The 57,671-nt window shown below is 47.6% G+C and carries 44 protein-coding genes and 1 riboswitch (1 of these 45 running past the window's edge); of the genes, 17 read left to right on the top strand and 27 right to left on the bottom strand.

The annotated features are described in order from the left end of the window. Positions 1-1,211 carry the 3' portion of a DUF4175 family protein gene (locus tag SFV55_RS19070; protein WP_320031135.1) on the top strand. Its footprint begins 2,137 nt before the window's first position, so the window shows 1,211 of its 3,348 coding nt (coding positions 2,138-3,348); its start codon lies beyond the left edge, outside the window; it ends in the stop codon at positions 1,209-1,211. A gap of 67 nt (positions 1,212-1,278) precedes the next feature. Here SFV55_RS19070 and SFV55_RS19065 read toward each other — a convergent pair whose 3' ends face one another. The 14 genes from SFV55_RS19065 to SFV55_RS19000 form a co-directional block, all read right to left on the bottom strand. Further along, positions 1,279-2,151, bottom strand: a complete 873-nt coding sequence (locus SFV55_RS19065) for a helix-turn-helix domain-containing protein (RefSeq protein ID WP_320031134.1) — start codon at positions 2,149-2,151, stop codon at positions 1,279-1,281. Positions 2,152-2,168: 17 nt separating this feature from the next. Next, the gene (locus SFV55_RS19060) at positions 2,169-2,810 is read right to left on the bottom strand and encodes a pyridoxamine 5'-phosphate oxidase family protein (RefSeq protein ID WP_320031133.1); all 642 of its coding nucleotides are present in this window, start codon (positions 2,808-2,810) and stop codon (positions 2,169-2,171) included. Further along, positions 2,810-3,223: a nuclear transport factor 2 family protein gene (locus SFV55_RS19055; protein WP_320031132.1), complete on the bottom strand. Its 414-nt coding sequence runs from the start codon at positions 3,221-3,223 to the stop codon at positions 2,810-2,812. Before SFV55_RS19055 ends, SFV55_RS19060 begins: the two co-directional genes overlap by 1 nt. A gap of 80 nt (positions 3,224-3,303) precedes the next feature. After that, positions 3,304-3,855: a carboxymuconolactone decarboxylase family protein gene (locus SFV55_RS19050; protein ID WP_320031131.1), complete on the bottom strand. Its 552-nt coding sequence runs from the start codon at positions 3,853-3,855 to the stop codon at positions 3,304-3,306. Positions 3,856-4,166: 311 nt separating this feature from the next. Then, complete coding sequence (locus SFV55_RS19045) at positions 4,167-5,099, bottom strand: sugar phosphate isomerase/epimerase (RefSeq protein ID WP_320031130.1); 933 nt, start codon at positions 5,097-5,099, stop codon at positions 4,167-4,169. Between the two features lie 274 nt (positions 5,100-5,373). Next, entirely contained in the window at positions 5,374-6,201 is an 828-nt protein-coding gene (locus SFV55_RS19040; protein ID WP_320031129.1) for a hypothetical protein, read from the bottom strand. A gap of 165 nt (positions 6,202-6,366) precedes the next feature. Next, positions 6,367-6,666: a DUF3817 domain-containing protein gene (locus tag SFV55_RS19035; RefSeq protein WP_320031128.1), complete on the bottom strand. Its 300-nt coding sequence runs from the start codon at positions 6,664-6,666 to the stop codon at positions 6,367-6,369. A 12-nt stretch (positions 6,667-6,678) separates the two neighbouring features. Further along, on the bottom strand, positions 6,679-7,134 hold the full coding sequence (locus SFV55_RS19030; RefSeq protein WP_320031127.1) for a hypothetical protein: 456 nt from the start codon (positions 7,132-7,134) through the stop codon (positions 6,679-6,681). A gap of 65 nt (positions 7,135-7,199) precedes the next feature. Then, positions 7,200-8,123: a helix-turn-helix transcriptional regulator gene (locus SFV55_RS19025; protein ID WP_320031126.1), complete on the bottom strand. Its 924-nt coding sequence runs from the start codon at positions 8,121-8,123 to the stop codon at positions 7,200-7,202. Between the two features lie 80 nt (positions 8,124-8,203). After that, positions 8,204-9,118, bottom strand: coding sequence for a sugar phosphate isomerase/epimerase (locus SFV55_RS19020; RefSeq protein ID WP_320031125.1), 915 nt, complete (start codon positions 9,116-9,118; stop codon positions 8,204-8,206). Positions 9,119-9,256: 138 nt separating this feature from the next. After that, a complete protein-coding gene (locus tag SFV55_RS19015; protein ID WP_320031124.1) occupies positions 9,257-10,654 on the bottom strand; it encodes an arylsulfatase in 1,398 nt (465 codons plus the stop codon). 64 nt (positions 10,655-10,718) lie between these two features. Next, entirely contained in the window at positions 10,719-11,945 is a 1,227-nt protein-coding gene (locus SFV55_RS19010) for a sulfatase (RefSeq protein WP_320031123.1), read from the bottom strand. Between the two features lie 13 nt (positions 11,946-11,958). Next, positions 11,959-13,341, bottom strand: coding sequence for a sulfatase (locus tag SFV55_RS19005; RefSeq protein ID WP_320031122.1), 1,383 nt, complete (start codon positions 13,339-13,341; stop codon positions 11,959-11,961). A gap of 11 nt (positions 13,342-13,352) precedes the next feature. Beyond that, positions 13,353-15,755, bottom strand: a complete 2,403-nt coding sequence (locus SFV55_RS19000; RefSeq protein ID WP_320031121.1) for an alpha-L-rhamnosidase N-terminal domain-containing protein — start codon at positions 15,753-15,755, stop codon at positions 13,353-13,355. Between the two features lie 214 nt (positions 15,756-15,969). Between SFV55_RS19000 and SFV55_RS18995 the strand changes: the two genes are divergently transcribed. The 9 genes from SFV55_RS18995 to tnpA all read left to right on the top strand — a co-directional run bounded on the left by SFV55_RS18995 (position 15,970) and on the right by tnpA (position 25,790). Beyond that, on the top strand, positions 15,970-17,256 hold the full coding sequence (locus SFV55_RS18995) for a pitrilysin family protein (protein ID WP_320031120.1): 1,287 nt from the start codon (positions 15,970-15,972) through the stop codon (positions 17,254-17,256). Positions 17,257-17,565: 309 nt separating this feature from the next. After that, positions 17,566-18,603, top strand: coding sequence for a rod shape-determining protein (locus SFV55_RS18990; RefSeq protein WP_320031119.1), 1,038 nt, complete (start codon positions 17,566-17,568; stop codon positions 18,601-18,603). Between the two features lie 69 nt (positions 18,604-18,672). Beyond that, positions 18,673-19,524 (top strand): rod shape-determining protein MreC, encoded by an 852-nt coding sequence (mreC, locus tag SFV55_RS18985; protein WP_320031118.1) that lies wholly within the window; start codon positions 18,673-18,675, stop codon positions 19,522-19,524. Then, a complete protein-coding gene (locus SFV55_RS18980) occupies positions 19,514-20,035 on the top strand; it encodes a hypothetical protein (RefSeq protein ID WP_320031117.1) in 522 nt (173 codons plus the stop codon). The genes mreC and SFV55_RS18980 overlap by 11 nt, the downstream gene beginning before the upstream one ends. A 13-nt stretch (positions 20,036-20,048) precedes the next feature. Beyond that, positions 20,049-21,935 (top strand): penicillin-binding protein 2, encoded by a 1,887-nt coding sequence (gene mrdA / locus SFV55_RS18975; protein ID WP_320031116.1) that lies wholly within the window; start codon positions 20,049-20,051, stop codon positions 21,933-21,935. A gap of 53 nt (positions 21,936-21,988) precedes the next feature. Then, a complete protein-coding gene (locus SFV55_RS18970) occupies positions 21,989-23,173 on the top strand; it encodes a CapA family protein (RefSeq protein ID WP_320031115.1) in 1,185 nt (394 codons plus the stop codon). A gap of 6 nt (positions 23,174-23,179) precedes the next feature. Continuing rightward, positions 23,180-23,689, top strand: coding sequence for a type 3 dihydrofolate reductase (folA, locus tag SFV55_RS18965; protein ID WP_320031114.1), 510 nt, complete (start codon positions 23,180-23,182; stop codon positions 23,687-23,689). Positions 23,690-23,802: 113 nt separating this feature from the next. Beyond that, positions 23,803-25,071: a DUF2851 family protein gene (locus SFV55_RS18960; RefSeq protein ID WP_320031113.1), complete on the top strand. Its 1,269-nt coding sequence runs from the start codon at positions 23,803-23,805 to the stop codon at positions 25,069-25,071. A gap of 278 nt (positions 25,072-25,349) precedes the next feature. Then, positions 25,350-25,790, top strand: a complete 441-nt coding sequence (tnpA, locus tag SFV55_RS18955) for an IS200/IS605 family transposase (protein ID WP_320031112.1) — start codon at positions 25,350-25,352, stop codon at positions 25,788-25,790. Positions 25,791-26,187: 397 nt separating this feature from the next. On the opposite strand, the gene SFV55_RS18950 is transcribed toward tnpA, so the two are convergent. Further along, positions 26,188-27,816, bottom strand: a complete 1,629-nt coding sequence (locus tag SFV55_RS18950) for an NADP-dependent glyceraldehyde-3-phosphate dehydrogenase (RefSeq protein ID WP_320031111.1) — start codon at positions 27,814-27,816, stop codon at positions 26,188-26,190. A gap of 31 nt (positions 27,817-27,847) precedes the next feature. Continuing rightward, complete coding sequence (locus SFV55_RS18945; RefSeq protein WP_320031110.1) at positions 27,848-28,780, bottom strand: NAD-dependent epimerase/dehydratase family protein; 933 nt, start codon at positions 28,778-28,780, stop codon at positions 27,848-27,850. Positions 28,781-28,946: 166 nt separating this feature from the next. Between SFV55_RS18945 and SFV55_RS18940 the strand changes: the two genes are divergently transcribed. Then, positions 28,947-29,534, top strand: a complete 588-nt coding sequence (locus SFV55_RS18940; RefSeq protein WP_320031109.1) for a sigma-70 family RNA polymerase sigma factor — start codon at positions 28,947-28,949, stop codon at positions 29,532-29,534. Between the two features lie 11 nt (positions 29,535-29,545). After that, positions 29,546-30,781 carry an energy transducer TonB gene (locus tag SFV55_RS18935; RefSeq protein ID WP_320031108.1) on the top strand — a complete coding sequence of 412 codons (1,236 nt, stop codon included), beginning with the start codon at positions 29,546-29,548 and terminating at the stop codon, positions 30,779-30,781. A gap of 111 nt (positions 30,782-30,892) precedes the next feature. Here the strand turns inward: SFV55_RS18935 and SFV55_RS18930 are convergent, their stop codons facing one another. The 10 genes from SFV55_RS18930 to SFV55_RS18885 form a co-directional block, all read right to left on the bottom strand. Then, positions 30,893-31,534 carry a peroxiredoxin gene (locus tag SFV55_RS18930; RefSeq protein ID WP_320031107.1) on the bottom strand — a complete coding sequence of 214 codons (642 nt, stop codon included), beginning with the start codon at positions 31,532-31,534 and terminating at the stop codon, positions 30,893-30,895. A 68-nt stretch (positions 31,535-31,602) separates the two neighbouring features. Continuing rightward, a complete protein-coding gene (locus SFV55_RS18925; protein ID WP_320031106.1) occupies positions 31,603-32,397 on the bottom strand; it encodes a DUF2490 domain-containing protein in 795 nt (264 codons plus the stop codon). 29 nt (positions 32,398-32,426) lie between these two features. After that, positions 32,427-35,291 carry a TonB-dependent receptor gene (locus tag SFV55_RS18920; RefSeq protein ID WP_320031105.1) on the bottom strand — a complete coding sequence of 955 codons (2,865 nt, stop codon included), beginning with the start codon at positions 35,289-35,291 and terminating at the stop codon, positions 32,427-32,429. A 131-nt stretch (positions 35,292-35,422) separates the two neighbouring features. Further along, a complete protein-coding gene (locus tag SFV55_RS18915; RefSeq protein ID WP_320031104.1) occupies positions 35,423-36,289 on the bottom strand; it encodes a sulfite exporter TauE/SafE family protein in 867 nt (288 codons plus the stop codon). Positions 36,290-36,613: 324 nt separating this feature from the next. After that, complete coding sequence (locus tag SFV55_RS18910) at positions 36,614-39,163, bottom strand: TonB-dependent receptor (protein ID WP_320031103.1); 2,550 nt, start codon at positions 39,161-39,163, stop codon at positions 36,614-36,616. A gap of 227 nt (positions 39,164-39,390) precedes the next feature. Further along, on the bottom strand, positions 39,391-40,056 hold the full coding sequence (locus tag SFV55_RS18905) for a family 16 glycoside hydrolase (RefSeq protein WP_320031102.1): 666 nt from the start codon (positions 40,054-40,056) through the stop codon (positions 39,391-39,393). An 80-nt stretch (positions 40,057-40,136) separates the two neighbouring features. Beyond that, positions 40,137-41,786 (bottom strand): arylsulfatase, encoded by a 1,650-nt coding sequence (locus tag SFV55_RS18900; RefSeq protein WP_320031101.1) that lies wholly within the window; start codon positions 41,784-41,786, stop codon positions 40,137-40,139. A gap of 26 nt (positions 41,787-41,812) precedes the next feature. Continuing rightward, the gene (locus SFV55_RS18895) at positions 41,813-43,519 is read right to left on the bottom strand and encodes an arylsulfatase (protein WP_320031100.1); all 1,707 of its coding nucleotides are present in this window, start codon (positions 43,517-43,519) and stop codon (positions 41,813-41,815) included. A gap of 243 nt (positions 43,520-43,762) precedes the next feature. Then, positions 43,763-45,190, bottom strand: a complete 1,428-nt coding sequence (locus tag SFV55_RS18890) for a RagB/SusD family nutrient uptake outer membrane protein (protein ID WP_320031099.1) — start codon at positions 45,188-45,190, stop codon at positions 43,763-43,765. A gap of 239 nt (positions 45,191-45,429) precedes the next feature. Next, positions 45,430-48,465, bottom strand: a complete 3,036-nt coding sequence (locus SFV55_RS18885; RefSeq protein WP_320031098.1) for a TonB-dependent receptor — start codon at positions 48,463-48,465, stop codon at positions 45,430-45,432. A gap of 439 nt (positions 48,466-48,904) precedes the next feature. On the opposite strand from SFV55_RS18885, the gene SFV55_RS18880 reads away from it, so the two are divergent. Next, positions 48,905-49,921 carry a hypothetical protein gene (locus tag SFV55_RS18880; protein WP_320031097.1) on the top strand — a complete coding sequence of 339 codons (1,017 nt, stop codon included), beginning with the start codon at positions 48,905-48,907 and terminating at the stop codon, positions 49,919-49,921. A gap of 92 nt (positions 49,922-50,013) precedes the next feature. Here SFV55_RS18880 and SFV55_RS18875 read toward each other — a convergent pair whose 3' ends face one another. Beyond that, the gene (locus SFV55_RS18875) at positions 50,014-50,718 is read right to left on the bottom strand and encodes a phosphoadenosine phosphosulfate reductase family protein (RefSeq protein WP_320031096.1); all 705 of its coding nucleotides are present in this window, start codon (positions 50,716-50,718) and stop codon (positions 50,014-50,016) included. Positions 50,719-50,909: 191 nt separating this feature from the next. Between SFV55_RS18875 and SFV55_RS18870 the strand changes: the two genes are divergently transcribed. The 4 genes from SFV55_RS18870 (at position 50,910) to SFV55_RS18855 (ending at position 57,479) form a co-directional block, all read left to right on the top strand. Next, on the top strand, positions 50,910-51,281 hold the full coding sequence (locus tag SFV55_RS18870) for a winged helix-turn-helix domain-containing protein (protein ID WP_320031095.1): 372 nt from the start codon (positions 50,910-50,912) through the stop codon (positions 51,279-51,281). 199 nt (positions 51,282-51,480) lie between these two features. After that, on the top strand, positions 51,481-54,231 hold the full coding sequence (locus tag SFV55_RS18865) for a TonB-dependent receptor (protein ID WP_320031094.1): 2,751 nt from the start codon (positions 51,481-51,483) through the stop codon (positions 54,229-54,231). A 24-nt stretch (positions 54,232-54,255) separates the two neighbouring features. After that, a complete protein-coding gene (modA, locus tag SFV55_RS18860; protein WP_320031093.1) occupies positions 54,256-55,023 on the top strand; it encodes a molybdate ABC transporter substrate-binding protein in 768 nt (255 codons plus the stop codon). A gap of 132 nt (positions 55,024-55,155) precedes the next feature. Then, positions 55,156-55,383: riboswitch (cobalamin riboswitch) on the top strand. A 113-nt stretch (positions 55,384-55,496) separates the two neighbouring features. Continuing rightward, positions 55,497-57,479, top strand: coding sequence for a TonB-dependent receptor plug domain-containing protein (locus SFV55_RS18855; RefSeq protein ID WP_320031092.1), 1,983 nt, complete (start codon positions 55,497-55,499; stop codon positions 57,477-57,479). Positions 57,480-57,671 lie beyond the last annotated feature (192 nt).

Raw genomic sequence — 57,671 nt, 5'->3', positions numbered from 1 at the left:
TGGAGGAAATCGAGAAGAAAAACGAAGAGCTCGAAAACCCTCAAAAAATGGATGACCCCAAAGAAGGGATGGAGGACATCAAAGAAGACATGAAGGACAGTGAAAAACAACTGGAACAAAACCAGAACAGCAAGTCCTCCAAGTCACAAAAGAGCGCGGCCCAAAAGATGAAAAACAAGGCCAACAAAATGCGCTCCCAAATGCAGTCGAACCAAATGGAGCAAATGCAGGAGGACGTGAAAATGTTGCGCCAATTGCTCGAAAACCTGGTAGGTTTGTCCTTCGACGAGGAAGACTTGATCAATGGTTTGAAAAAAACCGAGATCAATACGCCGCGCTACGTTCAGCAGGTGCAGCGCCAATTTAAAATCAAGGACGACTTCCGCGTAGCCGAAGATACCCTCAATGCCCTCAGCAAAAGGGTGTATCAAATCGAGTCTTTCGTGACGGAAAAAGTAGGCGAGATCAAAACCAACATGCGTGAAAGCATTGAACTGCTGGAAGAGCGTGAAAAAGGAATGGCCGCCGATCGCCAGCAGCGCACCATGAAAGGCCTCAACGACCTGGCCCTGATGCTCAGCGAGGTACTCAACAACATGCAACAACAAATGTCGGGCATGATGTCGGGCAGCCAATCTTGCCCCAACCCGGGCAAACAAAATCAAGGACAAGGCAAACAGGGCAATACCCCCAAGGATAAAATGTCGCCCGGGCAGGAAGGTCTCAACAAGGAGATGCAAAACGCCCGCGAAAAGATGAACCAAAAGGATGGTCAAGGTGGCCCCAATGCCAAGGATTTTGCTCAAATGGCTGCCAAACAAGCAGCCATCCGCAAAGCACTGGAAAAACAACAGCGCAAACTGCAACAGCAAGGCAAAGGCAGCAAAGAGCTCCAAGACATCCTGGATCAGATGGACAAAACCGAAACCGAACTGGTCAATAAAAAACTGAGCAACGAAACCCTCAAGCGCCAACAAGACATCCTCACGCGCCTGCTCGAACACGAAAAAGCCGAGCGCGAACGCGAACTGGATGAAAAGCGCAAATCAGATTCCGCCCAGGATTACCAACGCAAATCGCCACCTGCCCTGGAGGAATACCTGAAAAAACGCCGCTCGGAGGTAGAGACGTATAAGACAGTTTCTCCTGCACTGAAGCCTTATTATAAGTCTTTGGTGGAAGAGTATTTTAAGACGCTGAAGGGGGAGTAAAAACGACCCCGTTCGGTAAAAAAATTGCATGCTGGGATTGAGTTCCTGGCATGCAATTTTTTTTATTTTACACCGCGGCTGCAAAACCAACCGTATCCCGATAATACTGAGGCGAAATCTCAGCCCGTTTTTTGAAGAATCTACTGAAATAAAACTCGTCGTCAAAGCCCAATTCATAAGCAATTTCCTTGATGGACTTGGCACTGAGGTAAAGTTCTCTTTTGGCCTCAATGACGATTCGGTCGCTGATTAAATCGGTCAAGGTTTTTTGAAAATGAGTTTTGGTAATCTTACCTAGGGCCTTGGGGGTAATGTTGAGTATTTCGGCGTAATCACTTGCCGAATGTTTGGTCCGGTAATGGGCTTCAATGGCATCTTTTAACTTTTGGAGCACAAAAGGTTCTTTCGAACTGGCCATAGCCGCTTTAACTGCGGGTTGTTGATTGATTTTTATGCGTACCGCATTGATCAACAAAATTTTCAGGTAGGCGATCAACAATTCATATTGAGCCAGTTCGGCCTTTTGGGTTTCAGCTACCATCTGTTCGATCAGGCCTTCAAAATGCACCACATCCGAAGCTTCCAAATCGAAGTACGGAACCTGATAAATGTTGTTGAATAAAAGACCATTGCAGGCAATCTCCTGATGGTGTTTAAAAATGCAAAAAAACTCTGGGTGAAAATTGATCACCCAACCTTGCAGGGCAGATTCTGATTGTAAGCGATAAGGCTGATAGGGTGAAAAGGCCATTAAAGATGGGGCCTTTATATCGTACTCCGTAAAATCAGCCGTTAAATGTGCCTGCCCGGATTTAATCAGGATGATGCTGAAATAGCTGAGCCGTTGCAATTCCTCAAAAGGGTTGGCATCTTCAAAGGGGAAGATGCGAAAAGCCAGCGTTCCCTTCTGAGGGTTGTGCAAGGTAAAGTGTGTGTGCATGTACATTATACATTGAGTTAAACTCCCTCCGGAGCATTAACCTGATTTTGTTGGGCGGGCCTCAATTCCAGCACCTCTTTCTCCAATGCCTCAAGATACGCTTGTTGGGGCGCAAATGCCGCCTGAATTTCACTCAGGGTGTAGCGGGGTGTAATGTGCTGAGGGCAATTCCAGTCATAAGCCTGAATCTCGAACAAGATCATTCGTTCGGGCCGGTGTGGATAATCCGCCGGGTCTAGTTGCTGAAACAATGCGGGATCATCTTTCAGTTCAACAACTCTAGCATTGGCATACAACTTTAACCTGGCCTGCCGAGGGTAGTCGACCATGATCAAAGCAACCTGTGGATGGGTTTGCAAGTTACCCACCGAAATGTATTGCTTGTTGCCTTCAAAGTCGACTATCCCCAGGATGTTGGCATCCAGCACTTTGATGAAACCGGCAGGCCCTCCCCGGTGCTGGATGTAAGGATAGCCATTCTCTCCGATACTGGACAGGTAAAAACTGTCCCGTTCGGTGATGAATACAATCTCCTGCTCCGACAGCCCATCGGTGTGACGGAACTGCTCCATACGGGCATAGGTTTTCCGGCTACCGTGTATTTCTTGCAGCGCCTTTACCGCGTCGGTAAAAGCCAGCTTCGCATAATTTTGTGCCATTATTTTAATTTGCGATCTTTTTCAGCAATGGCCAAGTCATTGATACTCGCAAATCTTTTTTGCATGAGGCCATTGTCATCAAATTCCCAATTTTCATTGCCATAAGCTCTAAACCATTCTCCGGCCTGATTTTGGTATTCGTATTCAAATCTTACGGCAATTCGATTGTCTGTATGGGCCCAATATTCTTTTTTTAAGCGATAATTGAGCTCTTTTTGCCACTTTTTGCTGAGAAAGGCAACGATCTCGGCCCGACCATTGATGAACTCGTTGCGATTGCGCCACTCACTATCAGTGGTATAAGCTAAAGAGACTCTTTCAGGATCCTGGCTATTCCAGGCATCTTCAGCCAATTGGATTTTTTGTTTGGCCGTTTCAAGGCTAAAGGGTGGAAGGGGAAAACGCTTTTCCATGTTTGTTGGTTGAATAAAAAGGTGAGCAAAATGGGCTCCCTAACTAAGCTATCAGTTAGGGAGCGGGAGCTTTAATTCGTTTACACTTCGAGCGTAGCCAAGCTTGGCGCTGCCGGGAAATCAACCGGAATTTTAGTCAGGTTGTGCAGGTAATTCATTACAATTTTGTCGGCGATCACCATGATCAGGTCTACCAGAGATTCCTGGGTATACCCTGCTGCGAAAAAAGCATCCAGCGGAGCTTCATCGCTTAACCGGCCTTTGTTTTCCGCTATCACCTTGGCCAATTGTGCGAGTGCATCCAGTTTGGCGTTGAAGGAGGCATGCCCGCTGCGCAGTTCCAGTACTTGCTCGTCAGTAAAGCCATTCATTTTGCCAATAACAGTGTGCGCTGCCAAACAATAATCACAGCCATTGACCTGACTGACTGCCAGATTGATGACTTCTTTTTCTTTTTTGCTTAAAGAGGTTTTGGCATTCTGGAGTTGCAAATAATTGCCAAGCGCATGCTGGGAGTAGGCAATGGTCGCATACAAATTGGGAACGAAACCCAATGCTGCTTTTAACTGGTCGAAAATCACCTGGTTGTTTTCGCTAACTTGATCACGGGTTGGAACATTGAATTGTGTCATTTTTCTGCTTTGAGTGGTTAAAGATTAAAAATCAGAAGCAGGCTTGTTGCGTTGCCGCTGAATGATGACATAAAGTTCAGGCTTAATGCCGGCGGAAAGAATGCAGGATTGACGCCAGAGCATGGACGATTTTCCCTGGGAAGTGATTTTGGGACCCGATCGCCCCTTTCAGTTGGTAGAGATAGGTCTAGAAAGCTCTTTCGTAGAGCTTGGGTTGGACTCCTTTTTTGACCAAAGTATATTGTCTTAACAATGCTGCGATTTTGCGGCTATGCCGCTGGGCGGTTCAGTCTGAACAGATAATGATTTCCTCACCCCAAAATCCCCCCAAACACCTCCTTCACCTTCGCCAAATCCACCACATGCGCCTTTACTGCATCCATTGTATGCGGCGACTTATCCTCCACACATTGCTCAATCACCAGATGCGGCTGCAATTTCAGCTTCTTCAACTCCCCAGCAAAGCGCCGATAATCAATGTCCCCATCGCCAAACGTTTCGGACCAAACCCCATTGACCGACTGGCGGATGTGCAGCTCCACCACCCGTTTGCCATACAATTTCAACACATCGAACACCGCCAGTTGCGAGTTTTGGGAACCCCGGTATACCCAATGCACGTCAAAACAGAAGGACATATTCAGCGGCGAGGTATTCAGCAGCATGTGGTGGAATTCGCGGGCACCCGCTTTCATTTCTACATCGTGGGTATGGTAGGCCAGGGTGATGCCTTTTTGGCGTAAGGCTGCCCCCAGTTTATCCAAACTAGCCGCTTGTAACTTCAATTCATCGTCGGTTTTGACCTCATCTCCACCCCAACGAATGGGTGTAGGATTGGTTACCATAATTTTGGTGCCCAGTTTTTTGACCTCATCGGCGATAGCCAAAACTGTGGAGATGGATTTGGTTGCTTCATCCGCCTTGTGCAAAACACTATTGACATACACCGAAGGCATGGCGATTTGGTGTTTTTTGAGCACCGGCCCTAACTTGACAACCTCTTCAGGCGCATTAAAACTGGGCTCGTAAGCCTTCAGCCCCGTTTTGGCAAAATCGGCCAGGCAAGCGTCCAGGTCTTCCCCCCAATTTTTATTGTCGCGCCCATAAAAGGTGTACCAGTTGTAGGAATTGGCGGAAATGGGCGTGGGGTAGGGGGCAAATACCTCCGATTGGGTAGAACTCAATACCGTAGCGGCAGATGCTCCGGCAACCAGATTGAGAAATTGGCGGCGATTGGGTGTCATGGCTGTGCGATTTGATTTTGGTCATCTAATGTAGGAAAAATTGCACAAACATGAAACACCCCCAATATGGGTAATTTTTTAAGAAGCTCTGGTTCATTCTTGCTTAGGTGATTCCTTGAGTGTCTAAGGTTTCTTAGGTGGTGAAAGAATCCCTGCTTCGCAAGTTTTTTCTTTTTTACCACCTAAGAAACTTTAGAAACCGCAGATTCACCTCAGTCTATACCTGAAAGATTCATCGCTTTGGCAATCTTTAAAACTAGAGGTAACTTCTCCGCTACAACTTAATCGTAAAAGTCTTTCCATTCAACGTCACCACCGCGACATTGTCACAAGTACCATCACCGTAATCCACCTGAATGTCTTTGCCATTCAATTTCAACAGGCCCAGGCCCTTGCTGACCCAGTAGCAATTGTTGGCCTTTACCAGAGGTTGATCAATGTTCCAGGTAACCACCTCATTGTTGGGGAACATCACGTCGATATTGCCTGTTACATCGTACACATCATCACTCCAGTTCCACCAGGTTGAGTGCCCACGAGTTTGAGTAAAATTGTGCACACCGCTCCAGGTCCAGGTTTCGTTTTTGGCATCGGTGATTTTGACCTTATCGGCTTTGATTTGATAAACCCCGGCCGTAGTGGTGCTGCTGTTGCTGAAGCTGAATTTGCCGTCCAGTTTCACCCCATCTTCGCTGTAATTCTCGTATTGTAAAGTCAAAAGAGAATTGGGTTGCCAGATTTTATCAACCACCATGGTCACCTTACCACTTTTGGTTTTCCCGTCTACATCGGTGCAACCTGTGCCAAAATCTACCACAACGGTCTTGGGGAAGGTCTTTAAATCAGCTGGAGTCACGGTAATCGTGCCACAATCTGTACGTATTTCCGGTGTGTTGTTGACCAGACCATCTACCTCTGCGGCACCCCGGGTGGCGATGCCAAATGAGGTGCCAATCAGTTGTTGGCTTTTGAGGGTGCGGCTAGCCAGTTCCACACTTTCTTCTTCGCTCAGGTCTACGTTTTCGTCTTTGGTACAAGCATTAAAAGTAAGGAGGACCAGGCCCATCAGGCCTAAAACGGAAAACCATGTTTGCTTAACCATTGGAAAGTTTTTTGAATTATGAATCGGTTTTTAAATAGGAGAACAAATGCAAAGACGATTTCCGTTGGTGATTGTTACCGATGAATCATGGTTTAACGTTTTTTTAGGGCTTTCTTAACGTACTAAAAAACAATTGATTAATCCTCTTTATGTGAATAACCCAACTCATTCACCGCGCAAATAATGCTTATCCGCATAAAAATTCCCAAAAGGAATAACTGAAATCAGCAGGAGGATTCCCACCTTCCAAAATTTCCAGCGGTATTCGATGCTGCACAGGGTTACGAACAGGATGTACAGCACAAACAACAGCCCGTGCAAAGAACCAAAATTGCGAACTGCCTGTGGATACTGCCAGATGTATTTCAGCGGCATGGCAATGAACAGCAAAATTAGGAAGGACATGCCTTCGGCAAAAGCAATGACACGCAGCCGGCCTAGTGGCGTTTTAAGTAAGGATAACATAGCGGGTGATTTTTAAAATGATCGAAACCAGGGCCGTTGCGCCAGAGGCGAAAACGGCCAGGGAACTGCGACCAAAATAATGAATAAAGCAAAAACAAAATAGTTGAATAAAATTCGAAACCTGCGGCGCTCGTCCACCTCTCGTTTGGCCAAAGCGGCACCTATGGTGAGGGTGACGATGGCGCAACTCATTAATCCAAAATGTACCAGTGCAAAAAACAGTCCATCACTCCAGCGCATGGACTTGTTTTGCCAAAACGATTGAGCAGTAGGGCTGAAAAAATACAGGACAAATCCTACCAGCAATTGCAAATGGCTAATGCCAGAAGCACTGGATGCTGCTACGCGGTGCAGGCGGGTGTAGGGTTTTTTAAAAACCAAAGCTTCCCAAGCCAGGTAAATGACCAAAAGGATGCTCAGTAAAACAAGGTAACGCAAAATGGAGTGAGTAACAATCAGGTGATACATAAGAACCATAATTTGAGACAAAAATCGGAATCAAAGCGGGCAAACCATTAGTACAAACCCGGCATTTATTCAGCAAAATCAATCACTTTGCGAAAGTCCGAAGGATTGTAGCCCGTTTTTTGGCGAAAAAAGCGACCAAAATGAGTCAAATCGGCAAAACCAAGTTGATCAGCTATATTTCCCAGTGGGGCAGTAGTTTGTCTCAACAACATTTTAGCTTCCAAAAGCCTTTGCTCGGCAATAGATTCTGAGCAGGTTTTACCCAAAACCTTCCGCACACACTTGTTGAGATGATTGGGAGAAACATGCAAAAGAGCAGCATAGTCGGCCACTGATTTTTTAGGATCAAATTGTTCACTGAGCATTTTGTTAAAACCTTCGGCGAGTTGAGCCGCACTGCCTGCGGGGCCGCCTACTCGGGTACTGGGTTGAATGAAAGGTTTGATGTCGTAAAAGAAAGTCAGCAACAGGTGAACGACTAGAAATTCCCGATCGGGGTGGCTGTTGCGGGAAAGATCAAGCATGCGTTGCAGCGCATTGCTCCAATCCAGCATTTTTTCCGGAGGCATGTTCCACATAGCTGGAGCCTGGGCCTGCCAAAAGGCGAAAGGGGCCAGTGGTTGTTTTTGTTGCAGCTTTTCAGCCAAAAAATGTTCACTAAAATTGACAAAAAAACCGCTGATGTCCCTACTCATGGACATGACTCGGGAAACCTGGTATGCAGGCATGAACAGGATTTTGCCCCGATCGAGCTCAAAAGTATCCATGCCCCGCATCCTCGTGGTGGTTCCTCCGGTGATAAAAATAAAATCATGGTTGGTGGAACGTACCGCTGGCATGGGGAAGGGGTGTTGTAGCGCAGCCCAGGAGTTTTCCAGCGGAACGATGGTGAAATGGCTGAAGTCAATGGTGGAAAAAAAAGCACTTGACTCCCCAAAACGATTTAAAAAAGCCCGATTGTCCAGTACAGGTATGAATGACTCCCTCATGCTGCAAAGCTAAGGGAGTCATTCGGTTATGTTGGTGTTATTGCCGTAAAATCAATGTCATTTTGGCTGGCGCCGTAGAATTAGACAAGGTCCCGCATCTTTTGCAAGCCGGTTCTGGCCACCATCAAGGGGTCCTGTTTCCAATAATCCCGGTTGAACAGTTCAAGCGAGATGACCTTGGTTCCACCCATTGCTTTGAGCAATTGCACCACACCTTCAATTGGCGCATCCCCGTCGCCGGGATAAATGCGGTCTGCGTCGGTTTGCTCTGCAACAGGTTTGTTGTTCACAAAATCATTGAAATGGAAAATCTCTACAGCATCCCCCCTCAACAAACGCAAGCCATCAAATCCCGATCCACCTCTGAACAAATGGTAAATATCGGGCAATAAGCGGGCATCAGGATCGTTGGCGGCCGCAGCTACAGCTAATGCTTGCCCCAGGTGAAACAAGGTACCCGAAGCACCCCAAAATTCCAATTGAGGCATCACTCCGGTTTTGCGACCCAAATCCAGCGCCTGTTTGTAGCGCTCACCTGCTTTGAACAAGTCTAGTGGTGGGTCTTTTTTGACTCCGGCGGGAGGGGCTGCAATCCGTTTACAACCCAATTGTGCCAGCAGGTTCATCTCTTCTTCCAGTTGTTTGAAACCCGCTGCGCGCTGCGCATCGTCTTCTACCATCCAGGGGGCAAAAGCAATGGCGTCTTCCACCGTAATTCCGGCATCTTTGACCTTTTGCGCCAGAGCGGTCATGGTGCCACCTTCCTTGAGGTAGGCATTGAGGTCGGGCAGCCAAATTTCGATGCCATCGTAACCTGCAGCGGCTGCAATTTCAATGTACTTCACAATGCCCAGTTTTTGGCCACTGATGGTACTGGTGTTCAGGCAAAAGCGGAACTTGGTTTTTTTAGGTGCCGCACCCGACAGCAGGTCAACAGGAAGGATGGCCGCCGCACTGGCTGCCCCCAATGTTTTAAATATGTCTCGTCTGTTCATCGTTTGTGTGTAGTTTATCTCCCAAAGATTGGCAAATTTTATGGTTTCGCCAACGCGGGACACAAAAGATATATCGCGACATTATTTGGCATGCATTAAAAGCTGAAAACCCTATTTTATTCATCGAGTCGTTTAAACTTATTTGTCCACTGGTAAGGGAAATACCCGGGATGGCCGGTGCTCATGGCGCATGATTTCCTCCATCCGCTTGACGACCTCCGGATTATCCCCGGCCACGTTTTGTTGCTCATTAGGGTCTTTTTGAAGATTGTACAACTCCATTGGAGGGATGGGTTGCCCAACTTTGAGGCCATTGCGAATGGCTTTCCATTGTCCGTTTAGCACAGCCTGTTTGTCGCCTCCATCGAACAATTCCCAATAGAGGTATTCTCGTTTGGTCAGTGCCTGCCCTTGAAATAAAGGAATCATTGAGACTCCGTCAGTAGGTGGGGGAGCAATACCAGCTAATTCACAAGCAGTAGGTAAAAAATCCCAAAGGGCAGTAGGTACCTCACTTTCGACGCCTGCTTTGATTTTCCCGGGCCATCGGGCAATGAATGGTACCCGAATTCCCCCTTCGTACATGTCCCGTTTTTTGCCGCGCAAACCACCGGTGCTTTCAAAGGCATCGCGTTGTTTGGGCCCATTGTCACTCACAAAAACGACGAGTGTCTTTTTGTCCAGACCCTCTTTTTTTAGTTGGGTCAGCAATTTTCCGATTTCCCGATCCAGGTAAGTGATGGAAGCGGCGTAGCGTTTTTCATCTCCCGACCAGGGCATTTGGGTATAGGGCTCAGTGGTGGGTGATTCAATTTGTTCGCCAGCAGGGGCTTCCCCATTGTCGTGTGGAATGATGGGGGTATAATAGAGGAAAAATGGATTTTTGCGGTTTTTGCTGATGAACATACTCACCTCTTTGCTGAAATAATCCTGCGAAAATTCCACTTTTTTGGTGCTTACACTCCCACGTCCTTTTGCCCAGGAATCTGGAGCCTGGTACTTTACTTCGTTTTTCAAAAAGACCTTTTCTCCATTGCGGAGCAAATATTCTGGAAAATGATTGTGTGCCAATACCTGATCGGTGTATCCAAAATAGTGGTCAAAACCTTTTTTTGAAGGGTCGCCAGAAGTGCCCGGTTCGCCCAAACCCCATTTGCCAACCAATGCAGTAGCATACCCGGCTTTTTTAAGCAGCATCGCCACAGTAAGCGCTGTATCCGACAAGGGCAATTGCCCATAACCAGTAGCCGCTTGCCGATTGCCCCGAATTTCACAATGACCTAGGTGTTTGCCAGTCATGAGGCAGGCACGACTGGGCGCACAAACTCCCGTACTGTAATGGTGGGTCAGTTTGATGCCCTGTGCGGCCATCTGATCCAGGTTTGGGGTTTTGATGCGTTTGCTTCCAAAACAACCCAAATCAGCGTAGCCCAAGTCGTCGGCCAGGATGTAGATGATGTTGGGTTTGGTTTTTTGCGTTGGGGTATCCTTCCCGAATAACATAAAGCATAAAAAGAGAGTATAAAAGGTTTTCATTCTTCGATCTTTTGTGGTTCATAATCGCTGAGATTCACCCAGCCTGTCCGGATTTTTTCGCCCTTCAGATAGCGTTCATAAAATTGGTGGGGCTACCATCCGTGTTCAAGTAACCCGTTTCGGGGTTGCAGGCTGGCCATCGGCTGGGTTCATAATTTTTGAGGTAGAGGTATCCATTTTTGTGCAAGCCACGGATAGGGTAACCTACATCCCCAGGTCGACCATAATCATGGCGTTCTTGGCCCACCAGGACAAAATTGCGCTCGGCCTGGATTTGCCCAGATTGGGTGGAGTTAAAAATAGGCAACAAACTTTTCCCAGCGGCAGGGTGCATTCCTGATTTTTGCCAGTTGATCCCTGCAATGGCCAAGAAGGTAGGGGCTAAATCGATAAAACTTACGTAGTCGCGTATTTTGCGCCCGGCGTGTGGGATACCTTTTTTCCACATCATTGCCAGGGGGATATGGTTGGAATGTTCGTATTGGTTGCCTTTGACTCTTGGAAAAGGCATACCATGATCTGATGTGTAGATGATGAGGGTATTGTCCAACTGCCCAACTGCTTCCAGTTGTTGTAGTAGGCGCTGCACTTGGGCATCCATGTATTCAATTTCGTAGGAATAATCCAATAAATCGGTGCGTATAGTATCGGTATCTGGCCAGTAGGTGGGTATCCGCAAGATATCGCTTTTCTTTTTGCCATTGCGCTCCCCCACTCCGTATTCATAGGCGCGGTGCGGTTCGGTAAACCCAACCCAGAAACACCAGGGTTGGTCACCTTTGCTGCTCAAAAAAGCCTGAAAATTACCGACGTAATCGTTGTTGGAAATTTCTTTTGCCGGAGGGAGGATTTTTAACTGATTAAATTCTTCACCCAACAGGTCCCGCTTTGTCCCATCCTCTTTCAGGGTTTTTCCTGGCGCATACCCTTTGCCAGTGAAGCCCACCCGGTAGCCGTTTTGCAACAAAATTTCAGGGTAAGTTTTGAAATGGCTGGGGAAAAAAATCTCGTGATTGCAGGCTTCGTCCAATTGCCAGGAGTTCCGCCCCGTCAGGATGCAGGCACGGGAAGGGGCGCACTTGGCATTGGGAGTGTAGGCCTTTTCAAACAAAATTCCTTCCTGGGCAATGCGGTCGAAGGCAGGCGTATTGGCCCAGGTGCGGCCATAGGCACTCATGTCCAGACCCGCATCATCGGCAACAATGATGAGGATGTTGGGTCTGGTGTTCAATTCCGTTGACTTAAAAGTGAAGGCCAGAAAAAACGGCAAAATCAAATTGAAGATCACCATCAGGACACGAATTTTATGGTTTCACAATGGGCATATTGGCATCCACCGATTGCCGATATTGTTGCAGTTTTTGGTACAGGGTTTTTATTTTATCCGGGTATTGTGCCGCCAGGTCTGTGCTTTCACCAATGTCCTGGCTCAGGTCGTACAGTTCAAGTGCTTTGGTTTCGTAATGTTCTACGAGTTTCCAGTTGCCCTCCCGGATAGCGGCAGCGGGCCGACTCAACTGGTTGCTGAAATGTGGATAATGCCAATACAAAGCGCCGCGATCCAGGGGCTTCTGCGGTTCTTTCAACAAAGAAAGTACACTCTTGCCGTCGGGTGTCGCGCCGTCTTTTTCCCCCAATAAGGCCACCAGGGTTGGGACGTAATCTACGTTGCTGAAGTACTGCTCGCATACTTGGCGGGGTGCAATTTGCCCTTTCCAGAAAAACAGCGTAGGTACCCGAATTCCCCCTTCGTATACGTGCCCTTTCCACTTGCGCAGTGGAGCTGAATTGGTCGGGATGGGACCCAATTCGGGTAATCCTACCCCTCCATTGTCCGAAGTAAATACGATGAGGGTATTTTCGAGCAGATTTTGAGTTTTTAATTGAGCCAGAATACGTCCAATTCCATCATCCATACTTTCGATCATGGCGGCGTAGTCTGGGTTGTAGTAACCATTGAATTTTTCGTACTTGCGCAGGTATTTGCTTAGCTTATCGCCGCGCGGAACCAGGTATACGTGGGGCGCTGAATAACAAAGGTAGAGGAAAAAGGGCTGTTGAGCCCCCTGTTTTCCGATGAACTCCGTGGCGTAATCACTCAATTTGTCGGTAAGGTAATGTGTTCCCTTGTCTACAAACGTTTTTTGATAACTGTCCTCATAAATGCTGTAATTGTAATAATCGAGGCCATTGCGGCCGATCATGCGGGTGAAATCAAAACCTTGCCCCCAAGGCGCTATGGAATCGCCTCCGCCCAAGTGCCATTTACCAACCATACCCGTTTGATAGCCCAGTTTTTTGAGGCGTTCGGCAAGGGTGAGTTCCTTTGATCCCAAGTAGCGTGTCCACTGCGCAGGACGCAAATTGGACAAGGAGTCGGTACGTTCTCCCCCGAGGAAATTGGTGAGTTTCAATCGTGCGGGGTGTTTTCCGGTGAGGATGGCCGCACGCGAGGGGGAGCAAACTGTACTGGCCGCATATGCTTGGGTAAAACGAATCCCGCCGCGAGCCAGTGAGTCGATGTGAGGTGTCTCGTTATAAGGATTGCCGTAGCAGCCCAAATCGGTATATCCCAAGTCGTCGGCGAGGATGAAGATGATGTTGGGTCGCTGGGGCAGCGGACCTTGATGGTCTTTGTGTAAGCCGAAGCCTAGGGCGAGTAAAGTGAATATCCAGAATTTGGTCATACTGCTTGATTTTAATCCAGATTGATTTGTTGTGGGCCAGGTTTTAATGGAACAGTTTTTCCTGCCCAAATGAATTGTCCTTTGATTTGAGACGGAATATTCAATTCGGCTTGGACTCCACCACCGGATTGGCGGCTTATTTTGAAATTGATTTCGCCAAATGGGGTGGGGTAAAGCCCTTCCACTTTATTGTTCTTCCCCAATTTGGGAGCAATTTTAATTGTTGAAAAACCAAGCCCAGTTGGTTCTATCCCCGCAATGGTTTTAAAATAAAAATACGCAGGAGCTGTACTCCAGGGGTGACATTCCGAACGGGTGGCTTTTTTGCCACTTTCGAATCGCTCCAGGGCAGTTGTTAGGTTTAAATTGACCAGTTCTTCCCAGGGTTTTTGGGCCAACTCAAACAATTCTGGCACCTGTGCTTTATGAATGGCTTCAAAAAGGTAATAACGGTAGTAATAAGTGGCTGGGCTGATGTCCTCTTCGCTGAGGATTTTATTGAGGATGCTTTTGTGCAAGCTGACTGGGGCAGCATCGGTCAGTACGGCCAGGATATTGGTATGCTGGTCGTAAAAAGACTTGTCTGGGCGCTCTGCAAAAATGCCACGTTTGGCATCAAAACACTGTTCGTAGACTTTATTTTTGATGAAATTGGCTCGGGTCAGGTATTGGGTTGCCTCGGCGCTTCGGCCAAAGGTTTGAAAGATTTTCGCGGCGCTTTGCAAAGCATGGACGTAGTGTAAAGTCACCACGGCTGAGTTTACCCCTTTGTGCCCTGGCCCAAGGCCACCTTGGGTGCTTTCTACGTACCAGTCTACAAAATAATTCCAGGAAGTGGGCCCCGCCAAACCATTGGGCTGAATAAGGGCATCAAAGCCCGCAAGCGTTTGCTGAATGCCCGACAAAAACTGCTGAGTGTAGGCTTTGTCGCCACTGTATTTTAAATAATCGTACACCATATCTACCCAAATGACGGAATAAGTAGGGTGTACAAAAGTAGATTTGAGTGGATAACAGCTGGTCAGGTTACCATCGGGCAAACGCGAGTAATGAAACTGTTGCAGGGCATTACGCGTATGCCAATCATTCCCTGTCATTGATTGCCATACCGGGATGTGCACCTTAGAGTCACCCAGGTATTGCATGGTTTCATAATAGGCATCACTTAGAAAATAATCCTGGGTGCACAGCTCAACGGTACGGTGGCAAAGGTCAAAGATTTTGCCGTACATCGGACTGTCGGCACTAAACTTGGCTTTGACAGGGATAGAGCTGAGGGTTTTATGGTTGAAAAAATCGTCCAGGCTCAGCGGCTCATTTTGTGTGTTTACGTCAATTTGTACAAAGCGAAAAGTCCGCAACCAGCTAGGTTGAAAATGGCGATTCTGACCACCGTCGGCCAGAATTACGTCCTGATAACCCACCAGTTTTTTGCCCGTAATATCGTTGCGGTCACCTTTGCTCTTGTCGGGGTTGAATAAATTTTCGGCGTAGCTGATCTTGATGCGGGCATTGTGGCCCCCCGAAAATTTCAGTTCTGGATATCCCGTAGTCAAAAAAGTCTGATCAATCAGGATGGATACCTTGGCATTAGCGGGAATGAGCAAGGATGATTTACCCTCTAAAAAAGCAGGTGTCACTTGAATGCCTTCCGTACGCGCAATTTTGCTCAAACGTTCCTCGGTTTGGCTCTGTTGAGGCACATTTCGTGGCTCCAAAACCCAGCCAAATGAACCCCCAAAGGCGCTGGCGTTTTCCAGGAAGAGGGACTCCTTCCAGGCGGCATCGTTAAAATTCAGCTGCTCCCAATCCCAGGGATAGTCAGCAGCTACCAGGCTATCGGTGGGGTTACAGGCATAAAAGCCACCAATGATGTCGGGGTTGGCTACCCGCCAGTGGACGGGTTTTTCATGTAAAGCTTTGTTCCAAAAGGTTTTCCAGGTGCCTCCCTGGGTATTGACAATTTGTTCTTTTTCCGAAAAACCATTGATAACCAATCCGGTGTGCACCGATTGCATGCCAAAAAAGCGAAAATACCCCCAATTGATGACTTCAGCAGCCAGTACGTTTTCACCCGCTTGCAAAAAGGGCGCAATGTCGATGGTTTCGTAGCGCCAGTGACGAATGTCGGACAATTGTGGGCCAAAGCCCACCTTTTTACCGTTTACATAGAGCCGATAATGGTTATCAGCAGAAATGCTGATGATGAACTGCTGGGGATGATCGATCAGGCTGAATTTTTTCCGAAACAAAACCACGGCGTGTTCTCCACCACTCAAATCCGGGTGGGTGATCCATTTGGCTTTCCAGGTAGGAGTAGTGTATTTGGCGGAGGGAACATTGAGCTCGGGCGCTTGCGCAAAAGCCAAACGCACTCCAATGAACAGCCAGAGGAAAAGGAATTGTTTTTGCATGACCAAGTAGATTTAGTTAAAGCTGACGATCTCCCTGGCAGTGTAACTTATGCGCATGATCTGTGTAAGTTTATTTAGCCAAAAAGTCAGCTACCAAGTTAACACATGGGGCCTATATTTTTCCTACATGCATAGCTTTTTCACCAAGCAGTTGTTTTACAATCCCTAAGCCCCTATATTTGCCCCCTGTTTCAAAAATCACCACACCGCACTTATGCCAAACCGTTCGAGAGCGCCCAAAATCAAAACCATCACCGACATTAAGATGCCGGAAGTTCAGGAGTTGCGCTTGGATAACGGAATACCTGTTTATGTTGTGGCTATGGGAACCCAGGAGGTACTCAAGGTGGAGGTCATTTTTAAAGGTGGCCGCCCTTATGAGCACAAAAAACTGGCTTCACGCGCCACGAGTGCGCTCTTGCGCGAAGGTACCCAAAACTACAATTCGGCCGATTTGGCTGAAAAACTGGATTATTTCGGAAGCAGCCTGGCTATTCCATATCATACAGATACGGCCAGTTTGACCTTGTTGTCTTTGAACAAACACTTCAACCAGGTGCTGCCTTTGTTGGGCGAAGTGATCAAAACCCCCAGTTTCCCGGAGCAGGAGCTGCAGGCCTTTATCCAACGCAGTATTCAACATTTGCAAGTAGACCTGAGCAAAAACGATGTCGTAGCCTATCGCCAGATTACAGAGCAGTTTTTTGGCCCTGAGCATCCTTATGGCTACAACAGTACTGCTGAAACGTACAACCAACTGACCCGGGAGGATTTGTTGCAGCACCACCGCAGTTTGTTCACCAAAGACAATTGTGTCATCATCATCAGTGGAAAAGTAACGGCTGAGGTGCTTGAACAATTGAACGAACAACTGGGGCATGGGATACCTGCAGGAATTATTCCCGAACCCAAACTGATTCTACAGGAAGCTCCACCCCAACAGATGTTGATTTCCAAACCCGACAGCTTACAATCAGCCATTCGGATTGGTTTCCGGACCTTCAATCGGCATCATCCCGACTTTTTTGACCTTTCCATCCTCAACGTGATTCTGGGAGGCTACTTTGGCTCCCGCCTGATGACCAATATCCGGGAAGAAAAGGGCTATACCTACAACATTTATTCCACCCTCGATGCCATGCAATTTGATGGCTGCTTTTACATCGGTACTGAGGTAGGTAATGAATTTGTTGCAGATACACGTACTCAGATTTACCTGGAAATGGATCGCTTGCGGGAAGAACTTGTGGACGAAGACGAGCTGGAAATGATGCGCAACTACATCCTGGGCAATTACCTGACCATGATCGATGGGCCATTTAATGTGGCGGAGTTGGTACGCCTGCTGGTAACTGAGAATTTGCCTTTTACTGAGTTACAAGACTCGGTTGATCTGACCTTGGCGGTTACACCTGAATCCATTCAAGCCATCGCCCAAAAGTATTTGATCCCCGAGAAAATGAGCGAAGTAATCGTGGGCAAAGCTGAAAAATTGGATTAAAACCATTTTTTTAGCTTTTGATCAAAAAAATTTGGTTAAGCAAGGCCGAACGTGCTTAAATGTCGCTAAATTTTCTTTCTTTTGCGAGCATGAAACGCCAGCGGTCAGCAAATTGCTTGATCACAATAAAGCCCCAAAGGGGCGATAAAAAAATGAGTATTCATTTTACCAAAGAATTAGGTGAGTAAACGTTTCATTTCAAGTGTCTTATCTAATTCTTTGGCTCGAAAAAAATGAATACTTATTTTTGCCCCACTGCTAGGGGTGCGTTTGACATAATTTACAAAAACTCTTAGGTAAGGAAAATTAATGAAGCTGTTCAGTTTTTTTAGACAAGAACTCGCCATTGACCTTGGCACTGCCAATACCCTGATCATGCAAGATGATCAGATTGTTGTGGACGAACCATCCATCGTGGCCATCAATCGCAAAACCAATCAGACCATTGCGGTTGGTCGTCGGGCGATGCAAATGCACGAAAAGACCCACGAGGACATTAAAACCGTTCGCCCACTGAAAGATGGAGTTATCGCCGACTTTCAGGCGGCTGAAAATATGATTGAAGGATTCATCAACATGATCGATGGCCGTCGTCGCTTTTTTTCTCACATGAAAATGGTCATTTGTATTCCTTCAGGGATTACAGAAGTGGAAAAACGCGCCGTATTTGACTCTGCCGATCACGTGGATTCCAAAGAAACCTACCTGATTCATGAGCCTATGGCTGCTGCACTCGGGATAGGCCTGGATGTGGAAGAACCCGAAGGCAATATGATCATCGACATTGGTGGAGGTACTACCGAAATCGCGGTGATTGCCCTTTCGGGGATCGTCTGCGACCAGTCAATTCGCATTGCGGGTGATGAATTCACCAACGACATCGTGAGTTACATGAAGCGCCAACACAACATCCTGATTGGTGAACGGACTGCTGAACAAATCAAAATTCACGTAGGCTCTGCACTGCATGAACTGGATGAAGATCAGGCCCCCGAAGATTTTGCCGTTAATGGCCGCGATTTGATGACGGGTATCCCCAAACAAATCAAGGTTGGATATCGGGAGATCGCCCATTCACTGGATAAATCCATCTCCAAAATTGAAGATGCAGTACTTAAGGCGCTGGAATCTACTCCACCAGAGTTGGCTGCCGATATTTTTAGAAGGGGCTTGTACCTGACTGGAGGCGGTGCACTGCTGCGGGGCTTGGACAAACGTATTTCCCTAAAAACCAAACTTCCCGTCCAAGTTGCCGAAGATCCATTGCGCGCAGTTGTTCGGGGAACAGGGATTGCCCTCAAAAATACCGATCGTTTCTCCTTTTTGATCGATCGTAAGAGTGTGTGATTTAGTGGATAAGGTCATTTTAATGCATTAAAGCGACCTTATTCCTCATCCGAGAGCTTCAATCACCACATGAATACTTTCCTGCAAATACTCAATCGGGTTAGCCCCCGAATCTTGTTTTTGGCGCTGTTGGCTGTATCGCTTTTTCTGATTGTGCAGAACAACGAAGCGCAGGGTAGGATTTTTTGGAATTCAGCAGGAAGGATAACCGGCTTTTTTGGAAGCGGTGCCAATGCCATTCGGAGTTATTTTAACCTGCGGCGGGAAAACGAAAAACTGCAACACGAAATCAGTGTGCTGCGGGGGCAATTGGCCAAAGATCAATACAACAACAAAGTAACTACTGATACCCTGCAACGGGTGATTGACAGTAACCACATCCAAATTTTCAGGTACATTGAGGCTACAGTAGTTAACAACTCTGTAGATAAATCCAAAAACTACCTCACCCTCAATCGAGGTAGCAGACATGGGGTAAGGCTAAATATGGGGGTGATTACCACCAATGGAGTCCTAGGAGTTGTCCGATATGTTTCTGATCATTATTGTGTGGTCATGTCTGTTTTGCATACCGATTCGCGGGTAAGTGCTCAAATCCGTGGGGAAGACAAAGGTTTTTATGGCTCTCTGGTTTGGAATGGCAAAGATCCACGTTTTATGCAACTGGTTGATATTCCCAAACACAATAAAATCAGTTCTAAGGATGATGTGGTTGAAACGACAGGCTTCTCTACCTACTACCCTCCAGGAGTGGCAATTGGCAAAGTCTTTTACCACAGCATTCCACCCGGGTCCAGCAACCATCTGATTCAGGTCAAACTGTATACCAATATGACCAACGTCCGCTACGCACAAATTGTAGTGAACGAACATGCTGATGAAATCAATCAACTAGAAGCACGCGCCAAAAATGAACGGTAGCTCGACATTGCTCATTTCGCTGAAATTCATCATCATTTGGATCCTCCAAATCGTTGTGCTAAAACAGATACAGTTTTTGCCAATTGGGCCTTATCATTACGAGGCTTTCGTGTATCCTTTGTTTATTTTGTTGCTTCCATTTGGCATGCACCTCAATAGAGTGATGCTCCTGGCTTTTTTTTCTGGGCTTCTGATCGATGCTTCTTACAACACACTGGGCGTACACGCGATAAGTGCCGTCGTTTTAGCGTATTGGCGACCCTCGATTCTGGAGCTGGTATTGCCTCGTGGCATGGATGAAAATTTGACTCCCTCTCTGGCACGGCTCAAGTTTTGGCCCTTTCTACGTTACGTGGCCTTTTCGTTATTGCTGTACTTGCCTTTTTATTATTCAATGGCATTTTTTTCACACGTTTTTTTACTGTCCATTGTAGTTAAAAGCCTGCTAAGTTTTATTGTTTCCGTATTTTTTACACTAATTTTAGCAGGTATACTAAACGGCTTAGACTAATTTAATATAGGCTATGGATATCGGCAGCAACCGTCAACAGGTTATTCAAGTTGTGTTCATCATTGCAGCAGCTTTGCTGTTGACGAGGGTATTTTTTTTGCAAGTCATCAATGGCGAATTCAAAGCTGCTGACAAGATCACTGGTGCGGTAGCGCGTTTTCCCATTTATCCAGCTCGTGGCCTGATTTATGACCGCAATGGAAAATTATTGGTGGTCAACAATCCCATGTACGACCTGATGGTCACCGTGGATGCGATGGATAAAAACATGAATGTCGGGCGTTTTTGTAAGCTGGTGGGCATGACCCGCGAAGAGTACAAAAAGGCACTGGAAAAAGACTTCTCAAGTGGTCGTTTTTCCCGCTCCGTTCCTTTTGTGTTTAAAAGTAAGATTTCCGCAGAGGCTTTTGCGCGTTTCCAGGAAGCTTTACCGGAATTCCCTGGTTTTGAAATTGTTTTGCGCAACGCCCGCCAGTATCCAGCCCCAGTAGCTGCACACTTGCTGGGATACATCCGGGAAGTGGACAAAACCGAAGTGGAAACCCAATCGGATATTTATGCTCCGGGTGACTATATTGGTGCAAGTGGCCTGGAAAAAACGTACGAGAATGAGCTGAGGGGAAAAAAGGGGGTCGCTTTTGTGCTGCGTGACAAATTGGGGCGTTATGCGGGTTCTTATCGCAATGGCAAAGACGATATTCCGGTAGTCCCTGGGCTGGACCTTAGAACGACGGTAGACCTGGATCTTCAGCAATACGCCGAACACCTGCTCAGCAACAAACGGGCTGGCCTGGTTGCCATTGAACCCAAAACCGGAGAAATTCTGGCCATGGTAACCACCCCCAACTACGACCCTAACCAACTCACCATTACCAACAACGCCCGTGGCGATGTGTATAAAAAATTGGCGAATGACCCTAATAAACCCCTGTTTAACCGGGCGGTAATGGCTCGGTATCCTCCAGGTTCTATCCACAAAACGATTTTGGCCCTCATTGGGCAGCAAATCGGGGTTTGGAACGTGGATCGGGGTGTGAGTTGTGCAGGGGGCTACTTTGCTCCCGGGGTACGTTTGGGTTGCCACCGCCATGCCTATTGTGGTGATGTGCGTTCAGGTATTCAACATTCCTGCAATGCCTATTTCGTGACGTTGTTCCGTACCATTGTTGATATGAATGGCTATCGCCATCCCGATAAAGGACTAGATACCATCAATTATTACCTGGATAAGTTTGGCTACGGACGAAAATTAGGGGTTGATTTCCCGGGGGAACAAGCAGGGGGCTTTCCTACTTCAGCTTTTTTTGATCGATGGTACAAAAACGACGGCCAATGGAAATCGATTTGGATTCGATCCCTTGGTATTGGACAAGGCGAGCTGCTGTGCACCAATATCCAGTTGGCCAACCTTGCAGCAACAATCGCCAACCGGGGTTATTATTACACGCCCCATTTTCTTAAGGCTTTTGGGGATTCCTCGCTAACTACCCGGAGTACTTTCCGCATTAAGCATGAAGTTGGCATTGAACGTAGGCACTTCGAACCCGTAGTGGATGGAATGGAACGGGTTACCATTGCCGGTACCGCTCGCCGGGCCTATATCCCTGATATTGCCATTTGTGGTAAAACTGGTACGGCTGAGAACAGTTCTGGTGAAGACCACTCGATCTTTTTCTGTTTTGCGCCCAAAGACAATCCTCGCATTGCCATTGCTGTGTATGCTGAAAATGCTGGTTTTGGGGGCTCTGTCGCAGCACCTGTGGCCAGTTTGATGATTGAAAAATACCTCAAAGGGGAAATTCGTTCACCAGCTCGCCGGGAAATGGAAAAACAAGTCTTGAAAAAAGATTACATCATTCGGGAAGTGTCCGGGAAAAAGGGTAAATCAACCCAGCCTTGACAAGGGGCGATAAAAAATGACCACTTATTTTGCTCTGCTGCCAATTCATTTTTATGAGAAAAGTATTGCTGTTTTTTGTGTTCCTTTTTGTACTGAGCCAACTTTCTGCTCAAAACAAGCTCAAAATGATTTTTGTGGGCGACATCATGGGGCATGGCCCCCAAATTGAATCTGCCGCCATCGAACCCAATAAGCTTTATGATTATTCCCCTTGTTTTCGCTTCATAGCGCCACTACTGGAACAATCCGATCTGGCCATTGGCAACCTGGAACTGACCTTGCCCGGTAAACCACCTTATACGGGTTATCCAACTTTCAAAAGCCCGGATGAACTGCCCCTGGCCTTGCGGGCTGCAGGCTTTGACTTGTTGGTTACCGCCAACAACCATTCTAATGATGGTGGGCTGATCGGGGTACAAAACACCATTAAAACCCTCGAAAAAAATGGATTTTACCAAACGGGTACCTTCATTGATTCCTCGCATCGGGCTGCCTTGTACCCCTTGATTGTGTACAAAGGCAATTTTAAACTCGCTTTCCTGAATTACACCTACGGCACCAACGGGATTCCCAACCACAAACCCAGCGTGGTAAACCTCATCGATGAAAAAGCCATCAAAGCGGATATTGATGCCGCCAAAGCCCACAAACCCGATGCCATTATTACCGTAGTACACTGGGGCGATGAATACCAACTGACTGAAAATGAACGCCAACGCGCTCTGGCCCAAAAAATGTTGGCCTGGGGTTCAACCATGGTAATTGGTGCCCACCCTCACGTGGTACAACCCATCAAAAACTATCCACTGCAAGAAGCCAACGGAACAACCCGCAATGGCCTGGTGGTATATTCCATGGGGAACTTTATTTCTGCACAAACCAAAACCTATACAGACATTGGGTTGATGGTGGAAATTGAACTGGAGAAAAAAAGCAGCGGTCAGGAGGCAGCGGTCAGTAATGAGCCATCAGCCGTCAGCAATCAGCAAACAGTGATCAGTAAAGTGGAGTACATTCCGGTTTACCGCTATATTTACCGCCCGGCTGCGGGTAAACCCGTTTACATGACCGTTCCGGTGTCTGCTTTTGAAAATGGAGAAATGCAAGCCCTGCAACCCATGCCCGAAACTACCCGGGCTGCCATGAAACAAAGTGCGGATGTGATTCGCAAAAACCTGACGCAACACGGTGCAATAGAACGCAAAGTGAGTGCCAAGGAGATTTCTACCGAAAAATAATTTGCCGTGATCGTATCAGCCATTGTTGCCGCCGCAAAAAACCGCGTCATCGGGATGCACAACCAAATTCCCTGGTATTTGCCTGCCGATTTAAAATACTTCAAAAAAACTACGCTGAATCACCACGTGATCATGGGGCGCAATACTTTTAATTCAATTGGTCGCCCATTGCCCCAACGGACCAATATTATAGTGACCCGCGACATCTTTTTTGTGGCCACCGATTGTATGGTGGTTCATTCCGTAGATGAAGCACTTGAATTGGCTTATGACAATGGTGAGACCGAGGCTTTTATCATTGGAGGAGGCCAGATTTACGAACAAAGCCAGGACTATTGGGATAAAATTTACCTCACCGAAGTTGACTTGGAACCGGAGGGAGAAGTTTTTTTTCCAAAAATTGAACCAAAGGAATGGCGACTGACTTTTAAAGAAGCTCATAAAGCCGATGCCAAAAACGAAATGGACTACATTTTTAAAGTCTACAACCGGATCGAGACCAATACTGAAGAATGAATTTGCTTTTTAAAAAATAAGTTTTAAATTTGCAAACAGCTGTGCTCTTTTTGTGCACAATCCACCCTTAACAACAATGATTCTCAGGTTATTCACCTTTTAACCTTGAGAACATGACTGAAGATTTTCTCCATTACGCCTGGCGTTACCAGCATTTTAATTCCAATCATTTACAAACTACCCAGGGTCAAAACCTTACCATCCTGGCCATTGGTGAGCACAACCGCCACGCTGGCCCCGATTTTCTCAATGCCCGCCTGCAGATTGAGGATACCTATTGGGCGGGCAATGTAGAGGTACACCTGAAAGCCTCGGATTGGCTGTTGCACCAACACGAAAAAGACCCCGCTTATGCCAACGTCATCCTGCATGTGGTGCTGGACGAAGACCAGGTCATTTATGATCCCAATGGGGAGCGTATTCCTTGCCTGGAGTTGCGCCGATTGCTCGATCCGCAACTTTGTAGTGCTTATTACCGCATGCTCAACAACAACTTGTGGATTCCTTGTCAAAATCATTGGCAGGAAGTAAAAACGCTAAGTATTAAATTGTGGCTGGAACGGGTAATGGTCGAACGTTTGGAGGGCAAAACCGAGATCGTCCAACGCTTTCTAGAATTCAATCAGGGGGACTGGGAGGAAGTATGTTACCAACTGCTGCTGCGCAATTTTGGTCTTAGCGTCAATCTGGATCCTTGTGAGCAGCTGGCCCGAAGTTTGCCCCTCAAACTCATTGGCCGCCATCGGGATAATTTGTTGCAAATTGAAGCTTTACTTTTTGGGCAAGCGGGTTTGTTGGAACAGGATTTCGAGGAAAAATACCCACAGCAATTGCAAAACGAATACCGCTTTTTGCGCCAGAAGTATGGTCTGGAACCCATAGCAGCCAGCAACTGGAAGTTTTTGCGCATGCGCCCGGCTAATTTCCCTACGATGCGTTTGGCGCAATTTGCAGTGCTCTTGTACCAGGGTAGCAACTTGTTTAGCAAAATTTTAGCAGCACAGGATATCGAAGAGCTGGCACATTTGTTCAGGGTAACGCTGCATGGTTATTGGTTGGAGCACTACACCTTTGATAAGCCTTCGGCGCGCAAATTGAAGCATCTGGGTACTAGCTTTATCGAGTTACTCATTCTCAATGCCTGCATTCCCCTAATCTTTTATTATGGAATGTATACTCAGGATTCCAAGTATTGCGACAAGGCCCTGCGCTTTTTACAAGAACTCCCCCCCGAGGCCAACCACATCATTGATGGCTGGAAAAAATTGGGCTTCGAACCCGAAGATGCCGGACAAAGCCAGGCGCTGATCCATTTGAAGCGGATGTATTGTGATCAGCGGCAGTGTTTGCATTGTGCGGTGGGGGCGGCGATTTTGAAATAGCTGGGTACTACTCTCAAATTTCAGATGAGTTGCACATGAATTGCCTCCAGCTTTAGCTGGTGGGTAAGATGATTCCTTTCTATTTGGGCTTTAGCCTGTTGGAGGATCTAAATAATTGGGCTAAAGCCCAAATTGGGGGGAGCCATACTGCCCACCAGCTAAAGCTGGAGGCAATTCATGTGCGTTGCATCTAGAGACTAAAATCGTGCGAATAATGACCATCATTTCCACAAACATCTTTGATAGAAACTAATTCTATAACATTTAAACTAGAGAACATGGCTTTTTTAAAAGTGTACATTCACTATGTCTGGAGTACCAAATACAGAATTCCTTTTCTGGATACTCCTGAGTTAAGAAAAAAAGTTTGGAAGCATATTTGCGAAAATGCAAAAGACAAAAATATTCATGTTGACTTTGTCAATGGCCATCAAGAACATTGCCATTGTCTAGTTTCTTTAGGTTCAAATCAGACTATCGAAAAAATTGCCCAACTATTAAAAGGGGAATCATCTTTTTGGATTAACAAAAATAACCTTACCCAACATCATTTTTCTTGGCAAGACGAATATTTCGCCCTGTCTGTATCGGAGTCAATTGTGAACAAAGTAAGGGATTACATCAAGAATCAAGAGGAGCACCATAAGCACAAAACCTTTGAGGAGGAGTATAAAGAACTTATGAGTAAATTCGGTTTTGTGAAATACAAAGATAGCTAATGGAATGGGCGGTTGTATTTGGGAAAGTGTAAGAATTACCTCCAGCTAATGAAGTTTTTTTAAATAACAGTTCTTTTGGCCCTGGCGATTGAATTGCCTCCAGCTTTAGCTGGTGGAACAATTGCCAGAACATGAATGGGCTTTAGCCCAAATCTCAATTTTACGCATAGGGCTGAAGCCCAAAATTAGAGTTCATTGCCTATCCACCAGCTAAAGCTGGAGGCAATTCATGTGCTTCGAGTCTAGAATTTGAGATCGGTTGTTTAAAAAACTTCATTAGCTGGAGGCAATTCAATAGCAACTCGTCAGGTTTTTAGGGCCATATATTCCCAAATACCTCACTAGCTAGAGGGAATTCATGTGTTATCCTACAAAAAAAATGGAGTGCTTATCCCCCCTAAAAAATAAACTTCGTAGACAAAAACTGCGACTTGTGACCCTCCACGATACCATTCAGAATCTCCTTGTTCTTATCGGTCTCCTTGGTAGCAACAATGGTGCGGATGGAAAAAGCCCGCATGGCGTCCTCCACCGAAAGGGTACCCTCGGCAGAGTCCTTGCGCCCGGTGAAGGGGAAGGTATCTGGCCCGCGCTGACATTGCGCATTGATGTTTACTCGGCTTACCAGGTTCACCAGTTGATCCACCAAGTGGGCAATCTCATCGGGATCATTGCCAAAGATGCTGACCTGCTGGCCGTGAGGTGAGTCGATCAGGTATTGGATGGGTTCTTCCATATTGGTGAAAGAAGCTACGGGTACCACCGGACCAAACTGTTCTTCGCGGTAAATTTTCATTTTGTCATTGACGGGATAAACCACTGCGGGGTAGAAAAAGGATTCATGGATGGTCGCTCCTCCTTCATTCATGACCTGAGCACCGTGGGCCTTCGCATCCTCTACCAAATCGAGCAGATAAGCTGGTTTGTTGGGCTCGGGTAGGGGGGTAATGGCAACCCCTTTTTGCCAGGGCATTCCAAAGGGCAATTGGTTCACTGCTGCGGAAAAACGCTCCAGGAATTTGTCGGCAATGTTCTGGTGGACCAGGATGATTTTAATGGCCGTACAACGCTGACCATTGAAGGACAAAGATCCTAGAATACACTCCCGCACCGCCAAATCAATGTCCGCATCTTCCAGAATAATGGCCGCGTTTTTGGCATCCAGACCCAGCACGGCCCGGAGGCGATTGACTTTCGGGTGCATTTTTTTCAGGTCATTGGCGACCCGGCTCGAACCGATCAAGGTCAGCACGTTGATTTTGCCTGATTGCATCAAGGCTGGTACCACCGTTCCTCCACGGCCATACAAGGTATTCATCACCCCTTTGGGAAAGCAGTCGCGGAAGGCTTCCAACATGGGGTAATGCAAGAGGGTACCGTGTTTTGGTGGTTTGAACAAAATGGTATTCCCCATCAGCAGAGCAGGAATCAACATGGTGTAGGTCTCGTTCAAGGGGTAGTTGAATGGCCCCATACAAAGGACCACCCCCAGCGGTGAGCGGCGAATCTGACCAATAATACCTTGTTCGATGCGGAAGCGGGAAGAATTGCGGTCGAGCTCTTTGAGCATGTCGATGGTATCGTAGATGTATTCCACGGTACGGTCAAACTCCTTGGTGGAATCGGCAAAGGATTTGCCGATTTCATACATCAACAGATTGACGATCAAGTCTTTTTGCTCGATCATTCGGCCGATGAATTTTTCCATACACTCGATCCGCTCACCAATGGGCATGGTGGGCCACTCGCCCCGCCCATTGTCGAAAGCCTGTACAGCAGCTTCGAGTGCGGCATCGGCTTCCGCTTGGCCAGCCAATGGATAACTACCGATAAGGAGCCGCTTCAGTCCATCAGGAGTATGTACATGTACGGGTGAATACACGTCCTGTACCGTGCCTGTCCAGGGAATCAGCTGCCCATCGATCAACATTTCGCGCTGGTGAATAGGAGTACCTAGTCGGTTCTCCTCCGGAATGCCATTTTCTTCTGGGAACAGTTGGGAAATCTGGTGCTCTAAGGTGTTCATTGTTTGAGTATTGATTCAACGTAAAATAGCTTTAAGTCTTAGGTTGTTGCAAATAAGCTACAGTTTCTTGAATGCCTTGACGGTAGGTAGTCGCAGCATGTTTAAAATGCCGGACATATTTACTGCTGTCAAACAGGTAATCATATTGGTTTTGGTAGAGCATTTCTACAGCTTCGCCCATTTCAGGGATGAACAAACCCAGGATGCGGGTCATCCATTTGGGGACAACAGTGTATTTGAATTTTGCGTCAAAGGCTTGGGCTGCAAGTTCAACAAAATCCTTTCCGCTCAGTGCGTTGGGATCCGTTGGTAAATTCCAGATCTGATTGTAGGCATCCATGGTGTTGCCTAAGGCAGCAGTAGCTCGGGCTGCATCGGGTGTAAAGGTATAGGAATGTTTGGTATTGGCGTTGACCAAAATTTGTGGGGTTTTACCTTTTGCCAGGTTTTGAAAAACCATATAGTCTACAAAGCCAAGAGTAGCACCAGGACCATAAAAGTCGGCTGCACGGGCAATCATGGCCTGAATATTGCCATTTTGAGCCTCGTCCAGCAGCATTTGTTCCACTTTTGCCCGCACTTCTCCTTTTTTGCTGCAAGGGTTCATGGGGCTTTCTTCCGACATCCAACCCTCAACTTTACCCAGAGCATACACATTGCTGAAGAAAAGAAGCTTGCAATTGTTTTCCTTACAGGCATCGATCACATTGCGCATCAGTAAGGGCCACTTTTCCTGCCAGATTTTGCTTGAGTAAGGCAAACCCGCAGTGAGATAAGCAATTGTTGACCCTTTTAGTGCTGCTCGTACCGCTTTGGGATCGAGTAAATCTGCTGCGAACAATTCGTCATTGTGGTTGATGGCTTTTGGATTACGGCTGACTAGGCGGATTTGATCGGTGTAAATCATGAGGCTTTTGGCCAGTTCATTGCCAATGACGCCTCCGGATCCGAGGATGGTTTGCATAGTTTCAGGTTTTGGTATGGATAAGCTTTAGTTGATGCTTCTTGCTTGCGTTTTAAGATCGGGGTTTTCAGGCGGAAATCCAGAGAATGGAAGATTTTTTTTTACTGAGCACTATTTCCACGTCGCCTTTTCCTATTTTTACCCGTACAACGATAATTTGATCCATTTGAAACTGCGCCTGTTTACACCCAAAGCGGAAACGTCGTCAGACGAAAACTTGCTGTCCCACTATCAGAAGAGTGGTGACCTGCAACTTCTGGGTGCCTTATACAGTCGCTATACAGAGCTGGTTTATGGGGTCTGTTTGAAGTATCTGAAGCAAGAAGAAACGGCAGCAGACGCCGTTATGGATATTTTTGAAGAATTGGTTCAAAAAGCCAAAAAACACGACATCGGCCAGTTTCGGCCCTGGTTGTACGTTTTGGCCAAAAATCATTGTTTGATGCGCTTGCGCAAGGCCGGCCAAAATTTTACCGTAAGTTTTGACCCCGGCCTTATGTATTCCCTCGAATTGTTGCATCCTGATGCAGAAGACCTTCCTGATCGGGAAATGATGCTGAAAAAATTGGAAAACTGCATCGAAAAACTCTCCGATCAACAAAAGGACTGCGTTCGATTGTTTTACTTCGAAGACCGCAGTTACAAGGATATTGCCGATGGCATGCAGGTTGATTTGAACATTGTGCGATCCCATATCCAAAACGGACGTCGGAATTTGAAAAACTGCGTAGAGGCACCCCTCGGGGGGGCTTAAAAATAAATGATATGCAAAACCAGGCATTGATCGATCTTTTACGACGCTGGCTGCGCGGGGAAACCCGAGGCAGAGACGAAAGTCGTTTGGAACGAGCAGCACAGGAAGACCCATTCCTGGCCGATGCCTGGGAGGGTTTTAGCCAAAAACCTCAAGCCGATCACTTGCACCAACTCAAACAACTCAATGCTAAAATTGCGGCAAGAACCCAAACCGATCAGCGCAATACCGGGCCAATCTTGATTTGGTTGCCCCGCCTTGCTGCTGCCGCTGCGGTATTGTTGCTCCTCACTTTTGGCTGGAAATGGCTGTTTAACCCTACTCCAAAAGCAGACCTGGTAGTTGATGTTCCCAGCATTGAATCGAAGGCTGAGGCAGAATCCCAACCAACGCCTTCCACTCCAGAGGTAGCCGTAAGCATTGAAAAAGCAGATAAAGCATTGCCTTCAAAACGTAATGCCAAGGAAGACTTTACGCTTGGCACCCTAAGTACTGAGGAACTGGCAGATGATGGCGTGATAAAAGAAGACGCCAATGGCCTGGCGGATGCTGAAATCGCGGAGGAGAAGCCCAAAGTTGAACCCAGTAGAGAGGATGCACCGGGTAATGCCGCAAGCTCTCGTGCAGCAGGCAATGCTGCGGACAAAGACCAGGCAAAAATTAATCCTGCTCCTGCTGCGCGGGATTTGAATGCTTTGCAAGTCAATCCTACCGTAGGCGGCATAGTGGTAGATGAACGCGGGCAACGCGCAGCGGGCATCCCCGTACAACACAATGCCAATACCTTCGCTATAACCAATCGGGAAGGCGCTTTTGAGTTGCCTTCAGCTGCTCCTGCTCAAGTGAAGGTCATTGATCCTGAATTTGAAACCCAGTCACTGCGCCTGGACAACAACGACGAAAAGGTCGTGTTGCAGCGCAAAACCAAAGCACAAAAAAAATCCTTCGAGACCAGCGACCGCCGGGAAGGAGTAGGTTACCCCAGCCCGGAAGGTGGTTTTGAACAATTTGAACAATACATTCAGAAAAACATCGAAACGCCCTTTGAAGCTAAATTGAACGCAATTAGTGGAGATGTCACCCTGGAATTTACGTTTGAAAAAGATGGTAAGCCTGCCCGAATCAGAATCCTGCGCCCCCTGGGATTTGGGTGTGATCAGATTGCCGAACGGCTCATTGAGGATGGGCCAAAGTGGCGGAACGGAAAACCCGGAACCTGGGTGATTTACAAGGTGGCGTTTAAATAACCCATGAATTTATTCGTGGGAAACAGCCCATGACTTTAGTCGTGGGAAAGTAGCGCCCTGTTTTTCAACAGAGCGCTCCGAAAAATATACTCGATTATTAAAAACTTGTTTCTAGTCTTCCAAATCCGGCTGTGGTGTATAGCGCAGATAAGGCTTCACAATGGTCACCCCTTTCGGGAATTTTTCGATCGCCGCTTCCGTAGATACCGCAGGTACCACAATCACATCTTCACCATGTTTCCAATCTGCAGGAGTCGCTACACTGTAATTGGCAGTCAGTTGCAGGGAATCCAATACCCGGAGCACTTCATTGAAATTACGGCCCGTAGATGCAGGGTACGTAATCATCAGTTTTACCTTCTTGTCCGGCCCGATGATGAATAAGGAACGAACAGTGAAGGTCTCCGAAGCATTCGGGTGAATCATATCGTACAAATTGGCCACAGTGCGGTTTTCATCCGCAATGATGGGGAATTGTACATCCACATGTTGGGTTTCGTTGATGTCATTGACCCAGCCTTTGTGTTTATCCAGCGGATCTACACTTACGGCCAGTACTTTGGTGTTACGTTTCGCAAATTCGTCACTCAGTGCAGCAGTACGGCCTAGCTCAGTTGTACATACCGGAGTGTAATCAGCAGGGTGTGAAAAAAGGATACCCCAGCCACTACCCAGGTACTCGTAAAAATCAATGTCGCCCGCAGTTGTTTGGGCTTGGAAGTTGGGCGCAATGTCGCCGAGACGCAGACTCATATTCTCTGTTTTTAGGTATATGTATGGATTAAGAACATGTTTCCGGGAAGGTCGGTTGAGCAAAACAGTTAATGTTTCTCCTCCGACTTCCTGAAATCAAAGTTATGAAAATAAAATAAACGAATTGCATGTTGCTCCCGATATCGATTCCCTGCTGCAAGTTGCTGAAATACATTCATATAGCCCAGTTGAACGTGTGCATGGCTATTGGTTTGATACACCAAACCCATGAACAATCGATTCTGATCAAAGTAATTGTATACAATGTTTTCGCCAAAGTTGACCATGATTTCATCATTGACCAAAAATTGAAATCCTCCTGGCGCCAAGCCCTTTTTGCTTAAAGGCACAAAAAGCGCAAAATTGTATCGAATGCGCCAGTTAAAATTGAAACCTTCGGCCAGTTCATCATCGTTTTTGATCTTTTGCCGCCAACGTTCCTCCAGCCGTACCCACTGCATCAAACGCGATTGTTTGATTTTGGTAAACCATTGCACCTGTTGCATCAAACGATGCTCGGGTTGCGAGATGTTCTTGTGGGCTTCGTCTGGAAAATGATTGATGAAGTTATAAGCCGTTGTCAAGCGCACATCGTCCGTCAAGTAATAAGTCGGCCCAACTCGAATGATAAATTGAGACGGTTTTTGTACAAAGTCATTCTTTAAACGAAAATGCACATCATTCCATACTCCCCAGCGATCTGAAAAACGATACTGGTTGAATACCCCCAACCAGGTTTGGTCGTCTTCCGTAATGATCTTTTGGGCCAATATCTCCAATGGACTACCTGTCAGCATCAAAGCGCCTAGCACTACTTTTAGTACCAGGTATTGTAGTTTTTTGATTCGAGTATATCTAGACATAACCTGTACGATTTGGCGAACCCTTAGTTTTATTTCTTCCAGATATCCCAGGTCGCACTCAGGTAGTACAGGGCACCAATGGTTGGCCCGGCAGCATACTGGATGTAACGTTGGTTCGCCAGGTTGGTGCCCCCCAATTTAAAGGAAGCATTCCATTTTGGCACTTGTAGCGAGACTTGTGCATCCACGGTAGAGAAAGAAGAAACTACCCCTTCCGCCAAAGGTGTTTGCCACAGGAAAGTATCCTGCCATTTCCACACCAGGTTGAAGCCAAAATTGGGCAACACTTCCCGGTTGCCAAACTGGATATTGCCCGACCAGGTGGGGGTGTTAAACCCGGTGATGAAAATGTCGTTGTTGTTTTTGGTCTGTAGGTCATTGTAGTTCAGGTTGCCGGAGAGCGAATACTTCTTGTAAAAGTTATAGCTCAAACGCAATGCCGAACCATAGTTGTAGTAAGTATTCGTGGCATTGGTAAATACGCGGTAGCGCACCTGTTTGTTGCGATCCAACATATTCAACACTGCGGCATCAGTATTCACTTTTCCATCCAACGGCACAGCGACTTCTACCTGCCCCAGAAAGCCGCGGTAGCTATTGTAGTAAAAATCCCAGTCGAGTACCACTTTGTTGTCAAACAAGACACTTTTTATCCCGGCATCCCAGGCCTGTACTGCTTCCGGCTCCAATTGTGGCAAGTTGGCAACGACCAGCAAGTTGCGGTTTTTGAGGCCGGCATCGTTGCGGTTACTCCCTGCCGCTACATCTTTGTTGACCGCTGCAGTGAAAAGATCCAGCGAGTTGAGGGTGTAGGAGTTTTCCAGGAAGCCCAAGCCCTCATTCACTTTGGCCAAACCACCTACCCGTCGTACGTTGCCATTGTTCACGTAAGAAAGGGCCTCAAACAAAGCCGGGAAACGTACGCCCGACTGGTAGGAGATGCGGTAGTTCCATTTTTCATTGGGAGAAAAAACGGCGGCTACCCGTGGGTTCCAACGCCCGGGGAAATCGTAGTTGTGGTCATACCGAATCGAGGCAACCAGTTTTAATTTTTCCTCAAACAACAACTTGGTAGCCTGGGCAAAAGCACCCAACTTGGAATAACGCACCTTGTCGCCACCTGGCAGCGCCCGCTCTTCAATCGGACGGCTAAAATCAACAAAGTTGTTACCATCGGGAATCACCTCATTAACCCGTAAATCCGTACCCAGCAGCAAGTTTACTTTTTCCTTAAGCCAGTGCGAAGCATCGTATTGCAGTTCGCCGTGGTACAAGTGGCTGCGTTGCCACAGGGCTGCTCCACCCGTGAGAGGGGCGCCAGCGATCAAGGAAGCATGATCCCAGTTGTTGATGCTGATGATCTTGTTTTTCAAGTCCTGGAATGCCTGAGTGCCTGGTTCGGGGCGGCCTTGGTCGGCACGAGCACGGGCCGCGAGGTGAGCCTCCGTCAGGGATTTACCTTGGTCAATGCCACTTTGTAAGGTAGTTTGATACAAGGCACTCCAATCTTTATTGGTTTTGGTCGTCAATTCAAAATTGTCCACCAGAGGTTTGAGGTTATAAGACTCTCCGGTATTTTCATCGGTGAAATACACCCGGGCAGTCAGCCGCTTGTTCTTGAGTTCAAGCGAATGGTTTTGCACCACCGCGTTATTGAGCCTGATTTTGTTGCCGCGCTGGAAGGTGCCATCCATACTTCCGTAACGGTAGTTGTAGCTCAACTCCCAATCTTTGAAGGGGCGATAAAACAGGCCACCCGAAAATTTCAGGTTGCTTACCTGGGGTTCGGTCAGGTCTTTTTCCCAATAGCCAGTACGGCGCACGTTGAAAGTTTGGCGTTTGCCCAGGTAGTTGACGGCTACAGCTACATTATTGTTGCGCTCATCGCCGTAGCGGTTCCAGGCATCGTAGGCGGGGTTGGTTTCGCCAGTACCCAGCTCTGGAAAAGCAGGATTGGCCGAGGCTTTATTGCTGGCATTTTGATCCACGGCAGCTGAGGAAACCCAGTCAATGCCCTGGAAGTAGCTGACATTCAGCTTTACGGCCAGTTTTTCATTTTTATCTAAAACCTTGGCAAAGCGCAAGGCGGTTTCAGTCATCAATGCAGCGTCGTGGTCAATGTTGTCAACATGATTCACGCCAACGCGCTGGTAAAAACTCAGGCCCTGGGTTAAAAATGGATTTTTGCTGCGCAAATGGGCCAGGCCATTGATGGAGTTGATCCCATACAATGCCGAAGCCGAGCCAGGAGTGATTTCAACTGAAGCAATATCCAGTTCTGAGGGGCCAATCGTATTGCCAAGGGGCACCCCGAGGGTAGCGGCCTGTACATCCACTCCGTCCACCAATTGCATGAAGCGGAAGTTGTTGGGGTTGTTGAAGCCCCGGGTATTGGGCACTTTAAAGGTCAAGCTCGAAGTAGTGAGTTGCACCCCCTTTACGTTTTCCAAGGCATCGTAATAGGATGCGGCGGGCGTTTCCCGAATGGCCCGAATGTCCAGTTTTTCAATGGCTACGGGCGATTTGAACAGGCGCTCTTCCACCCGTGAGGCAGTAACGACCATCTCATTCGACATGACCACCAGGGGTTGCAATTGGAATTGGAGTTTTGCACGTTCGTTCTCTACGGTAAAAACCTGTTTTTCGTAGCCCACAAAGGTAATTTCCAGGGTGAAAGGAAATCGTAGGTAACTTTTGATCACAAAAGTTCCAGTACTGTCCGTCACTGCTCCGGCATCATGTTCACGAATGTACACGGTGGCGTTGGCCAAAGGAGCCCTGCTAGTCCCGTCTTTGACTTGGCCACTGATCTCTACCAAGTTGTTCTGGGCGCTGGCCCAGTATGGGGATATCAAAATCCCTAAAAAGATGATGAATAGAGATACCTGCTTCATGTGTTGTTTGGTTTGGATTTAGGCCAAAACCTAATCGAGTATTTGATTAAAAATATAAATATTACATCGACTTAGTAGGGTTTTTTCTCAAAAAAATTCGCTACCTCAGCAGCGAATTTTTTTTGACCTACTTATTTCAACCACCAGTTAATCAAAGTGTAAGACTGGGTTAAAATAATGATCAAACCTACCATAAACATCAAGGACTTGGCACTAATTTTGCTGACCAGCCAGGCACCAAATGGTGCTGCTAATAACCCGCCAGCAATTAAACCTGCCACTACCTGCCAGCTGTCTACCCCTACAAAGAAGAGGAAAACACCCGTACTGAAAAAAGCGACGAAGAATTCAGCCGTATTCACTGTCCCTACCGTTTCGCGAGGATCATTGCCTTGATTGACAATGTTGGAAGTCACAATAGGCCCCCAGCCTCCACCTCCAACGGCGTCTAAAAAACCACCACTCAGCCCCAGAGCCGATACGTAGCGTACCTTCTCAATGGGTTTACGGCTGCGGAAACTTTTCATCAAAATGATCAGCCCCAAAATGAGCAAATAGGCAGCAATGTAGGGTTTGATAACCTTGCCATCGAAGACTTCAGAGATCAGGTAGGCACCTACCATCGACCCAATTACTCCTGGCAAAATCAAGCGTAGAAACAATTTTTTGTCAACATTGCCCAAGTACAAGTGAGAAAGTCCGGAAGCCCCCGTTGTGAATACTTCTGCAGTGTGTACACTGGCAGTTGCAATGGCTGGAGAAATTCCCAGGTTGAGCAGCAAGGTCGTACAGCTCACCCCATAAGCCATGCCCAACGCACCATCAATCAATTGAGCAACAAACCCCGCTAACATGTATCCCAGGAAAGACCAATCCAGTTGGACGAACCCTTTTCCGGAGGCATGTTGCCATACTCCCCAAATCAGCCAGGCTGCCATGGCTATTTTCAAGGATAAAATGACAACAGAGATGTGCTTTAGTGTAAGTTTTTCGAGCATATTTTGTGATTGTGTATAAAGCGTGGTTGTGTTCATAGGCATTGGTTTGGCTGGGCAAATTTATAAAAACTTCATCAACTTAGTAGGGTTTAAGGTGAAAAAATATTCAACCCCACTGAATTGAACCTTTAATGACTCAGAAAGAATAAGTTAGGCCGTAATTTTTTTTCAAAGATAAAAAAAATTGCTACTTGTGCAAATAGGGGAGTAGCCCTCATTTTTTGAATCAACACCAGCGCATTCATCCATTGATTTCGCATAAAATAATCAAGGGACCAAAGGGGTTTATTCCTTTGATCCCTTGATTATTCACTTTTTCAACAATTACAAGGTATAGCGCAAAGTCACCCCATAGGTTCTTGGATCACCCAATACGCCCGCGTAGTGACCAGCATTTCCTGCGGCGGGCAACAATTGCTCGAAATAATCCTTATTCAACAGGTTGCGAGCCCATACAAAAAGAGATAAGCCATCATTGGCCCGGAAACCTATCCGGCCATTGATCAGGGTATAGCCCTCAATGTTCAGGAATTGGGAAGGGGAAGGACTGGAGGAAAACTCGGAGCGGTAATAAGAATCAATGGCCAGGAAAAACTTCCCTTCTTCGTTGATCAATTTACCATCGAAGTTCAACTCGCCACCCAATGAACCTGCCCATTTGGAAATCCCCGGCAAGCGGCCCCCTGAAATGTCCTTGAAGGCATTGGCACCACCCGTTTCTTCAAGTGGTACAGGAGCGTTTTTGAAAGAAACGTACTTGCCATCGGTGTAGGCTACTGCACCATAGACGTAAAATGCTTTGCTAAGTCGGATGTTGCCATCAATCTCTAAACCTGTTACCCGTACTTTTTCAGCATTGGCCAGGTAACCACGGTTTACACCCACTTCGGCAGTTTGTACGTTCGTTTGGTAATCATCGATATCGGTGTTGTGGTATACGATATTCAAGGTAGAGTTTTCAGTTGGCGAAGTTTTGATGCCGATCTCCCAGTGGGTAACGTACTCAGGCTTGACGCGGGCCAGATCAATCAATACGGCACCATTCGCAGTAGGCAAACCACCGAGGTTCACACCCACAGGTTTGAAGCTGGTGGAATAGGTAGCGAAAGAGTTGAAGCGCTTTGAAGGTTTATACGCCAGGGTCAATTGACCAGATAAGTTGTTTTCTTCTACATTTGCTTTGAAAGCTTGATCACTGTATACACCACGCTTAATGGCCAACAGCGCGGCGTCGGTAGTTTGCAAGCCGCCATACGTTTTGCGGTCGTAGTCCACATCTTTGGTGTCGTAGTTGAAGCGTAGGCCAGGCAATACGTGCAGTTTTTCGGTAATGGCCCAATCCAATTGACCAAATACTGCCGCTCCTACGGTTTGCAAACGTGAGGTGGTCTTGATGCCATAACCATCCAAGAGCCCGGGAGTTTTCCATAGTGCGCTGGTCGAGCTTTGTGAAAAACGCCATTGAGCAGCGCCAGACTCTTCGGTATGTACGGGGTCGGTATTCAGGTCTTGGCTAATGTAAAAGGCCCCAATTACGCCGCTCAACTTGGAGGAAATGTCACCTGCATACCGGATTTCCTGAGTCAACTGCGTATGCCGGGAAGTCGCAGCAGATTTAGACAAGACAGGTAAACCTGTAAAGTCGCGGTCGTTGGAAGGATCCCAGTTCCAGTAGCGCCAAGCCGAAGTGGAAGTCAGGGTACCTTTGCCAATTTTTGCATCTAAATTAACCGAAAACCCACCCAGTTCATTACCAGAACGCCAAGGCGAATCGTGGTCAACAACACGGTCAAAAGGATTTTCAGAAGGCAATTTATAGTCAAGGTCAGCAATGATTTGTCTGAACTGGCGGTATGCGGCACGCTTAGTCGTCACTACACCAGCCACAACCTGAGCAAATCCATCCGGGTTTTGGCTGGATACATCCCCCGTAAAATTGATTTTTACCTTGTCACTTACGTTGTAGAGCAGTTGTCCGCGCAAACCCAGGTTGTTCATATCATTGATGTACTTTTCGGTACGGGTATTGTAAATCAACCCATCGCGCTGGGTACCGGAGAAGGAGAGGCGTCCCGCAAATTTTTTACCAATTGGCCCGGTAATTGAAGTTTTAGCCTGGATGTAACCGTAGTTGCCATAGCTCACTTCAAAAATGGCTCCAGGTTTGAAGCTAGGCCCATTGGTGACGATGTTGAAGGCACCAGCGGTGGTGTTTTTACCAAACAGGGTACCTTGTGGGCCGCGCAGTACTTCAATGCGTTCGATATCGATAAAGTCAAGAGTAGTAGCGGCTGGACGAGCGTAATAAACGCCGTCTACATAAAACCCTACCCCGGGGTCAATCCCGTCGTTGGTCAGGCCAAAGGTAGAACCCAAACCGCGTATGTTCAAGGTGGTGTTTCGTGGATTGGAAGTATAGAGTTGCACCGTAGGCACCAGCTCCTTGAGGCGGTTCACGTTGAATGCGCCCGCGTCGGCCACTAGCTTACCGCCGATAACTGAAATTGGAATCGGCACATCCTGCGCAGTCTCATCCCGGCGACGTGAAGAGATCACTACTTCCGACAGGTTGTTGTCGTCTACCAATTTGATCTCCAATTTGGTCGCCAAACTCGTCACTTCAAGTTCTTGTGGAATAAAACCTACCGAACTGATGCGTACTACAAAAGGCAGTTCTTTTTTGACCTCCAGCTTAAAATCGCCGTTGAGGTCAGCTACCGTATAAAGGTTGGTGCCATTGATGACCACTGTAGCGCCTACTAAGGGCGTGCCGTCTTTGGCCTTAATATTGCCCGTCAGCTGATCTTGTGCTAAGATGAAATTGGCCCAAAGTAAGAGGGGAATCAATAATCGCAAAGTTTTTGTCGTGCTCATGCTCATTGTATTTAAAGTGTAAATGTGTTAATCACGGGTGTTTTGGTTTTGAAATGCAAAGGAAAATAATAAATTTCTAAAATCCTATAAAATTAATAGAATTTATCTGTTTTTTAAAAAATGCCCTCCATTACTCATTGCGAACGCAGGGGAAACCTGTGTGAATCAAGTTAGGATCGGGGCTTGATTTTATCTACACGCAGCAATGAAAATCAGAGCAGTACGAGCTATGGCGCGAAGTTTTTGTGGATAACCAAATTGGCAAAATCGCCCCCCGAACCATCGCCAACAAACAAACCAATTTGCCCTTTGCTGAACGTGCTGAGCTTTTCAACTGTTAGAACTGCTTCTTTACGGTCGTTGACAAAAACCTGCACGGATTTGCCTTTGACCACTACTTTGGCATGAAACCATTCATTGGGATTGGGCGCATTGGGAATGGCTTTTTCAAATTGGGCATTGCGCTCGTCACGCAATTTTTTCCAGGGGTAGCTGGGATGGGCAACGTATTGTACCGCGTGGATGTAGCGCACTGAATCCTTCGCGTAAAAGTTGAAGGGGCGGAAATAAATGGCATCGTAGGTAGAGTCATTTTGGGCGTGAAAGGCTACGCCTACAAAGCTCTGTTGAAAAACGTCCTGGCCGCGAACATCGAACTCAATGGTGCCTTCGGAGAACTTAATTCCTTTTAACCAAGCGAGACCTTCTTCCCGCTCCTGAGATACACGCACGCCCTTTTTATCGCCCTCTTCCAAGGGGTTAATTTGACGGTGAAAGACACTGAGCTTTCCTTGTTTATGTGCCTCTAACAAGTTTATTTGCTGTTTTTTTTGAGCAAACCCGGCGGTAAGCGCTACAAGACTACAAAGGAAAAATAGCAGAATGTTTTTCATGATTGACGTGTTTTTAAAAAAGACAAAAAAGGGAGACGACAGATGCTTTATCTGCCGTCTCGAAAATCAACTTAATTTGGCTAATTAGTCCCCGCCGTACTGCGGGTAGGTGGCAACAAGGGCTGAGCAGGTTTGATTTTATCGTAATCCACTACGCCATTTTGTTTGGCCCAGTGGAAATACAATTTTGACAATTCATCAACCACCAAAGGATTGAGGCGAGCCACGTTTTGGGTTTCCCCACGATCCTTTTCCAGATCGTACAACTCCCAACTGTAACTCGGATAAATGGACACCAATTTCCACTTCCCTTTCCGTACGGCACGATTGCCAGCGCGTTCCCAAAAGATGGGCTCACTGCGCTGTAGTTCTTCGCCTTTGAACAACAAGTTGCTCAAACTTTTGCCGGGCAGTTGGTTGGTAGCGACCCCATTATACGTGCCTGGATAGCTGGTACCCGCCAAATCATAAAAAGTGGGTGCCAGGTCAATCAGGTGAGCAGTACCCTTAGCAATACTTCCTGCCTTGATCTTTCCGGGAAACCAGGCGATAAAAGGTGAACTGATCCCACCTTCATAGGCAAAGGACTTGAAAGAACGGAAAGGCGTATTGGATACAAAAGACCAGGGTTTGCCTTGGGACTCAAAAGAGCCCGCGGTGCCAACTGGGCCGGTGTTGCGACCAGCCTGGTTTTTATCGCGATGCGCCATGTCTTCGGCGGGAGCGCCGTTGTCAGAAATAAAAATGACCAGGGTGTTGTCGTCTTTTTTCAACTCTTTCAACTTGGCCAACACTTTACCAATCCCCTGATCAGCACGATCCAACATAGCAGCGTATACCTCCATTTTTGCTTTCCACAATTGTTTTTCCTCAAAAGTCAGGTTGTCCCAATCGGGCACTTCCACATCGCGGGCAGCGGCGGCATCAGCCTGAGCCTGGGTGATGATGCCGAGTTTGACCTGTTTGGCCAGGCGCTCCTTGCGCAAGGCATCCCAACCTGCGTCGTATTTGCCCCGGTATTTGGCAATGTCTTCAGGTAAAGCCTGGAGTGGCCAGTGGGGCGCAGTATAGGCGAGGTAAAGGAAAAAGGGTTTGTCCACCTTGTTCTGCTCATCCAGGAATTGTACGGCGTGATTGGTGATTTCATCCGTAAAATAATAGGAATTGGCCTTGGGCTTCTGGCGTTGATTGTCCTCCAAAATCACCACGGGGTAGGGTCGACCGAGTGGCATGGGTTCGGCATCAAAATAGTTGGAACCACCGCCGATGACGCCAAAGAAACGGTCAAAGCCCCTCTGTTTGGGCCAATGCAGACTATCATTGCCTACGTGCCACTTGCCCGAAAGCAAGGTGCTGTAACCCGCTTGCCGCAGAACTTCGCCAAAAGTGAGTGATTCTTTGTTCAAAAAACCCTGGTAAGGAGGAATACCCAAATTGACGTCAAAATAACCGACCCCAGCCTTGTGCGGGTATTGCCCAGTAATGAGCGATGCCCGGGTGGGCGCACAAATGGAATTGTTGTAAAACTCCCGCAAGCGCAGCCCTTCGTAGGCCAGTTTGTCGATATTGGGCGTTTGAATCTCTGAGCCATAAGCCCCTAGGTCGGAATAGCCCATGTCGTCGACCATAATGAGGATGATGTTGGGCTTTTTAGTTTGGGCCTGTGAGGTGCCGAGCAGGGCGGCACCTAGCACCAGCAGCAGCACTTGAATTTTATATTTTGTGGTCATTGTCTGAAAATTTTGAAGGCAATAATTTAATTGTTGGGGCGCGGGCGAGGGGTGGTAACTTCAGCTCGGGTCCCTGGGTTGTTATTGGTATTTGGACTGGGATTTGGAGCTGGCCCAGCTGGATTGAGAGGGCGGATTTTAGTGTATTCCTCCACATCGTTGCGCTTGGCCCAGGCTTCGTAATCAGCTATCAGCGCCCTTACTACTTCAGGGTTAGTTTTCGCCAAATCAGTAGTCTCTCCACGGTCTGTTTCAATGTCATAAAGTTGCCATTCACCATTGCGAGCAGCCGTTTGATTGTACAACGAGACAAGCTTCCATTTGCCTTTACGCACCGCACGATTGCCTGCTCGCTCCCAAAAAATTGGCTCGGAGCGCACAATGTCGCTGCCTTCAAACAAGAGATTTTTCAAACTCACCCCGGGTAAAGCATTGGTCTGCACGCCACGATAAGTGTTTGGATAGTTTACGCCAGCAAGGTCATAAAAAGTAGGCGCCAAATCAATCAAATGCCCGGTTCCTTTGGCAATCGTTCCGGCTTTGATCTTTTTAGGAAACCACGCGATGAAGGGTGAACTGATGCCGCCCTCATGTGAAGTAGCTTTGTAATTGCGGAAAGGGGTATTGGACACATAAGCCCAGTTTTGCTCCTGGTAGTCGTATGAGCCTGCCGAACCAATTGGCCCTGAGCTGCGCTGGCGGCGGCGACCCAGTGGGTTTAGTCCACCTTGCGCGCCATTGTCAGAGATCAAAACGATCAGGGTATTGTCGTCTTTTTTGAGTTTTTTCAACTCTTCTAGTACCCGACCTACACTTTGATCCACGTGGTCGACCATGGCGGCATACACTTCCATTTTGCGTTGCCACAACTCCTTTTCGTCATAAGTCAGGCTCTCCCAGGCCACTACTTCCGGGTCGCGCTCGGCCACTTTTTGCCGGGGATCGGCAATGCCCAAGGCCAATTGACGGCGGTAGCGTTGTGCGCGTAGTGAATCCCAACCGATTTTATATTTCCCCTTGTACTTCGCAATGTCTTCCGCGGGAGCCTGTAGCGGCCAGTGCGGTGCATTGAAGGCCAGGTAAAGGAAAAAAGGTTTGTCTTTGGATTCGTTGATGTACGAAAGGGCGTGATTGGTGATCTCGTCGGTTAAGTACTTACCGGGAGCGAGATTGATGCGCTGGTTGTTTTCGACCAATTCCACTGGTGGGGCCTTTTCTGGATAAGGACTGATGTCGTAATAATTGCTGGCCCCGCCGATGAAACCGTAAAATTTATTGAATCCCCGTTGATTGGGCCAATATAGGCTGTCATTCCCCACGTGCCATTTGCCCGTCAGGTAGGTGTTGTAGCCGCCTTGTTGCAGCACTTCACCAAAGGTGAGCGACTCGGGGTTCAACCAACCCTGGTAAGCAGGTAACCCCAAATTGACGTTGAAATAACCCAATCCGGCCTTGTGGGGATACTGCCCAGTGATGAGCGAAGCCCGGGTAGGCGCACAGATGGAGTTGTTGTAAAACTCCTTGAGGCGCAACCCACCGTAGGCTAATTTGTCGATGTTGGGGGTTTGGATTTCGGAGCCGTAAGCGCCAAAATCGGAGTACCCCAGGTCGTCGACCATGATGAGGATGATGTTGGGTTTACTGGGGGTAGGGGCGGGTATTGTCTTGCCCTTTTTTTGTGCCGAGGCACTCAATGCCAGAGATAAGGCAAAGACAAAAAGTATAGGTCTCATGTCTATGATTTTTAAAGATGAAAGAGGAGGCTGCTCAGGACAAATGCACTAAATTGGTTCTGTTTTAGCTGGTACAAGTCTCCAGACTTGTACCAACATTTTCGCGTCTCTGACGCACGAGCAACGCGAAAAAATTGGGTAAACACACGTCAGAGACGTGTTAATACTGGTACAAGTCTGGAGACTTGTACCAGCGCCAGCACCTAAAATTAGAACTGATCGACCCCGGGCTATGCGAGGTGTCTACCAACCCGGATTCTGCTCCAATTTTGGATTCAAATCAATCTCCCGTTGTGGAATCGGATAGAGGTAATGCTTCTCCTGGACATTGGTTTTGCCCACGGCCTTCAAGTTCTGGACAAGCCGCCCAGTACGCACCAGATCGAACCAGCGTTGGTGCTCGTACACAAATTCCAGGCGGCGCTCATGATAGACTGCTTCCCTGAATTCGCTTTGCGATAAGTTGCTCAAGGGTTGCAAACCTGCCCGGGTGCGCACTCGGTTCAATGCAGTATATGCATCGGCAGTAGGCCCCGATTTTTCATTGAGTGCTTCAGCGTATTCCAGCAGCACATCCGCAAAACGAATGATCGGGAAATTGATGCCCGAATCACCTGTATTGGGATTCACCGATGGATCGTAATACTTGCGGAAGTGGGGGGTGAAAGTGTAAGTCTTGCCGTTTGAACCCACCTGGGAAGTGAAAAAAGTCACATCGCGACGTTTGTCTTCAGCCGTGTAAAGTGGGTACAATTGGGTGGTTGGAATGTCCGCATCCCCACCATCGATGCCAGGAATCCCGGTGGGTGTGCCCCGACTACCAAGGGAGTTGCCCCGCCCGTTGGTATTGCTTTTGAATTGAGCTGAAAAAATATGCTCCTTGCCATTGTTATTGGCCTTGTTGAACACGTCGGCAAAATTGGCAAAAAGGTCATAACCATAAGGCCCATTGATGACTTCAGCGGCTTTGCTAATGGCGTTGTCCCAATCCTTGCGGGTCAGGTAAACACGCAGCAGCAGTGACTTGGCAGCTCCAGCGGTGACACGTCCCAGGTCACTTTTGGCATAACTGGCGGGCAAGGCCTCGGCGTCTTTCAAATCGGCGATGATTTGGCGGTACACCTCATCAGCAGTGGCACGAACAACCTGAACTTTGTCTTTACTCAAATCAGTTGGCTCTTGCAAGATGAGGGGCACGCCCCCGTAGAGGCGCACCAGGTTGAAATAATACAGAGCACGCAAAAATTTAGCTTCATTCACCAATCTTGTCCTCAGCGTAGCATCAAAGTCGATGCCAGGAACCTTCTCAATGGCAATGTTGGCGCGGTTGATCGCCGCGTAGTGCTGCCGCCAAATTTCGTCAACTCGGTCGTTGGTTGTAGCGTGTGAGAGCACCGCAAAAGCACGTACGTTGGCGTTGCGGGCGCGAGGGCCGGGTAATGCTTCGTCGGAAGCGATGTCCATGCCAATTTGGAATAGACTGTTGTATATGGTTTGACCACTGCCATTGAGCGGCTGGTATACCGCATTGACGGCAGCAATGGCATCCGATTGGGTTTGGTAAAACTGGTCACTGGTCAAAAATGCCTCGGGATTTTCTTCCAGGCTGGTGCAGGTTTGTAAACCCAGGAGTATGATGGATGCGAAAGTGAAACGCAATAACTTGTTCATTGTGTGGATGTTTTTTACTGAAAAAATGAAAGAGGGTACACACCATTGGACATTTTGCTCGGAGGACATCAATTGCCACGTGCTTTAGCGCGTGGATTGGATTTTCCCATTTGATCGGGCTTTAGCCCAAGCCATAATTTTCAAGCTGGGGCTAAAGCCCAAATCTGTGGAGTTCCTAAGCCCCCAGGCTGAAGCCTGGGGCAATTGATGTCCTCCGAGCAAGAGTGTGAGGAGGGTGTTTAAAACCCAATGTTCAAACCAAACTGGTACGACTTGGCAATCGGATACGACCCATAATCAATCCCTTGTTGGAGGGTCGACTGCTCGTTACGGCTCACATCGGGATCATAACCAGTGTACTTGCTGATGGTCAATGGGTTATTGGCCAGCACGTAGAGGCGCAGATTTTTAATTGCCTTCAACTTGCCTTTGGGGAAAGTGTAGCCAAAAGTCAAGGTACGCAGGCGCAGGTAAGACGCATCTTCCACATACCGGCTGGTCGTCACGGGCGCAGGGTCTTCTTTGGCCCTTTGTACGGTGTTGGAAGGATTCGTTGGCGTCCAACGATCCAGGGCTGAGCTAGCTGCGTTTTGTTGCCCGGAGAGCAACTCTAGTTGTTGGCGGTTTTGGTTAAAAATTTGGTTGCCGTAAGAGGCATAGAAGAAAATGGAGAGGTCAAAACCCTTGTATTCGAAGTTGTTGGTCAGGCCAGCCAAAAACTTGGGCTGGGCGTATCCAATGATGGTACGGTCGTCGGCCTGGGTGATTTTGCCATCGCCATTGATGTCGGTGTAGAGGCGGTCACCAGGTTTGGTCGTTGCAGGGTCAATCACCGGTATTTTCTCAACATCCTGGCCGGACTGTAACAAGCCCGCGGATTGGAAGCCAAAAAATGCGCCTAAGGGCTGACCAACCTGGGCAATATTGGGATCGGAAATCAGGTATTGGACCCCATCGCCCAGGCTCAGGATTTTATTGCGGTTGATGGAAAAAAGGATGTTGCTGGTCCATTGAAATTTACCCCGAGTGTTTTGGGTATTCAGCGCCAGTTCAAATCCCTGGTTTTCTACCGTGCCGTAATTTTGCAGGGAAGTCGTGTAGCCAGTGGTATAGGGCACGGGGACAGTCAACAATAGGGCACTGGTCTCCTTGCGGTATGCATCAAAAGTCAAACTGATGCGGTCGTTGAACAAACCGAGGTCAAAACCAAAGTCGATTTGGGTGGTTTTTTCCCAGCTCAAGTTGGGATTGGCGATGCGGGTTGGGGCAAAGCCTACTGCCAATTGTTCACCAAAAAGATAGGCATTGTTGGACAGGGTCGCCAGGGATTGGAATTGCCCAATTTCCTGATTGCCCGTTATGCCAGCGGAAAGGCGCAGTTTGAGGTTGTTGACAAAAGTCCATTTTTCCAAAAAGGACTCATTGCTCAGGTTCCAGGCCAAAGCTGCCGAGGGGAAATAACCCCATTTGTTGTTTTTGCCAAAACGAGAAGAGCCATCCGCACGAGAAGTAAGGGTCAGGTAGTACTTGCGGTCAAAATTGTAGTTGATGCGCCCCAGGAAAGATTGCAAGGTCCAGGCTGAAGCTGAAGAGCCAGGCAATACATTGAGTGAACCACTGGAGATGTTGTTGTAGGTCAACAAATCGGACACAAAGCCGCGGGCGTTGGCGATCACACTTTCGTTTTGGTAGCTCTGTTGGGTGTACCCCGCCAAGACGTTAAAGCTGTGCTCCTCTATCGCTTTGGTGTACGACAAGGTATTCTCGTTCAGCCAGGTGCTCACGAATTTTGACCCCACTGAGGCCGAACCACTAGTAGTATATCCTTCAAATAAGCTGGAAGGAATGTAGCGATTTTGTTTGTTGTTGATGATGTCGCCACCGACCAGAACTTTGGCGACCAGGTTTTCCAAAATGGTGTATTCAGCGGAGAAACTCCCCAAGAGGCGGAAGGTCGTAGTTTGGTTGATTTCTTTGTTCAGGGTTGCTATGGGGTTACCCAGGGCTACTTCAAAAGGGCTTTGTAGGGTATAATTTCCGTTGGCATCATAAATTGAAACCGTTGGGGGCAGCAGCAGCAGGGTGCTAACTACCGAGGAATTGGCCTCATTCGCCGAAGTACGGCTAGCCGTCAGGTTGGTACCCACTTTGAACTTTTCGGAAATGCTGCGATCCAAATTCAGCCGCAAGGAATAGCGGTCAAAGTCCGAACCCCGCAAAATGCCATCCTGCTTGAAATAGTTGGCGGATATGGCATAGCGCGTTTTGTCGTCACCACCCGAAAACGTCAATTGATGGTTTTGAATGGGCGCTTTTTTGAAGGCCGCTGCTTGCCAGTCGGTGCCACCTTCCAGGGCAGCAATTTGGGCCTGCGTGTAAAAGGCAGGTTTGCCAGCCGCAATCAAAGCATCGTTTTTGAGCAGCGCCCAATCCCGCGAACTGGTCAACACATCGATCCGTTTGATGAGTTCCTGCTGGCCGTAATACGTTTCGTACGACACGTTGTTTTGCCCCTTTTTGCCTTTTTTAGTAGTGATGATGACTACCCCATTGGCCCCACGTGAACCATAAATGGCGGTGGCCGAAGCGTCTTTCAACACGTCGATGGACTCAATATCGGAAGGATTGAGGCTGGCCAGGGCATTGATGCTGGGGCCACTGGTTACGCCAGCGTTGACGTCGTTGTTGTCATTGTAGACCGGGAAACCATCAATGACGTACAAGGGTTCATTGCCCCCAGTGATCGAGTTGCCGCCACGGATCCGAATACTCACCGCTGCGCCAGGCTGCCCCGAAGCTTGTATAACTTGTACTCCCGAAACGGAGCCTTGCAACAAGCGGTCGAAAGAACTGACGGGTGTTTGTTCAATGATTGATTTGGACACCGAAGCCACAGAGCCAGTCAAGTCAGACTTCTTCTGGGTGCCATAACCGACCACCACAAACTCGTTTAATTGTTTGGCGTCTTCGGCAATGGTGATGCTAATGTTGTTGGTTTCGGCGATGACCTCTTTGGTTTTGTAGCTCAGGTTGCTGACAATCAGGGTGTAAGGGAGGATTTGGCCAGTTTGGAAGTAAAATTTTCCCTCTACATCGGTTACTACTCCGTGGGTAGTCCCTTTGATTTGTACCGTTGCCCCAATGACGGGTTCTTTGGTCTTTTCATCAAGCACCACTCCGTGGAGGGTTGAATTGATGATGGCCGGGTTACTTTGGGCACTGAGTGCAGAAGTGAAAAGCACAAAGCCCAGCCATGCAAGTAATTGTTTTTTCATTACTTTTGCGTAGTTATCGTTAGAAAATGTGGTCAGGAGGATGGCTCGACGTCCAATCTTTGCTCGTCCAAATGACCGATGGTTCTGATGAAAAACTTCAGCCTTGTTACCGCAAGGCTGATTTTATTTTAAGCCCAATCGAGAGTAGTTATTCTCCCAAAGGTTCAGTTGAATAAAAGGATTTGATTGGTTTTATTTAGCTCGTAATTCCCTGTCGCTGATCAACAACAACAAGGTGCAAGACCACTGTGGGTAGGGCTGAGAAATGCTAATTGGTACGGCATTTTGGTTGATTTGTCGCAAAGATAATTAATTTCTTATAAATTCGATCAAAAAAATAGAGTTTTATTTTGCCTTAAATTTTTGCCACATGGGTTTTAATGCCTATTTTTCTGAACAGTAACCTGCTATCAGATTAGTTATCTTCAAATCAAGCTTTATGAAAACGAAACAGCTATGGCTACTCTGCTTATTGTTGGTAGTTGTGACTACCCAGCCAGTCCAAATTCAAGCTCAGCCAGCTAGTGCAGCTCCCGCAGCAGAAAAATTCAAGTCCTGGAAAATTCCCAATGTGAGCAACGGGGCAGAGTGTTATTTTTCGCCCAATGGGAAAACACTGATTTACAACGGCAAGGAGGTCGGAGATTCTACGTTTATGGTGTACACTATAAATGTGGATGGCACAAATCGCAAACGAATCAACGACAAAGGGGCTGACGCCTGTTCCTACTTTCACCCCAAGGGGAAAAGAATCATCTGGACTTCTACCCGGGATCATCTGGACATGCACCCGGGCAATTACTCCGAGGTCAAAGATTATCCTCAAGGCGCAGAATTGTACACCTCGGATTTGGAGGGTAAAAAAGTGAAACGTTTGACCAACAACCAGGTTTATGATGCGGAGGTGACTTATGCACCCGATGGGCACAAAATCCTGTTTGGTCGCCAAATCGATGGCAAAATGGATTTGTGGACGATGAACCCGGATGGCAGCAATCAACAACAGATCACGTTCACCCCCGATTGGCAAGAGGGTGGGGCACTGTATTTGCCCGACAACAAAACCATCATCACCCGGGCCTGGAAAAAATCAGAAGAAGACAACCGGAGTCGTTCCATGCATCTCTTCACCCTTCAGGAAGATGGCAGCGATTTTAAACAAATTACTTTTGAGGAAGGTACGCATTGGGCACCGAGTCCGGCACCCGACGGCATTCATATCTTTTATGTGAAGGTGCTGCCGCCGCACAATTATGACATTTTCCTCCTGAATCTTCAAACCATGCAGGAGCAACAAATTACCAGTAGTCCTTCTTTTGATGGGTTTCCCAGCATATCACCGGATGGGAAGACGCTGGCCTTTTCGTCGAGTAGGGGGAATAAGCCTGGGGACCGATCGTTGTCGCTTTTTCTGATGGATGTGAGTGAGTTGGGTTTGGGAAAAAAGGGGAAGTGAAAAGTAGGTAAAAGAAAAACGGCTTGAAGGAATTCCCCTCAAGCCGTTTTTAATTACTAGCTATTTGTTTTTCTACAAGGAAAAAAAGCAGTTTACACCGCTTGCTTACGCACTCCAGGCGTATAAGGATGAATGAAAACCCGTTGTGCATGATCCCACCACCAATGACCATCCCAGTATTCAGAACTGTGTGCCGCTTCGATATCCTGAGCGTGGCCTACCCGCAGGTAACCCTGGTTGTGCAGTGGATTGAAAGGAACTCCTTCGCGCAGTACTTCCATAAATACCTTGTGAAAGGAACGGTGGAAGAGGGGATGGAATTCGAAGATTTTTAGGGATTTGTTCCAGGAGAAGTCGGCAGTAAGCTGACGACCTTGCCAGCTTTGGCCTGCGCGAGTGCCCGTGATCAGCAGCATCTCACCTTGCAGGATGGGCAGGATGTTTTCTTCAGCGGATGCAGCAGCTGTTGCAGGATCTTGGGTTTGATTTTCCAATACACTACCATCGGCAGCGTACACCGTAATCGGTAGCTGATAACGTTCCTGGGTTTTTGCCCAGGTACTGTAAGTTTCTTTGAAGGGGTAGTTGGGGTTGCTGACCACGACCTTAATGGGCAAGTTGTGAGTGGCAATCCAGTGGGTGATGAGTTGGTCTTCGAGGGTGAAATTGGTCAAAAAAACCACCTTGCCTGCGAATTGCTCGGCAATGAGGCGGAGGTTTTCCAGGGGGTTAGCTTCGCCCTGGGCGTCCAGTTGGTTGGCGATTTGTGCGACTAAAGCTTGGGTCAGCGTGTTCATCTCCTTGTAGTTTTTGATGATTTGTTAGTTGAACGCTACAAAGATAGGGGAATAATTTTAAAAGTCTAGTTTTTCGATAGGATTTTTGAAAAATAAATCGCAACTATTATTTTTCGCACTAATTGAGGAGATATAGCAGTGATGTATGGACTTTAATGGTATTTTTCATTCGAATAAAAAGCCATCTAACCTTGAACATTAAAACCCATCTCAAAAACAGCTCCTCTTACCGCGTCAGTGGCATGCTGCGCATTGTTGGCCCGGACGAGCCTTTCCTTGGCCCGGGGCGGATTGAACTCATGGAACGCATTGCCGCCACTGGCTCGATCAACAAAGCGGCCAAAGAAATGGGCATGTCTTATAAAAAAGCCTGGCTGATGGTACAATCGCTCAATCGGCAGGCTGAGACGCCCTTGATAGTGACCCAAACGGGCGGTGAGCAGGGTGGGGGTGCCCAGCTCAGTGAGACTGCTCAAGCCCTCATTCAAACTTACCGCGAGCTCCACCAACGCTTTGAAGCTTTTTTACAGCAAGAAACCCAAAACCTATTGCGCGAGGAATAACCCTGGATCAACTGAGAAAATAGCATCGGATTGAACTTTTTTTGTTTTTCGTTATTTCTTTAAAAATATAACGCTATTTTAGCTGTGGCTGTAAGCCGGACTCAAATTTGTCTATTGATATTAGGTTATATACGGCAACCGGGGCTTCTTTTCACAATTGGAAAGGAGCCTGCGGTTCTTTTCCAAAAAAAGATGGTACATGAAGCACATTTCCCCCCTTCTGCTATTGTTTTGCCTCTTGGGTATTCCCCTTCGGGCACAAGTTGTCTTAAGGGGCCAGGTACAGGAAGCTCAAAGCAGGCAAGCGCTGGTTGGGGCATCCGTACTGGAAATAGGAAGCATCAACGGCACGGCTACCGACTCCAGTGGGTATTTTGAATTGCCCGTCGTGCAGAATAGCACAAGCTGGGCGCTGGAAATATCGATGGTAGGTTTTCGTAGCCAAACCATTCAGGTCACCCAGCCCAATAAACCCATCAGTGTTCGTCTGGAAGAAGATGTTACTTTTTTGAATACCATTACGGTCGCAGGCTCGAGGATTCGGGAGCGGATCATCAACGTGCCGGTTTCGCTGGAGTTTTTGGATCGGCAATCGCTACAAAATGTAGCTGCTTCCAGTTTTTATGATGCCCTCGAAAACGTGAAGGGTTTACAAATGGCCACGGCAAGTTTGGGCTTCAAGGTGCCCAATACCCGGGGCTTTATGAACACCACCAACGTTCGTTTCATTCAGTTGGTGGATGGGGCCGACAATCAGGCACCGCACATCGGTTCGCCCATTGCCAATGCCCTTGGCCCGACCGAGTTGGACATCAATCGGGTTGAATTGATCCCGGGGGTATCTTCTGCACTCTATGGCATGAATGCCTTGAACGGCATGTTGCAACTGAGCACCAAAAGCCCCTTTGAACATACGGGCCTGAGTCTTTACCAAAGAACCGGACTTACCCACCTGAACAACCCACTTTCTTCAGCGCAGTTGAATACCGAAACCAACTTGCGCTGGGCTCAACGCATCCAAAAACGCTGGGCGTACAAGGTCAATTTTGGCTGTATGAAGGGGCAGGACTGGATTGCCGATGATCAGACTGATTTGGCCACAGGGGTAAATGCCTCCGTCAACCTGCCAGGTGGCCCGACTAGCCCTGCCTTTGATCCTGTAAATGGGTACGGCAATGAACGCTCCAATCGGCGAACGCTGACCCTGGCGGGAAAAAATTATCAGGTGGCTCGTACGGGGTATTACGAACGGGAAGTAACGGACTACTTTGTGCAAAACCTCAAAGGTGATTTCACGCTGGGATTTCGCCCACGGGAAGGTAGTGAGTTGAGCTATACCTATCGCATTGCCGAAATCAACAATGTATACCAAAGGTCTAATCGCTTTAACCTGCGGGACTACCTCTTGCAACAGCACCAAATTCGCTACCGCAGCGGCCAACTGACTACGACTGCTTATGTCACTTTAGAAAATACGGGTAAGTCCTACAATTTGCGCTCAATGGGTGAAAACATGGATCGGCAGTCGAAAACCGACGATCAATGGTTTGCAGCGTACCGTACCCGTTTCCCACAAGCGCTGGCGCAAGACAATGACGTATTGAGGGCACACAATGTCGCCCGGGCTTATGCGGACTCAGGTAGACTGGTGCCGGGCACCCCAGCCTTTGCTACAAAATTGAATCAGCTCGCCGACATCAACAATTGGGACATTGGAGCGGCATTACGCGTAGTGTCCCGATTGTATCACGCCGAGGCACAATACAATTTTAGCCCCTTGGTCAAATCTTTCGACTTGTTGCTCGGTGCGGAAATGCGCCAGTATGAAGTCATTCCCGATGGCAACTACTTCGTAAAACCGGGCGGCGGTGAAGGGAACTTATTGTATGGGAAAATGGGCGGCTTCGTACAAGTGGCGGATCGTTTTTTTGCCAATAAACTGAAAATATCAGCAACCCTGCGCCTCGATAAAAACCAATATTTCAAACCTGTACTCAATCCGCGACTGGCCCTGTTGTACAACCTGAGCCAAAACAACTCCCTGCGGGTATCCTGGCAGGAAGGCTATCGGTTTCCCTCGCTCTTTGAAGGTTTTTCCAACATCAACAGTGGGGGCGTAAAACGGGTGGGCGGTTTGCCCATCATGTCCAAAGGTTTGGGGGTATTTGAAAACTCCTATTTGCGTTCTTCAGCGGATGCCTTTGTGGCGGCAGTCAACAATGATGTAAACCGCAATGGACTAAAACAAAATGAAGCGATCCTCAAAAACCAGGGTTTGCTCAAACGCAACCCCTACACTTACCTCAAACCCGAATACGTGTCTTCGTACGAAATTGGCTACAAAGGCATTTTTGCAGAAGGGAATTTGCTTATTGACGCCGATTTTTATTTCAATGCGTATCAGAATTTCATGGCACAAGTGGAAGTCAATTTGCCCTTGGGCAAAAATGTCGATTCGATTGGATACTATCTATTTAATCGCACTCAAAATGAGCGCTATCGGGTTTGGACCAATTCTACGGCCAAAGTGTTCAACTACGGCGGCTCTTTGGGGATCAAATACCTCAATTTCTTCAAGTCCTTCAACCTCAATGCCAATGTAAGTTATGCCAAGCTCAACCGCAAGGAGGAACAAGACGGTTTGGAAGAATCCTTCAATACACCGGAATGGATGCTGAATGCTTCAGTGAGCAATCCGGCTGTTTTTAAACAATTGGGATTCAACCTGAGCTGGCGTTGGCAATCCTTTTTTTTGTGGCAATCCTTTATCGCCAACGGCAATGTGCCTGCGTACCAGACCCTGGATGGGCACTTGACGTTCAATGTGCCGGACTGGAAAATGAGCATAAAAGTGGGGGGCTCCAATTTGCTGAATCGGTATTACATCCCATTTATTGCTGGGCCGAGTATTGGCGGGCATTATTACCTCAGTTTGAGGTATGGTTTGTGATCATTTAGAAACTGTTTGAGTTTTATGAAAAAAATAAAAACACAAGTCTGGCTTTGGGTGATGATCCTTATGATCCAATTTTTGCCTCGGCACCTCCAAGCCCAAGACCTCGCCGTAGCCGCCGCCGCCAACGTCCGTTTCGCCCTCGAAGACATTGAAAAAGCATTTGAAGCCAAAACCAAACTCAAGGTGGAGATCAACTACAGTTCCTCCGGTAAATTGAGCACCCAAATTACCCAGGGTGCCCCTTTTGATGTGTTTGTATCCGCTGATGAAGAATACCCCCAAAACCTGCAAAAAGCCGGGATGACAGCCAATGCACCTAAGGTGTATGCCCAAGGCACTTTGGTACTGTGGAGCACCCAGCCCGGGCTGGTACTCAAGCCCGATGGTAAAATACTGTTGGATGCTCGGGTGAAAAAAATTGCAGTCGCCAATGCCAGAACGGCCCCCTATGGGCGAGCGGCGGTTGAATGGCTCAAAAAAAAGGGGCTGTACACAAAAGTAGAAAGCAGACTGGTGTACGGCGAAAGCATTGCCCAAACCACCCAATACATCCTGGCCGGCGCTTGTGAAGTGGGCCTAACCGCCAAATCAATGGTCATGACCGAAGAGATGCGCGGCAAGGGCAAATGGGTAGATATTGATCCAAAGCACCATGAGCCGATTCGGCAGGCGGCGGTGATTACCAGTTATGGGCAGAAGCGGCATCCGGAGGCGAGCCGCAGGTTTTTTGATTTTTTGTTTTCGGCTGAGGCCAAAAAGATTTGGAAGGGATATGGGTATCAGTGATTGGTTTTCCGCTGGTACTACATCAGCGTTGCGTTGCTTTTACTACTCAAAGAAAATTTTGAATACGTTGTTAATTGATGTTGGAGAGCAAACCATTTGATTTTTATTTGCCAAATTTCCCCCCATTCCCTACCTTCGCCCCCGATCTACGGTGCCATACCACCCGGCGGGTGGTGCATGGCTTAATAGGGAATCCGGTGCAAGACCGGAGCTGTCCCCGCAACTGTAAGTTTCGATTAGGCTGTGCGCACAGCCTTTTTAGTTGCTGCCCTTTTCTGGCCACTGGAGCAAATCTCAACTCCGGGAAGGCTGGCCGCAATGAAACGAGCCAGGAGACCTGCCGCTGATAATCCTTAGTCGACGCCCGCGGAAGGACGGGTTTGGGCCGAGTGCTTGTCATCTTATTGCTTACGGCTATTTCTAAGCATGCTTCCATCGCGGAACACCTTTAGGGTATGCCACAATTTTTAACCATGTTTAAAGCATTCAACACGCTGGTACTGGCACTAGGTCTGTGTGCAGGTCCGGTATTTCTGTTTTCCCAAAACAACACAACAGCAGATTCCACCAAACAACTCGATCAGGTGGTCATCACCGCCACCAAACACGAGCGCAAACAAAGCCAAACCGGTAAAGTACTCAGCGTGATCAGCACGGAAGTTTTGGAGCGCTCCTCTGGCCAAACCCTGGCAGAATTGCTCAATCGCCAGGTGGGCATCATCATCAACGGCGCTCAAAACAACCTGGGCACCAACCAAAATGTATACATTCGAGGGGCTGGAATCGGTTATACCCTACTTATGCTGGATGGGATACCCCTCAACGATCCATCCAATCTGAACAACAATTTTGACCTGAACCTCATTCCCATCAATCAAATCGAACGCATCGAAATCCTGAAGGGTGGCCAATCCACCTTGTATGGATCGGATGCTCTTGCTGGGGTAATCAACATCATTAGCAAAAAAAGCTTTCAAAAGCCACTGGAGCTGCAAGCTGTGCTCGGAGCAGGCAGTTATGGGACCTGGAAGGGGAATCTAAGTCTGGGTGGGCAAAGTGAAAAAACCAGCTACAGCGCTCAATACAGCCACTTGAACAGCCAGGGTTTTTCTTCCGCGTTTGATGAAAAAGGGCTGGGTGATTTTGACAAGGATGCCTTTGTGGAAAACAACCTCAGCGCTCAACTCAAACAACAGCTTGTACCGGGCCTTTTACTCAAAGGCCTATTCAACTACAATACCTACACAGCCGACATCGACGCGGGTGCTTTTGTGGATGATCGGGATTACATCACCGCAAGCAACAACCTCCTGGGAGGAGCAGGGCTGGTTTTTGACAAACAAAACCTCCGCCTGACCGCAAACTATGTATACAACTCCACGGAGCGGATTTTTGAAGACGATTCCACTTTTGTGCCCACTACTGCCTTCGACAAATTTTCCCGTACTGACTATCAAGGCAAATCCAATTTTTTGGAAGCCTATGGCAACGTTAAGTTTGGGCAAAAAATGGAATTCCTGCTGGGCATCGAAAACCGCAGCCAAAACATGAGTCAGTTGTACCGCTCGATCAGCGATTTTGGAGAATATGTGGACGAATTAAAGGCCGATTTTACCCAATCCAACCTTTTTAGCACCTACGCCTCGTTAAATGTATCTAAACTGGGCATTTTTGGTTTTGAAGTAGGGGGGAGGTTTAACCAGCATTCCGAATTTGGAACCTTCACAACCTACAATGTGAATCCCTACATCCTGATCAAGCAACAATTGAAAGCCTTCATCAACCTGTCGAGCAGTTTTAAAGCGCCTACGCAGTATCAACTGTTCTCGGTTTATGGCAACCAGGAGCTAAAACCGGAAACGGGCATCAACTTTGAAGCAGGAACACAATGGTTTAGCAAGGACCAATCCACCCAATTCCGGGCTGTTTATTTCCAACGTTCTTTGCAAGATGTGATTGTTTTCCGCTCTACCTCAGCACCTCCCTTTGGTCAATACCTCAACTTTAACGAGCAGGACGATGCGGGCCTGGAATTGGAAGGACAAGTGCAATGGAGCAAACTCAAACTGGGCTTCAACTACACCTATCTGGATGGAGAGGTAACCACAAAACTAAATTCTGGTCTGGACACTACCTACTTTAACCTGCTTCGCCGCCCCAAACACGCAATAAACCTGAATGTGGGCTACAGTTTGAGCAAAAAATGGGAAGCCAACCTTTCGGTACGCAGTGTAAGCAAACGCATTGATAATTATTTCAACAGCAGTACGTTCGAATCCGAAGAGGTAGCCTTGGAGCCCTACCTGACTCTGGATTTGTACCAGGAATTCCGCATCAAACCGAACCTGAAAGTCTTTTTGGATTTGCGGAATCTGAGCAATCAAATGGCGCTTGACCTTTACGGGTACAATTCCCGGAGGTTTAATTTTATGCTGGGTTTGCAGGGTAAGTTTTAGGGTAAATCGACTTGAGGTAAGTTGATTATCAAGCAATTGATGATTTTTTTTGAGTGACGAGTACAGAGTACATGAGTAGCGGGGGTTGTATTTGGGGGGGGGGGGCGGGGGGGGGGGGGGGGGGGGTTGGGGGTGGGGGGGGGGGCGCGGGGGTCGGGTCGAGGGGGTGAATGGGGTAGGTGGGAAGGACAA

Source organism: Haliscomenobacter sp., from assembly GCF_033763495.1.
Classification (GTDB): domain Bacteria; phylum Bacteroidota; class Bacteroidia; order Chitinophagales; family Saprospiraceae; genus Haliscomenobacter.
The sequence above is the reverse complement of the archived record's forward strand: the minus strand, read 5'-3'. Positions and strand labels throughout refer to the sequence as shown.

What these genes read in the sequence shown, in the direction of transcription:
- SFV55_RS19065 (WP_320031134.1), bottom strand. Translation starts at nt 2,151, where the DNA reads ATGCACACACACTTTACCTTGCACAACCCTCAGAAGGGAACGCTGGCT.
- SFV55_RS19060 (WP_320031133.1), bottom strand. Translation starts at nt 2,810, where the DNA reads ATGGCACAAAATTATGCGAAGCTGGCTTTTACCGACGCGGTAAAGGCG.
- SFV55_RS19055 (WP_320031132.1), bottom strand. Translation starts at nt 3,223, where the DNA reads ATGGAAAAGCGTTTTCCCCTTCCACCCTTTAGCCTTGAAACGGCCAAA.
- SFV55_RS19050 (WP_320031131.1), bottom strand. Translation starts at nt 3,855, where the DNA reads ATGACACAATTCAATGTTCCAACCCGTGATCAAGTTAGCGAAAACAAC.
- SFV55_RS19045 (WP_320031130.1), bottom strand. Translation starts at nt 5,099, where the DNA reads ATGACACCCAATCGCCGCCAATTTCTCAATCTGGTTGCCGGAGCATCT.
- SFV55_RS19040 (WP_320031129.1), bottom strand. Translation starts at nt 6,201, where the DNA reads ATGGTTAAGCAAACATGGTTTTCCGTTTTAGGCCTGATGGGCCTGGTC.
- SFV55_RS19035 (WP_320031128.1), bottom strand. Translation starts at nt 6,666, where the DNA reads ATGTTATCCTTACTTAAAACGCCACTAGGCCGGCTGCGTGTCATTGCT.
- SFV55_RS19030 (WP_320031127.1), bottom strand. Translation starts at nt 7,134, where the DNA reads ATGTATCACCTGATTGTTACTCACTCCATTTTGCGTTACCTTGTTTTA.
- SFV55_RS19025 (WP_320031126.1), bottom strand. Translation starts at nt 8,123, where the DNA reads ATGAGGGAGTCATTCATACCTGTACTGGACAATCGGGCTTTTTTAAAT.
- SFV55_RS19020 (WP_320031125.1), bottom strand. Translation starts at nt 9,118, where the DNA reads ATGAACAGACGAGACATATTTAAAACATTGGGGGCAGCCAGTGCGGCG.
- SFV55_RS19015 (WP_320031124.1), bottom strand. Translation starts at nt 10,654, where the DNA reads ATGAAAACCTTTTATACTCTCTTTTTATGCTTTATGTTATTCGGGAAG.
- SFV55_RS19010 (WP_320031123.1), bottom strand. Translation starts at nt 11,945, where the DNA reads ATGGTGATCTTCAATTTGATTTTGCCGTTTTTTCTGGCCTTCACTTTT.
- SFV55_RS19005 (WP_320031122.1), bottom strand. Translation starts at nt 13,341, where the DNA reads ATGACCAAATTCTGGATATTCACTTTACTCGCCCTAGGCTTCGGCTTA.
- SFV55_RS19000 (WP_320031121.1), bottom strand. Translation starts at nt 15,755, where the DNA reads ATGCAAAAACAATTCCTTTTCCTCTGGCTGTTCATTGGAGTGCGTTTG.
- SFV55_RS18995 (WP_320031120.1), top strand. Translation starts at nt 15,970, where the DNA reads ATGCCAAACCGTTCGAGAGCGCCCAAAATCAAAACCATCACCGACATT.
- SFV55_RS18990 (WP_320031119.1), top strand. Translation starts at nt 17,566, where the DNA reads ATGAAGCTGTTCAGTTTTTTTAGACAAGAACTCGCCATTGACCTTGGC.
- mreC (WP_320031118.1), top strand. Translation starts at nt 18,673, where the DNA reads ATGAATACTTTCCTGCAAATACTCAATCGGGTTAGCCCCCGAATCTTG.
- SFV55_RS18980 (WP_320031117.1), top strand. Translation starts at nt 19,514, where the DNA reads ATGAACGGTAGCTCGACATTGCTCATTTCGCTGAAATTCATCATCATT.
- mrdA (WP_320031116.1), top strand. Translation starts at nt 20,049, where the DNA reads ATGGATATCGGCAGCAACCGTCAACAGGTTATTCAAGTTGTGTTCATC.
- SFV55_RS18970 (WP_320031115.1), top strand. Translation starts at nt 21,989, where the DNA reads ATGAGAAAAGTATTGCTGTTTTTTGTGTTCCTTTTTGTACTGAGCCAA.
- SFV55_RS18960 (WP_320031113.1), top strand. Translation starts at nt 23,803, where the DNA reads ATGACTGAAGATTTTCTCCATTACGCCTGGCGTTACCAGCATTTTAAT.
- tnpA (WP_320031112.1), top strand. Translation starts at nt 25,350, where the DNA reads ATGGCTTTTTTAAAAGTGTACATTCACTATGTCTGGAGTACCAAATAC.
- SFV55_RS18950 (WP_320031111.1), bottom strand. Translation starts at nt 27,816, where the DNA reads ATGAACACCTTAGAGCACCAGATTTCCCAACTGTTCCCAGAAGAAAAT.
- SFV55_RS18945 (WP_320031110.1), bottom strand. Translation starts at nt 28,780, where the DNA reads ATGCAAACCATCCTCGGATCCGGAGGCGTCATTGGCAATGAACTGGCC.
- SFV55_RS18935 (WP_320031108.1), top strand. Translation starts at nt 29,546, where the DNA reads ATGCAAAACCAGGCATTGATCGATCTTTTACGACGCTGGCTGCGCGGG.
- SFV55_RS18930 (WP_320031107.1), bottom strand. Translation starts at nt 31,534, where the DNA reads ATGAGTCTGCGTCTCGGCGACATTGCGCCCAACTTCCAAGCCCAAACA.
- SFV55_RS18925 (WP_320031106.1), bottom strand. Translation starts at nt 32,397, where the DNA reads ATGTCTAGATATACTCGAATCAAAAAACTACAATACCTGGTACTAAAA.
- SFV55_RS18920 (WP_320031105.1), bottom strand. Translation starts at nt 35,291, where the DNA reads ATGAAGCAGGTATCTCTATTCATCATCTTTTTAGGGATTTTGATATCC.
- SFV55_RS18915 (WP_320031104.1), bottom strand. Translation starts at nt 36,289, where the DNA reads ATGCTCGAAAAACTTACACTAAAGCACATCTCTGTTGTCATTTTATCC.
- SFV55_RS18910 (WP_320031103.1), bottom strand. Translation starts at nt 39,163, where the DNA reads ATGAGCACGACAAAAACTTTGCGATTATTGATTCCCCTCTTACTTTGG.
- SFV55_RS18905 (WP_320031102.1), bottom strand. Translation starts at nt 40,056, where the DNA reads ATGAAAAACATTCTGCTATTTTTCCTTTGTAGTCTTGTAGCGCTTACC.
- SFV55_RS18900 (WP_320031101.1), bottom strand. Translation starts at nt 41,786, where the DNA reads ATGACCACAAAATATAAAATTCAAGTGCTGCTGCTGGTGCTAGGTGCC.
- SFV55_RS18895 (WP_320031100.1), bottom strand. Translation starts at nt 43,519, where the DNA reads ATGAGACCTATACTTTTTGTCTTTGCCTTATCTCTGGCATTGAGTGCC.
- SFV55_RS18890 (WP_320031099.1), bottom strand. Translation starts at nt 45,190, where the DNA reads ATGAACAAGTTATTGCGTTTCACTTTCGCATCCATCATACTCCTGGGT.
- SFV55_RS18885 (WP_320031098.1), bottom strand. Translation starts at nt 48,465, where the DNA reads ATGAAAAAACAATTACTTGCATGGCTGGGCTTTGTGCTTTTCACTTCT.
- SFV55_RS18880 (WP_320031097.1), top strand. Translation starts at nt 48,905, where the DNA reads ATGAAAACGAAACAGCTATGGCTACTCTGCTTATTGTTGGTAGTTGTG.
- SFV55_RS18875 (WP_320031096.1), bottom strand. Translation starts at nt 50,718, where the DNA reads ATGAACACGCTGACCCAAGCTTTAGTCGCACAAATCGCCAACCAACTG.
- SFV55_RS18865 (WP_320031094.1), top strand. Translation starts at nt 51,481, where the DNA reads ATGAAGCACATTTCCCCCCTTCTGCTATTGTTTTGCCTCTTGGGTATT.
- modA (WP_320031093.1), top strand. Translation starts at nt 54,256, where the DNA reads ATGAAAAAAATAAAAACACAAGTCTGGCTTTGGGTGATGATCCTTATG.
- SFV55_RS18855 (WP_320031092.1), top strand. Translation starts at nt 55,497, where the DNA reads ATGTTTAAAGCATTCAACACGCTGGTACTGGCACTAGGTCTGTGTGCA.